The sequence below is a fragment of the Parendozoicomonas sp. 2304DJ65-17 genome (assembly GCF_058148445.1).
In genome coordinates, this window is the sequence record NZ_JBYVJV010000006.1 from 1 (window position 1) to 57,671 (window position 57,671).

Consider the following 57,671-nt stretch of genomic DNA (forward strand, 5'->3'; position numbering starts at 1 on the left):
AGCTTGTCTTCCTGCTCTTTCTTCAGCTTGTCTTCCTGCTCTTTCTTGAGCTTGTCTTCCTGCTCTTTCTTCAGCTTGTCTTCCTGCTCTTTCTTGAGCTTGTCTTCCTGCTCTTTCTTGAGCTTGTCTTCCTGCTCTTTCTTCAGCTTGTCTTCCTGCTCTTTCTTCTGCTCTTCAGTTTCCTCGCCAGAAGAGTCGCCATAGAAGGTATTGTAAACACCATTCTTAAACCTACTCCAAGCACTAGACGCTGGCTTGTTAGCCTCCTCAGGCTTGTTAGTCTCCTCAGGCTTGTTAGTCTCCTCAGGTTTGTTAGTCTCCTCAGGCTTGTTAGTCTCCTCAGGCTTGTTAACTTCCTGAGGCTTGATATTGGTATCAGTATTTGTAGTTGTCACAGTCGCTGCTGGAGCTGATTCAGTTACTACAGGCGGAGGCGTGGCCGGAGTTGGCGGAGTGTTTATAACAACCGGTGGCTGATTATTATTATTTTTGTACCTGATACGGGAAGCCTCATCGCTTTGCCGCTTGGGTACACCTGCATGAAGAACACCGCTGAAAGACAGTGCCACTGCTACTGTGAACAGAGCCCCTGCTATTTTGGTGGTCAATTTCCCTGATTTGATAGTTTTCATTCCCTTTCCTCCTCTCAAATAGGCTGGGACATGTGGATTCGATGGACCGCAAGGACATCCAATACCAGCAATCGCAATATGCGGCTGTCGCTATGGTCTACAACTATGACCTGTGGTCAGCACAAACATTCCCGCCCATGTACAACCCCCTATACACCCTTGTTAGAAGAGATAACTTCTGTTCTTGCTCTGAATTTCAAACTCTCAAATCGCTATATCAAAATAAATTGATATAGCGTAAGGCTGTTGCTAGACTGCCTACACAATAATAAATCCTTCTGGCAATCACCCTGACAGCCAGTCACAAAAGAGAATGAATATGAACGCAGCTAATATTCTGGAATTCAGTGATTACAAAGTCGCAGACATTGATCTGGCTGACTGGGGCCGAAAAGAAATTCAAATTGCCGAGTCTGAAATGCCGGCTTTGATTGCTATTCGAAATCGCTATAACGATTCCCAGCCACTGAAAGGCGCCCGGATTATGGGCTGCATTCATATGACCATTCAGACGGCTGTTTTAATCGAGACTCTGGTTTCTCTTGGCGCAGATGTTCGCTGGTCCTCCTGCAATATCTTCTCGACTCAGGATCATGCTGCTGCGGCAATCGCTGCCCGTGGCATTCCGGTTTTTGCCTGGAAGGGTGAGACTGAAGAAGAATATGACTGGTGTCTTGAGCAGACCATTGGCGCTGATGTAGCCGGATGGAAGCCCAATATGATTCTTGATGACGGTGGCGACCTCACCCTTCTGCTCCACAACAAATACCCTGAAATTCTGGATAACTGTCACGGTATCTCTGAGGAAACCACCACCGGTGTTCACCGCCTGTTGGAAATGCTGGAAGAGGGTACCCTGAGAGTTCCAGCCATTAACGTGAATGACGCTGTTACCAAGAGCAAGAACGACAATAAGTACGGCTGCCGCCACTCACTGAACGATGCAATCAAACGGGCAACCGACCACTTGCTCTCTGGTAAGAAAGCTTTGGTAATTGGTTATGGTGATGTTGGCAAAGGTTCTGCGGCCTCACTGCGACAGGAAGGCATGATTGTTCGGGTAACGGAAGTTGACCCAATCTGTGCCATGCAGGCCTGTATGGATGGCTTTGAAGTTGTCTCTCCTTATATAAATGGTGTGAACACTGGCGAAGACAGCTGTATTGATAAAGAGCTGCTTGGCAGTACTGATCTGGTTGTGACCACAACCGGTAATGTACACGTTTGTGACAGCGCCATGCTTAGCAATCTGAAAAATGGTTGTGTGGTCAGCAATATCGGTCACTTCGACACTGAGATTGATACCGCCTACATGCGTGAAAACTGGCAGTGGGATGAGATCAAACCTCAGGTTCATAAAATCCATCGCAGCAATGATGAAGCAGACCATCTGCTTCTTCTATCTGAAGGTCGTCTGGTCAACCTCGGTAATGCCACAGGTCATCCGTCTCGTATAATGGACGGTTCTTTTGCAAACCAGGTTCTTGCACAGATTCATCTGTTTGAAGCCAAGTTTGCAGACCTGCCAGCTTCTGAGAAAGCGGCGGCAATTACTGTGGAAGTTCTACCCAAGCAGTTGGATGAAGAAGTCGCCCGTTATATGGTTGAAGGGTTCAGCGGTGTGCTGACCAAACTGACCCAACAACAAGCAGACTACATTCATGTATCTGTGGATGGTCCGTTCAAGTCTGACGACTACAAGTACTAAAACTCTGCACAATAAACTAAAGCTCCTGCCAGAGTTCATTACTCAGCTCTGGCAGGATACAAAGACAAGTAAAAACGATTTTAAGAAGGAGGAGGGTCCGGCTTAATACCGGCTAACCCGGCCATCATGACAGCCATCAGTTTCGAATTTTTCCCCACCCAGACAGAAGCCGGTGCGGAGAAACTGCAAGCTCAGGCCCAGCAGCTGGCAGTAAGTAACCCTGAATTTTACTCCGTCACTTACGGAGCTGGCGGTTCCACACGCGGTCGCACCCGTGGAACTCTTCTGGCAACCAGAGAAGCTACCGGTCAACCGGTTATGCCTCACCTTGCCTGCCTTGGTCATAGCAAAGAAGAAGTTCTCTACATCCTTAAGGACTATCAGTCCCTGGGAATCAACAGAATTATTGCTCTGCGTGGAGATTTGCCATCGGGCATGGGGCGACTGGAAAATGCGGAGTTTCAATATGCCAGCGAGCTTATTGAGTTTATCCGAGAGTCTACGGGTGACCACTTCCATATAGAAACTGCAGCCTATCCGGAAGTTCATCCACAGGCTCGCTCTATGGGTTCTGACCTTGATAACTTCCGCCGGAAGATAGATGCAGGGGCAAACTCTGCGATTACGCAATATTTCTTTAACCCAGACAGCTATTTCTACTTTATGGATCGTGTTGCTGCCATGGGAATAGATGTGCCCGTTGTTCCGGGAATCATGCCTATCACCAACTACATGAAACTGGCTCGCTTCTCCGATGCTTGCGGCGCAGAACTACCTCGCTGGTTGCGCAAGCAGCTAGAAGCTTATGGTGACGACAGTGCCAGCATCCGCCAGTTTGGTGAAGAAACTGTTTCAAGAATGTGTGAAAAACTGATCGCCTTTGGTGTACCGGCACTGCACTTCTACACTCTGAACCAGGCAGCGCCGTCACTGGCTATTGTTAAAAACCTTGGACTGTATCCTGAAACTTAATTCAGGGTTTCAATCCACAAGGTAATATTCGACTGTAGAAATCACTCTCACCCGCTTGATATAGGGTGTGTTCCGATCACGATCATTGATCTGGAATACCCCTTGGCGGGCTGACTTAATCTTTCCGAGTTTACTGTCTGAGTCTCGGGCGAACTTCTCCGCAACCTCGCGAGCTTTCTGGGTAGCTTCTTCAATCATCTTTGGTTTCAGATCATTCAGCCCGTTAAACAAAAACTCTGTACGCGCGTTGTAATCATCGGTACTGAAAGCTATACCCTGTCGTCCAAGCTCACCAACATCCTGCATAGCAGTTCTCACTTTATCTACATCGCTGGTATAAACAGTGACTACAGAACCTGCTGTGTAACGGAAGCGAATTTTGCTCGAATCCACATAACTGTTGGCTTCATTATCAGTTATAGAAGGCGGGCTTATGGAAATATCATCCCGGGAAAAACCTTTTGCCTGCAGAAAGGTGATAATCTGCTGGTTCTTTTCATCAATGCCATTGATCAGATTACTTAACTGATTGTCTGCCTGTTTGAAGCGAATCGGCCAGATGGCAATATCTGCCGGAACCTCCTGTTCAGAGAGTCCCTTTACAACCACAGAGCGATTAAGGGTCTGAAAGCGCACAATCCCTTCCGCCAGCTGATATCCGGCAATTGCCAAACCAGCTACAAAACAGATACCCAGAATAATTGATGATGAGTTTCGCTCTGTCACAACACCTTCCTTTAGAAAAGCTGTAGAGGAAAAATCAGGGCAGTTTAGTATTCAACCAGCCCATTCGTTACAATAAGCAGATTCGTTTTTCTTTCTTGCTGTAGACAAACCCATGCGCAACCCTCGTATTTATGTTCCCGTAACTCTCGATGACTATCAGCCTGTCGATCTTCCTGAAAGTGCAGCCAATCATGTAGGCCGGGTTTTGCGTATGAAAGCCAGCGACCCGCTCATTCTTTTTAATGGTAAAGGTGGCTGCTGGCAGGCTCGTGTAAGCGAGGTTACCAAGAAGAAAGTTCAGGTTGTACCGCTAGAGCATATTCCCGGAGATAAAGAGTCGCCTCTGCATATTTCTCTCGGCCAGACTCTAAGCCGGGGCGAGCGGATGGATTATGCCATCCAAAAAGCTGTGGAATGTGGTGTCACCGAGATCACACCTCTGTTTACAGAACGCTGTGAAGTAAAGCTAAACAGCGAACGTCAGGACAAACGCCTGCGCCACTGGCAACAAATTATTATCAGCGCCTGTGAACAGTGCGGTCGAAATATTCTTCCGGTTATTCACCCACCAATGCAGCTCAATGACTGGCTGGAAAGCCGAACAACTCAGCTCAACTTTGTTCTTCACCACAGAACAGAAAAAGCTTTGACTGGTTATGAGCAGCCAGAGTCCGTTTCCCTGCTTATCGGTCCTGAAGGCGGCTTAACCGCAGATGAAATCTCATTGGCGGAACAGAAGCGGTTTCACCCACTGGCGCTCGGCCCTAGAGTTCTCAGAACAGAAACGGCCCCCATCTCAGCTATCAGTCTGATGCAATATCTCTGGGGCGACTGGCAGCAGTCATAATCTACGATCTAAAATCAGCAGCTATGAAAAGACTGTCACTGTATTTCGTTCTGTGTTTTCTGGCTGCCTGCTCCTCCGATGAGCAAACTCAGGTTGTGCATCCTCTCTGCATTAGTGATCTTGTAGATATGCATTCTGGATCACAGTCTGCCTCTATCAATATTGCAGCCTGCCAAAAAAAATACTCTCACCTGAACGTTACCCCAGACTCTCCATGGGACGTTTCCTGGTCAGCCGATCAAGACTCAGAAGGTAATATTAATGAAGACCTGCCAGCATTTTCTGCGTACAAAATTGCCGGCGGGTTAGAGAGTAACCAAGTGCTGCTAACTCAGATTACAAACTATGGAGGCAGCGGCACATTTACTAATGCAGTGATCGTAAAAGGTCTGACTCTGAACGGCTCAGATAAACCATCATCAACCCTGGAAGTTGTTAAGGTTGTCACAGGTGGCGATCGCTGTTTCGGTGGTATCGACGATCTGCTTATTCAGACACCGAACAAGTTTCTTGTTACCCGCAGGATCACTCCGGCGGAACTGGTCAATTACGGTCAGGGTGTAAAAGTGCCATCAACAACACTTTCAGACTGCGCCCTATGCTGTATTGGTACAATTTCGGAAGGTTACTCGCTTACGGGTTCAAACCAATTGAATCGTGTCACGATTTTTCCGCAGGCATCTTTTCCACGAACACCAGAGGGCGACAGCGGTGCTGAGAGTCGCTGCCTTTACCAGTTGATTCCAAATATTAACAACCGCGTGGAACTGAACAAAGAGGAGCTGGAGGCACTGCAAATGCAATTCAAACGTCAGTGCCTCAATAATGTGGAGCAGCTATCAGACTGATAGCAGTTTTTCTTCCAGTTTATCCAAGTCAGGAATAATCGCCTCTGCCCCGGCAGCGCTGACTCGCATGCTGATTACATCTGCACTTTTCTTCTTGTTTTTTAGTGGTAAAACATCACCAGTCTCAACCTTTACCGAACGAGGAATACCTTCAACAGGAATAGCATAAAAGGGCAGATCGCTATTTTTGGATACACCATTAAAAACAGCCAAACGGGTTTCAGCTGTCGGTTCTTTAGACTTGCTGTTTCCGGCAAGCTCAAAGGAAATCACCGGTACAGTTTCATCCCGCCAGGTGATTTCACCAAGAAACCACTCAGGCTTTCCCTGAACAGAGTTTGGATCCTGGTAAGGGATCATTTCCGCAACAACAGTGCCCGGAACCAGTAAAACATCGTCGCCCACTGACACCAGCATCGCTGCAATCTGTTGAGTGTTTTCTGCCATGATCTTTAATCTCCAGAAACAACCTGACTATTTTTCTGCTTCAGATCGCTCTCTATTGTTTTAGTCAGCTTTTCGGCCAGTTCCTTCGGGGCTCCCTGCCAGTCATCACAACCAACTTCAATAATGGATTCTGGCATCAAACTGCTGGCACAACTTTCCGGGGTCTGCACCCATACCGGACGCTTATTTCGATGATAGTGGCGAGCTTCATGGGAACCATCTTTTCCCATTCCGGAAAAAATAATTGTTCCACTGGTCTGTGGCCAGGTGCGGCGAACCGTTTCCATAACTTCATCAATATTAGGGCTGTACGAACCGCTCCAGCCCTGATCCATAAGATGCAGTCTTCGCCGACCATCAAACTCAATTTTGTAATCAATTGGTGTCAGCAGAATATCGCCTTCTTCTAATACCAACCCCGGGCTTGTGGTGACCACATTAAAGAAGCTATGACGGGCGATAGTGGAAGCCAATGTAGAGGCAAATTCTCTATCTATATGCTGCGCATAAACAAAGGCAACAGGTAACCCTTCAGGCAAAGCATCCAGGAATTGCTTTACAGCATTTGGCCCACCAAGGGAGGCGCCCAACACCCATACCGTTTCGGCAACCTTTCCGGAGCGTGCAGAGTGTTTCTTTTGAGTAGGTTTAATCGGCCAGGATACAACCCGTTGATCGTTTTCAATGTCAGGAGTTGAGGGCTCAGCAGCTGGTTCAGGATCGCGAAACTCATTCAGCTTGTAAGTCAGCCTGCGCTCCCAACGAAGCTTGAGTTCAGGAGAGCTGGCTCCAGATGTTTGGCTATCCGGCAAACCGATATCGTAAAACACTGGCACACGAGGAATGTCTGCTAGCTTATCAAGCAACTCGTCGTGGCTGTCTTCATCCTCCAGATCGACCAGCCAAACCCGCACAACGGGAGACTCCAGCAAACTTTCGCTGCAGCCTTCCGGTGGAATATTGGCAACAACGATAAACCCTTTTTCTTCAAGGGTCTGCCGAAGTCGCTGCCGAACCAGAGTTCGGTCAGCGATAATGCCAATTCCTGTGCGGGTTTTCTGATCAGTCATTACGCTTGGCAAATCCGCTGATGGTTTCAAGCAGCATACCTTCCTGGAAAGGCTTGCCAAGGTACTCATTCACACCAATATCCTGCGCCCGCTGACGGTGTTTTTCGCCAGTACGGGAAGTGATCATGATGATTGGAAGATCCTTCAGTTCTGGATGGTTACGCACAGCAGTTGCAACTTCAAAACCATCCATTCGTGGCATTTCAATATCAAGCAACATAACTGCAGGACGATGCTCCTGAAGCAGAGACATTGCTTCTACACCATCCCGTGCAGAAATGGTGCGGTAGCCATTCCGCTTCAGCAGACGACCGGTAACCTTTCGAACCGTTACCGAGTCATCCACAACCATAACCAGGTTGTTTTCTTCTTCAATAGCTGGAGCCACTGTTTGAGCCGTGCCATCAGCAGCCTGTTGCTTGGTATAACCGAGCAGCAGCCCTACAGGGTCAAGAATCACAACAACCCGACCATCACCAAGAATTGTCGCGCCACTTACGCCTCGTACGCCAGCAAATTGTGGCCCAAGGCTTTTTACTACAACTTCACGGCTGGCAACCAAACTGTCTACATGAATTGCAATACCGCTATCACCGGCACGCACCAGAAGAACTGGCAGCTCGTGAGTTACATTTTCCAGCTTTGGGTTGCGGTTATGCAGAAGCTCGCCAAGATAATGCAGCTGGTAACTGCGACCGGCATACTCGAGTTTTTGGTCATCAGCACTGTAATGACTTTCCAGCTCAAACGGGCTCAGTCGTACAATACCCTCAAGGGTATTCAGTGGAACGGCATACTGCTCTTCACCCACATTAACCATCAGTGCCCGGTTAACAGAAAGAGTAAATGGCAGGCGAATTTCAAACTCTGTTCCTTTGCCTTCTTCCGTATGAATATCAATGTGTCCACCGAGCTGTTTGAGCTCACTGTTTACAACATCCATACCAACACCACGGCCTGAAATCTGGGTAACATTAGTTGCCGTAGTGAATCCAGGCTGGAAAATCATATGAGAGATATCATTCTCTGAGACTTCCGCATTAGCATCCAGCAGCCCTTTCTCAACAGCCTTACTGCGAACAGCATCAAGGTTCAAGCCACGGCCATCGTCGGCCAGAGATAGAACAATTTCGCCACCTTCCCGTTCAAGGTTCAGACGAATCTCACCAGTTTCCGACTTACCATTAGCAACACGCAGCTCGGTGGAATCTTCAATACCGTGATCGATTGCGTTACGAAGCATGTGCTCCAGTGGGGCAACCATGCGTTCCATAACAGAACGATCCATTTCACCTTCAGCATTCACAACCTTCAGTTCAACCTGCTTGCCCAGTTCGGCAGACACCTGCCGCACAATTCTGCGAAGCCGTGGCAGCATACGGTTGAATGGCAGCATGCGCGTGCGCATCAAACCTTCCTGCAGTTCCGTATTGATGCGTGACTGCTGGAGCAGAAGGGTTTCAGAATCCCGGTTCTTGTCTTCCAGAGCGCCTTTGAGGTCCATAAGGTCAGTGGCGGATTCCACAAGTGCACGGGATAGCTGGGTCAGTTCCGAGTACTGGTCCATTTCCAATGGGTCAAAATCGGGGTGGTCAGCGACATCACCTTCATGGCGGGAAAGGATCTGAGCCTGCGTTTCGATATCAAGACGACGCAGCTGCCCCTGCAAACGGTCAATGGTGGTATGCATCTCTTTCAGGGTGAAGTTGAAATCACTGACCTGCTGTTCAATTCGAGAACGGGAGATACTGGTTTCACCGGCAAGGTTTACCAGCTCATCAAGTAGTTCGGCTGAAACCCGAACCATTTCTCTGTCGCTGGTTTCTGTTCGAGCATCCGCAACCTTTTGTAGGATTTCGGCCGCAGGAGCGCTGATGCGCTCACCACTTTCTGGCGTTCCAGCTCCGGGGAAAGGTACAACATTACTGTCAGCAACCGAGGTAACTTCTTGTTGTGCAGAAGCACTCAGGGCATTAAGAATCGCATCGAAGTCACTGTGTAACTGACCATGCAAATCTGCAAGCTCTTTGATAGCGGAGACATCAGCGTCAGAAACTCCGCCTTCCTGAATCTGCTGTACCTTCATCTCAAAGTTATGGCTGTCTTCACCCAGAGTTTGAAGGCCAGCCATACGGGCACTGCCTTTCAGGGTGTGAAGGCTGCGCATAAGCAGCTCTGGCCATTCACGATTTCCAGGCTCATCAATCCAGCCAGTCACCTGCTTTTCAATTTCATCGAGCAGATCTCCAGCCTCTTCCTTGAAGATATCGATCATTTCGAGATCAAGGTCTTCAGGCAATTCGACAGCCGCAACTTGCTCTTGTGCAGGAACGACTTCAAGCTCTGGTGTTGCTTCAACAGCAGCTTCTGGAACCTGAGTTACTTCATCAACAGGCTCTTCAGCAACTGAAACGTCTTCAATCTCTTCTTTTTCTGGCTTTTCGAGCTGTGCAGTATCCGCAGCCTGTTTCATAACAGCCCGAATCTCTTCACACAGACCATCTGCTGGACTACAGGGGTTGTGAGAACGGATCTCACTGAGCATCTCTTCGAGAGCATCATGCCCACGGAGTAGAAGGTTAATCAGGTCATTCGAAGCTTGCAGACGACGCTGACTAAGGGCTTCATAAACATCTTCCAGCTCATGCCCAAGATCACCAATGGCGGCAATACCAGCCATACGGGCACCACCTTTGATGGTGTGCAGGTAACGCTGCAGCTCAGCAAGTTCGGTCAGGTCTGAGTGGTCATCCAGCCAGCGATACAATGCAGCAGAAGCTGCACCAAGATTATCAACCGCTTCATCAAGGAAGATGGCAACCAGTTCAGGATCTGTGTCATCGTCTTCTTCAACAACTGCAACTGGCAGTTCCTGTTTACTATCAGGTTGCGTATCAGCAGACGACAGCTCGACAACAGTCTCTTCTATAGCATGGGTTATATCTTCAAATTCAGGCTCTGCTTCTAGGTCATCAACCAGAGCCTGCAATCTTGAAAGAATTGATTCAGACTGAGCAGGTGACTGCTGGGCAGCCAGCTGATCCATCATATCTACTAGATGGTCATGAGCTGCGACCAGTGTATCCACTGCAACATCGGAAACACTTTCCGCTTTGTTTCTTAACGCCTGATAAACAACTATTAACTGCTCTGAAGCGTCGGCAAAAATATCCTGTTCAATCTCTCTGGCACTGTCGACCAGTGACTGAAGGCCCGTCTGTACATCATTAATCAGACTATGTTCAGGATTACGATTCCATTCCCGTAGAGAAGGTGCTGCATCCAGCACCAGATCCATATGCCTGGCAATAAAGGAAGAAGTGGAAGGCTTTGTGTCTAAAGATTCGGTCTGTTCGTCCACACAGGCGGCTATACGCTGCTCATAGAGCTCCTGAACATCAGCAATCAGTTCAATTGCGCCAGATATTTCGAGGTCTTGATGCACACCCGCATTAATCTTATCGAGACTTTCCTGAAGCAACAGACTGGTACGAGTTAACAGTCCAACGACTTGTTCATCGGCCTCAAGCCCCATACCACGGAACTCTTTCGCCATGCGTTCCAGCCCAGATACCAGCTCAGCCACATGGGTGAGGCCAGCCATACCGGCACTGCCTTTTAGAGTATGCAGAGCAAGTTGCAATTCATCACTGATAACTAATGTGTTTTCTGACCCATTAAATTGATCAATAAAAGAGTTTACTGTTCCGAGATGAGTCGCTGCTTCTTTGCCGAAAATAACCAGCAGCTCAGAATCCATATCCAGAACAGATTCTTCTACCTGTTCAGGCTCATCTTCTTGTTCTGCTTCGTTATCGAAAGGTGTTTCTTCAAGAAGAATCTCTTCCAGCACTATATCTTCTGAAGAAATCTCTTCAGAAACGATGTCTTCAGGTACGGTTTCTAACGACTCACCCAAAGAGATAGTCTCAAGCTCTATCTCTTCAACTTCGATTTCAGACTCAACAAGCTCTTCGGAAGAGTCATCCTCCAGCTCAAAGCTGAAGTCCAGGTCGTTCTCGTCAAGATTGATTTCACTGTCTTCCACTGCCTCTTCAACTGCGTTTTCAACAGTTTCTTCAGCAACACATTCTACTGGTTCTTCAACCAGAACCGGCGTTTCACCACGACTCCAGGCATCAGCTTCATCCATGCAGGCCTGAACGTCATCGGTCATCTTCTGGCGGTTATTGGCAAAGTCATCCACCAGAGCAGGAAGCAGTGCAATAACTCGATCAACCAGGTTTACAATAGCGTCACAGCTTTCCACTGTGCCTTCAATAACCCGGTTGAGCATATTCTCAACAGACCAGCCCAGCTCGCCAACAACAGTCGCACCAACCATGCGACCACTGCCTTTCAGCGTATGGAATCCCCGACGGAATTCTGTCAGTGCTTCCTGGTCCTGCTGATTGGCCTGCCAGCGTGGGAAGTATTCCTGCAGTAGCTCTCGAACTTCACCAACTTCTTCTACAAAGATTTCAATGAGTTCTTCGTCGAGCTCGTCTTCTTCCTCTTCAACGACTGCAACTGGAACTGTTTCTTCTTTTTCCAGACCAACAATTTCAAGGTCTGGAATCTCTATCTCTTCAATAACTTCAACAGCGTCTACTGACTCTTGTTGCTCTGAACTTTCAGAGACATCCAGCTCCAGAACTTCCAGACCATCAAAGCTCAGCTCATCCTCATCAGTATCTGGCTCAATACTTTCCTCAAGCTCGACATCATCCAGCTCAAAATCAATATCGAGATCAATTTCGCCGCTCGCTTCGTCGACGGTAAACTCGTCGATGCTCAACTCTTCGGCATCTTGGATGGTGATTTCTATCTCTTGGAAATCAGTACCGGCGGTTTCTGGCAGACCAAGTTGCTCGAGACTTTCAAAGGCAATATCCAGAATGGACTCACCCTGATCATCATCACCGTCGCCCAATCGCTCAAGGTAGTATTCTGCGCCAGCAAGAACATCAGCCAGCAGCTCCATGTTTGCCCACTCGGGGTCAGCATCTGAAGGTAGCAGAACGTTTTCTATATAATTGCTTGCCGACTTAACCAGTTCAGATACACGACTCTGACCAATGATTTCCAGACTTCCATAAACAGAAGAAAGTGTTTCAGGTACAGGCTGAAGGTAACTCTTGTCCCATTGTAGGGCGGTAAAATCAACGATGGCACCCTTTGCTTGCTCAAGCCCAGTACAGGCTTCCTGAATAACTGTGCGACGGGCGTTGAGGAAATCCGCTGATTCTTCAGATTGTTGCAGCACGCCTGTGCTTTTATCTGCCATACCGCTGAGGGTTGCTTCTACATAAAGCAGGCTGCCAGCAATATCCATCAGCTGGTTGTCATCGTGATCCTGACTGTTGACGATGGTAGAAAGGGCTTCCACCTGTTCGATAATAATCTTTCTCGGAATACCCAAACCCAGAACAGCCAGAGTATCTGCGATTTGTCTGAGAGATGGAATCTGCTCGGATAGGGCAGAACCTTCAGGGTTACGCACATACAAATCCAAAGCATCTTTCACTGTCATCAATTCTTCAGACAGAGCCTTAACAACCGACCCCATGGCTTCGCGATCTGGTCCACTCAGCTTCTCGCGCTCACGGTTTACGGTTTCTTCATCCAGAAGCGCAATGCCCAACTGATACTTCTCTTTCACCTCCTGAGCTTTCGGTGTAGAGCAGGTACTCAGGGCGATGTAATAGAGTGAGTTCTTCAGCAGGTCTTCAGGAACTGGCTGGTTAAACGCCGTTGGTCCGCCATCAACCAGTTTTTGGAGAACCTGATCAATCTGACGCAATAGGTTACGAACAGTCGGATTATTCTGAATTCCGCCAGCAACCAGAGCCTGAACCAACCCTTGCGCGATAGGCCAGATATCCTTGGAAGGTAAACCGTCGCACAAGGACTCCATGCGATTGAAGACGCGATCCAGATAATTCTGGCTGACTCTATCAGACGAGTTTTTAAAGAAACCAACAAGAGCAAACTGATACATTTGCCGCAGCTTTTTCACCAGCTGCACAAGAGAATCACTGTTTAAGCGAGCTAACGCTTCGGCATCGACAGTACGCGTCAAACCGCTGAGGTCCGGACTGAACAGTGATGTTTCAGACAGAAGACTCTCGCCGCGGGCACTTCGCAGATCATTAAGAATAGGGAGGATAACAACCGGCAAATCCCTGCGACCTGCCTGAACCTGCTCCAGATAGGGAGGGAGTTGCAAAATCGCCTGCATCAGGACTTCAAGAGCTTCATCACGGGCAGACAAAGTGCCATCCAGCAGCGCCTGGGTAAGCCCTTCCATTTCTTCAGCAAGAAGAGCAGCGCCATAAAACTCCACCATTTCCAGAGTGCCGTGGATCTGGTGAATGTAATTCTGGCAAAACCTCAGTCGTGTATCGTCCTGCGGGTTCTCAACATACGCTTCCAAAGACTGTCGAGCCTGAGCCAGAGTGTCGGTGATTTCTCCCCGTACCCAGTCCAAAGCAACCCAGTCCTGAGACTGTCCACCATGTTCTGCCAAAGTGTTCTCGGGCAGGTTTTGGTCACCCATGTCGCGGTGATCCCCCATAATCGCTCCTGTCTACCATGGTCAATGCCACGGCATTGCTGATTATTCTTTCAATTCTTTTCGCGGGCTCTTGTTTTCAGAGTTTCCGCCTGACAAAGGCCAATGTCTGGTCATTGCCCACCGGTTCCAGCTCCGGATGTTGCCAGTTAGTAATTTCTCCGGGACCCAGTACCAGCAGGCCTCCGGGAGCCAGCCGTTTTACCAGCTGCTCGATAATTGCTATGCGCCGCCAGCGGCGAAAATAAATCAACAGATTCTGACAAAAGATCAGATCCATATTTCTCATGGGAGCGCGATCCAGGTCCAGAACATTGACCCGGGCAAAACAGACCCGCTCCCTTAACCTTTCCACAACCTGAACCCGGTCTGGGCCAGCCTTTTGAAAAAAGCGCTCTTTCAACGTCGGCTCAAGGGGCGACACCAGTCGTTCTTTGTAAATACCTTTGCGGGCATGAGCTAAAGCTTCAAGACTGATATCTGTGGCTGTCACTCCAAACCGAACGACCCGATCCTGTGAACTGACTTTGTTATGAATCAGCATGGCCAGTGTCCAGGCTTCTTCACCGGTTGAACACCCAACACTCCAGGCTTCGATAGAACTGCGATCAGAGCTTTCCAGCAATGTATCGAGATAGTTGCGGGCAACATTGCAGGAAGGCTGATGGCGGAAAAAGCGGGTTTCCCGCACAGTCAGGTTCTCAACCAGAGTCGTCCATTCAAGGTGCGAAGACGGCTCATTAATCAGGTTGAGGTATTCGTCGTAGCTGCGAAGTTCAAGCTCACGCATACGCCGAACCAATCCGGCTTGCAGGATTGAGCGGTGCTGCCAGGAAAAATGATTCCCGGTGCGTTCTTCCAGCAGGGACTGCCAGCGTTCAAACTGATCGCGGGTTAAATCCGGTAGCCGGTCTGTCATCCAGGTTGGTATCGGCATGATTCTATTTCCTGACCGGGATCTCTTACGTATCTCTTTTATGTGCCGTGGTTATGCATGTGCATAACCACGGGGTGTCAGGACTCTGACCTCAAATGCACAGGCTTTATACCTGTGCAAAATCCTCTTCTTCAGAAGTCGCTTCCTCTTCACCTTCTGGAAGCTTAAAGCCGGATACAGACTCACGCATGTCACCCGCCATGTCGGCGAGGTTACCGATAGAGCGTGCGGTCGCGTTAGTACCGGAAGACGTCTGAGTGGTGATTTCCTGGATTACGTTCATCGTGTTGGAGATGTGACCAGCAGAAGACGCCTGCTGACGTGCAGCTCCGGAGATGTTTGCAATCAGTTCAGACAGGGAACGGGATACTGTTTCGATCTCTTCCAGAGACACACCCGCATCCTGTGCCAGACTTGCTCCACGTACCACCTCAGTGGTGGTTTGTTCCATGGAGATAACCGCTTCATTGGTATCGGTCTGGATGGTTTTAACCAGTGCTTCAATCTGCTTGGTTGCCGCAGAAGCACGTTCTGCAAGGCGCTGTACTTCGTCCGCAACCACCGCGAAGCCTCGACCTGCATCACCGGCCATGGAGGCCTGGATTGCAGCGTTAAGTGCAAGGATGTTGGTCTGGTCGGCAATGTCGTTAATCAGGGATACGATGTCACCGATTTCCTGGGAAGATTCACCCAGTCGTTTAATACGCTTGGAAGTATCCTGAATCTGTTCACGGATAGTATCCATGCCCGAGATTGTGTTCTGTACAACCTCGTTACCCTTGTTCGCCAGCTCTACCGACCGGTCTGCAACCGAGGAAGATTCCACAGCGTTGGCGGATACCTGGTCGATGGACACCGCCATCTCGTTAATCGCAGCAGACGCTCCTGCAATTTCCTGAGCCTGGTGCTCGGCAGCTTCGGCCAGGTGGTGTGCCGTATTCTGGGTTTCGTCAGCAGCGGTGGATACCGATTGCGCAGTCTGGTTAATAGTATCTACCAGTGTACGCAGCTGCTCAATAGAGAAGTTAATGGAGTCGGCTATCGCACCGGTAAAGTCTTCAGTTACTGTTGCCGTTACTGTCAGGTCACCATCTGCAAGGTCCGCCAGTTCGTCCAGCAGTCGCAGGATCGCAGCCTGGTTGGCTTCATTGCTTTCCGCAGTTTCCTGCAGACGGACACGAGTTTCCCGAACCATCGACCAGCCAATCAGTAGAACTGAGAGCAGGGCGATAATACCAGGAGCAACAACGGTGTATTCGTTACCCTGAACAATGTTCCGCTCACCAGCCAGGTTTTCAAAAGAGTTGGCGAGGTTAGAAGTATCTGCCAGCAGCTCCTGAGAATCGGCGAAGATCGCATCGGATGCTTCCCTTACCAGGAACAGTTCAGGAGAGGTTTCCAGAATTTCGTCTACAGAGCCGGATACGAACTCGAACAGGTCGGCGATTTCAGTCAGAAGGTCGATTACTTCTTCATCTTCTACCTGGTCGATACCCATGGCGAGGTTGCCTTCCAGCATACCGTTCAGCACCCGACCAAACAGTTTGGCGTCACGACCAAAACTGTCAGCAGCCATTACCGCGTTTTCACCACCTTCAAGAACCCGGGCAATACTGTTTACGATACGTTCCGCTCGGAGTGACTGCTCCTGAGCAATTACAACCTGATCAGCAGAAGCTTCTGTTTCCAGAAGAATCTGTACAATCTCGTCGTATTCAATCTGCAGCTGAGGAATAGTTTCAGACAGGGTTGCAGCAACATCGTGAAGAGCCAGAACTGTTTCTTCGTTATCAACAATGCTGTCGGTGTTTTCCCGTACTGCGTTCCAGGTCGCAGACAGGTCAGCCATGTGCTCACCAACAATGCCTGGCTGAGAAGAAGCAGCAGGCAATCCCATTTTGGCATCACCGCCAGACAGAATGTCGTAGCGACGCTGGAATTCGTTCCGGGCATTCAGCAACAGGCCAAAGGCCTCTTCCTTACCCGATACGGCTTCCGTTGCGTTTTTGGCGATCTGCTGGGATAAAACCCGCAATTCACCAGCATGGGCAATATATTCCTTATCGAAGTTGGCCTGTCGGTTAATAAACCAGAAGGCCGCAACCATTGCGACAAGTGAAACGATAAGGAAGGTAAACAGGACACCTGTTGTCCTGCTACCACCTTTTCCAGATTCATTGGCTTTCATTGTTTTTACTGGCTCCCGCTAGCCGCAGCATTCCCTGTTATTGTTATTTTACCGATTCAGTGTCTGACATCAGGCCACCGCACTTCCCGGCGATACTTGTAGAAACCTGTCACTCTTTGCCAGAGTGCGAAAGCTGAGTACCAGAAACTCGGCTTCGCGCTGGTAACTACCTGCCATACAGAAACGTACACTCTCCGGCATGTTGGCCGGAATACTGCTGTTGTATGTTTCAACTTCAAAATGTTGCAGCCCTGAAACCGCATCAACAACAAGGCCGCAATACAAGTCGCCCTGTTCAACAACCAGAGCACGTTGCTCCGATTGCTGAACAGGGCCACTTTCAAATCCAAAGAAACCACTAAGATCAATCAGTGGCAGCAAACGTCCACGGACGTTTGCCACACCTTTTACCCACGGATAAGCACCAGGGATATCGGTCACAGTTTCCGGGATATGAAGGATTTCATGCACGTCTTCAAGAGGGGAAACATAACGCTGCCCATTGAGCATAAATCCGACACCGCTCCAGTAGTTTCTTACTTCTTCCTGAGCGGGCAGACCTGCAGCATGTGCTCTGGCTCTCTGATCCAGATCCAGCAACAGCTCAAAAGGAGTTTCCGTTCTCTTCATGACGAGCCCTTCATAACGTTATCTTCACCACTTTATCCGCGCTGCTTAAAGCATCGGCTTCAAAAGTTATCAGGCTGCCATTACGCTTTTCAGCGTGCTGAGCAACTTGCCTTCATCAACTGGTTTGGTCAGATAACCTTTCGCTCCCTGACGCTCTCCCCAGACCCTGTCAGTCTCCTGATCTTTGGTCGTCACAATAATGACAGGAATATCACTGGTTTCGGCGCCACGACTTAACTGACGTGTCGCCTGAAAACCATTCAAACCTGGCATAACAATGTCCATCAATACTGCGTCTGGCTTCTCTGCACGACACAGAGCAACACCATCGGCACCATTTTCAGCCTTGAGAACTTCATGACCGTTTTTCGTCAGAATTTTTTCCAGAATCACGGTTTCCGTTGGTGAATCATCAACGATCAATACTCGAGCCATTTTTCCCCCATCAACAAACAGTTAACAATTGAATACTGCTATTAGTAACTGTGTTTCTCTATTCTTTGCACTTTGATTAACGGCGTTAATTACGCCGCATCTTTTTCTCAAGCTGCTTCGGGCGCATGCTCTTTAATAGCGTCCAGCAACTCATCTTTACTAAATGGTTTGGTCAGATATTTATCGGAGCCAACAATCCGGCCTTTGGCCTTATCAAACAGTCCGTCTTTACTGGACAGCATAATGACCGGTGTACTTTTGAAGTGGCTATTATTTTTAATCAGTGCGCAGGTCTGGTAGCCATCGAGACGCGGCATCATGATATCAACAAAAATCACATGGGGTCGTGTATCGGCAATTTTGGCCAGCGCATCAAAACCATCGATCGCAGTAATAACTTCACAGCCAGCTTTCTTCAGCAGGGTTTCTGCCGTGCGCCGTATAGTCTTACTGTCATCAATAATCATTACCCGGAGATTAGCGAAATTGTCACTCATCTTTTTTGTACCTTATCCCCTGACAGGCCATTGAATGCACAGCCAGCTGTTATTCTGCTGTAATCCCTAACGAAAAATCAGGGTGTTTCTTATTATTATCTTCTGTTTATTACAGATACATTGCCTGCTTTTTTACCACACATTCCCTCTCACCACCAACAGCAGAACACGACTGAGTCACGTTTACGATGGTCGAAAGTTATCAGCTCAGCGGTACTGATCGTATATTGCATCAACAGATCCATCGTTTTTCATTTGATCCAGAGCGGCTTGTAGCTTTTTCACAATGAGGTTGGACGTGCCGCTGTTCAGCGCCAAATAAAGACCTTTGGACTCAACGAGATAAACTTGCTTCAAACCTGTGACACCAACCTGATCGGCACCGTAGGGGCCAGACAAGCTGCCACTTGCCCACAGATCTATCCGCCCCTCTTTAAGTTTGGTTGCGTTGTAGCTGTCTTTTAATGATTCCAGTACTTTAACGCCGCTTGCCTTGAGAACATTCGTGACATAATCGTCCTTGTAAGCGCCAACCCTGTACTTCTTCAAACTCTCAACGCTGTTTATTTTTATTTTTTTCCCGGGCAGGGAAAACACGACATAGTCATTATCAACAATGGGCCCAACCCATTTAAATGAGTCTTCTCGCTCTGCACTTCTGGCCGTAGAAAAGACGCCATAATTGGCCTTATTCAGGGCCAGGTTATAAATTTTGCTCCAGGGAAACCGAAGCGTGAGTGTGTATTCCACACCAGCACGGTGCATCATTTCGCGAACAATGTCAGTTGATATCCCATCAACACCGTCACCTCTGGCAAAGTTTCGGTCATCAATGCTCATATTAAAAGGTGGATAACTCTCTGTGAGCAAAGTTAGCCGATCGCTTGCCTGAGTGAATGCCGTCCCCAGTAAAAGCGCTACAACTGAAAACGCTTTTATGCCTTTTCTTATCATTAGTACAACTCAAATTAGTATTTTTAGAACCCTATCCTTACCGGATTTTGTATTGACAACAATGACACCCATCAACCCCCTGTCACTTTCACCGCAGGCACTTTTTTAAAAACAAAACTCAGAGCGTGCTGGGTTCGCAGGCAGTCTTTCGATACACTGTTCGGTCAGTTGTGTTACTGCAGTGGATCGCACACATGAGCATTCGCCTAGGCATCGTGATGGACCCTATACAGGGCATCAATTTCAAAAAAGACACCTCTCTGGCTATGCTGCTTGCGGCACAGAAGCGGGGTTGGCAATTGTTCTATATGGAACAAAGCGACCTTTACCAGGAAGATGGTGTTGCCATGGGGCAAATGGCAACGTTAGATGTTCGCAATGATCCTGCAGACTGGTTCACTCTGGGGGAGAAAAGAGCCGAAGAGCTTTCATCCCTGAACGTTATTTTGATGCGCAAGGATCCCCCTTTCGACAACGAGTTCATCTACAGCACCTACATTCTTGAGCAGGCTGAACAAGCAGGCACCCTGATTGTGAACAAGCCTTCCAGCCTGCGAGACTGTAACGAAAAATATTTCGCCACCCTGTTCCCCCAATGCTCAACCCGTAGCATGGTTAGCCGGGATATGGAAACCCTAAAGTCCTTTGCCACCAAACATGAGGATGTGATTTACAAGCCTCTGGACGGCATGGGCGGTACAGCCATCTTCCGGGTGAAAAAAGGTGACCCAAATATCAGTGTGATCCTCGAAACATTGACGAACTATGGGCAGCAACAGATTATGGCCCAGCGTTTTATCCCGGAGATTACCGAAGGGGATAAGCGCATTCTTATGATTGATGGCGAGCCGGTACCTTACTCTCTCGCAAGAATTCCCCAGAAAGGCGAAACCCGGGGCAACCTTGCTGCTGGGGGTACTGGTGTCAGCCAGCCATTGTCAGACAGAGATCGCTGGATTGCCGAGCAGGTAGGACCCACTCTTAAAGAGAAAGGGTTAATCTTCGTTGGTCTGGATGTTATTGGTGATTATTTAACCGAGATTAACGTAACCAGCCCAACATGCTTGCGAGAGATCGAGGATCAGCAGGACGTGGTTATTGCAGACAAACTGATGGATGTCATCAGTGAAAAACTGAACAACCATTAAAACATCGTCTGCGGAGAAAAGCGCAGGAGCAGAACAATAAAGACGTTTTTCGTGAATATTCTTAACTCTTCTCTGTTGAAGCCAGCCACTGCTATCAGTGTTTTGATAGCAGTGGTCTTGCATGGCTTTCTGATTTACGGGCTGAGCTTTGCTTTACAGGAGCCTGAGCCACCGGCCCGTACACTTGAAATTACTCTGGCAAAATTCCCTACAACCGAAGCCCCCAAAAAGGCTGACTACCTGGCTCAAGAGAACCAGCAGGGTAGTGGCTCTCTGGATGAAAAAGCCAGACCATCCAGCGACGTAAAAGCACCTTTTCAGAGCGACAAACCTGAAACTGTGCAATTGCAGCAGCAAACAGCTCAACTGCCCAAAACTCAGGATAAGAAGGCTGAACGGATCACTTCTGTGCGCTCAGAGACAAAGGTGCAGTCACAGAAAGTGCAGGAAAAACCAAATCCTGTTCCTGTGGAGGAACCACCCAGACGCCAGATTGATCTCAGCGCTGAAATTGCCAGCCTTGAAGCTGACTTTTTCCGTAAGCGACAGGCCTATGCCAAAAAGCCAGTCGTTCACCGAATTAACTCAGCCTCCACCCGTAAGGCTGATGTGTTTTATCAGGAAGCCTGGCGGCGCAAAGTTATGCGCATAGGCCAGATCAACTATCCTGTGGAAGCACGGAAGCAGAAGATATACGGCGAGTTACGTTTAGCTGTGCAGATTCGCAGGGATGGAAGCCTTAAGGCTATAGAGGTTATCCGGTCTTCCGGTTATGACATTCTTGATGAGTCGGCAAAGAACATTGTGCGGATGTCATCACCCTTTTCACCTTTCCCACCAGAACTACAGGAGTATGATGTTATTGAAATCATCAGAACCTGGCGCTTTGAACCTGGAAACGTCTTTGGCGGGTAGGGAATGAAATGATCGAAACGGCAACTCATGACAGTCTGCGCGACACCTTGCTCATTGCCATGCCGCAGATGAATGACCCGCACTTTACCGGCGCGGTCATTTATCTGTGCGAACACAATGAAGAAGGTTCCATGGGCGTTGTTATCAACCGTCCACTGGATATCAGCGTTGAAGAGTTGTTCGAAAAAATAGGTATCGACTATCAGCCAGACCCGGAGCAACGGATGAAAAGCGTTTTTCTCGGTGGCCCTGTTGATACCGACCATGGATTTATTCTTCACACCTACTCCGGGGAGCTGGATGAAAGTGCATCCATTCCCGTCACCAAAGATATTGCACTGACATCATCCCGGGATATCCTCACTAGTATTGGTTCCGGCGAAGGACCACATCTCGCTCTGATCACTCTTGGTTATGCAGGGTGGGGAGCTGGACAACTGGAACAGGAACTTGCCAGCAATGTCTGGCTGAACAGTCCTGCCGATAAAGCTATTCTCTTCACAACGCCATTTGAACAACGCCTTGAACGTGCTGTTGCCAAAATCGGCATTGATCTCAACATGATCAGCCATGAGGCTGGCCACGCATAAACCAGATGACTGAACTGACTTACAAATCTGTAATGGGTTTCGATTTCGGAACCCGAAATATTGGTATTGCCATGGGGCAGGCGATTACCCGCACAGCCAATGCCATTACTCCCATTCGAGCCAAAGATGGCATCCCCAACTGGGATGAGCTGGGCAAGATTATTGAAGAGTGGCAGCCCGATGCCTTTGTGGTTGGCATCCCTCTGAATATGGATGGCACTGAGTCAGAGATGTCTCGCCGGGCTCGCAAGTTTGGTAACCGTCTGAAAGGCCGATTTAACAAACCCTGGCACCCAACCGACGAGCGATTAACCTCTTTTGAAGCCAAAGAATGGGCAGGCAAGCTTGGGCATAAGGGTCACTATGGCAGTGACCCTGTGGATGGAATGGCTGCCCAGTTGATTCTGGAAAGCTGGATGAATGGTGAAGGTGCCGAGCTGTTGGTAGAAGGCGAATAACCTTTACAGGTGATCGTCCTCATCCTGGATACTCAAACCTCCGGCCATCTTGTTCAGGTGGCCAGCATCTGTTTCTGAACCCAGCTTTATCATCAGGCGAAGATCGTTGGCGGAATCTGCATGAGCCAATGCATCTTCGTAGGTGATCTCACCATTGTTATAAAGCTCATAAATTGCCTGGTCGAAGGTCTGCATTCCCTGTTCATTGGAACGAGCCATCAATGATTTCAATTCGTGAACTTCACCTTTGCGGATCATGTCTGAGGCCAGCGGTGTATTGATCAACACTTCTACCGCTGGACGGCGACCCTTGCCATCTGGTGTCTGGATCAACTGCTGCCCGACAATGCCTTTCAGGTTAAGAGACAGATCCATCCACACCTGCTGGTGACGATCTGCCGGGAAGAAGTGAATAATACGATCCAGAGCCTGGTTAGCATTGTTTGCGTGTAACGTGGCCAGGCAAAGGTGACCGGTTTCCGCAAAGGCTACTGCATGCTCCATGGTTTCCCGGCTTCGCACCTCACCAATCATAATTACATCAGGAGCCTGACGCAGAGTATTCTTTAGAGCGACTTCAAAACTCTCAGTATCCAGTCCCACTTCACGCTGGGTAACGATACAACCCTTATGTTGATGGATAAATTCGATTGGGTCTTCAATTGAAATGATATGGCCGGAACTGTTGTTGTTCCGGTGGCCAATCATGGAAGCCAGCGAGGTAGATTTACCAGTACCCGTACCACCAGCAAAAATAATCAGACCACGCTTGGTCATAGCCAGCTCTTTAATAATGTCTGGCAAACCAAGATCATCAACATCAGGAATCGTTGTTTCAATGCGCCGCAGAACCATTCCAGCCAGGTTGCGCTGATAGAAAGCACTGACACGGAATCGACCCACCCCTCTGGCGCTTATGGCAAAGTTGCATTCATGTTCTTTATCAAACACTTCCTGCTGGCCGTCATTCATTAAGGCCAGCACAGTATCCCGGGCTTGTTCCGGAGACAGGGGCTGCTTGGTGACTGGTACAATGCGCCCGTTAACTTTAATGCTTGGAGGCGTACCCGCAGTTATAAAAAGGTCTGAAGCCTTCTTTTCCACCATCAACTTCAGCAGCGGTGTTAAATCCATAATCTGGCTTTCCTGTTTTTATTCTATCCGCGACTTAAAAAGAGTCCGGGTTTTTGGCTTTCTCTTTGGCTGCCTCGACAGAGATAAGCCCTTTATCGAGCAGGTTACGCAGACAGCTGTCCAGAGTCTGCATACCAAGCTTGCCGCCGGTCTGAATCGCAGAATACATCTGAGCCACTTTATCTTCCCGAATCAGGTTACGAATCGCCGGCGTTCCTAACATGATTTCATGTGCAGCAACCCGGCCACCACCTTTCTTCTTGAGCAGAGTCTGGGCAACAACCGCCTGAAGAGATTCTGAAAGCATGGAGCGCACCATGGCTTTTTCTTCCGCCGGGAATACATCCACGATACGGTCAATGGTTTTGGCAGCAGAGGTGGTGTGCAGGGTTCCGAAAACCATGTGACCGGTTTCCGCAGCGGTCAGAGCAAGACGAATGGTTTCCAGATCCCGCATTTCACCAACCAGGATGATGTCGGGGTCTTCACGAAGGGCTGAACGAAGGGCGTCATTAAAGCTGTGGGTGTCACGGTGAACTTCCCGCTGGTTAATCAGGCACTTCTTCGGCTCGTGAACAAATTCAATAGGGTCTTCAATGGTCAGGATATGGCCGTAATGATTTTCGTTGATGTAGTCAATCATCGCTGCCAGCGTAGTGGACTTACCAGAACCGGTTGGCCCAGTAACAACACAAAGGCCCCGAGGAGCATTGGCAATTTCCTTAAAGACCTGCCCCATACCCAGATCATCCATACTCAGAACTTTTGATGGGATGGTACGGAATACAGCGCCAGCACCACGGCCCTGGTTAAAGGCGTTTACACGAAAACGAGCCACTCCCGGGACATCAAATGAGAAGTCAGTTTCGAGATGTTCTTCGTAATCCTTGCGCTGCTTATCATTCATGATGTCATAAATCAGCGCATGAACTTCTTTGTGGGAAAGGGCAGGAAGGTTTATCCGGCGCACATCACCATCAATACGGATCATTGGCGGCAGGCCTGCGGACAGGTGCAAGTCTGAAGAACCCTGTTTTACGCCAAAGGCCAGAAGCTCGGTAATTTCCATATCTTCTCCCAGTTACAGCTGACATTGACGAAATAAGCCAGACTGCTCTTTTTATTCGCTTTATAATCTTTTTAGTTAATCTACCGGCAACGGTAAAACCGTCATCGGCAAATACTGAATTTTCAAGATACTACACGGCAATGAGCTCAATAGAAACGCGCATACAGAAGACCCGTGAACACATTCTCGAAGTCGCTGAAAAATGTGGGCGCAGCGATGGAGTGCAGCTTCTCGCGGTCAGCAAAACCAAACCCACAGAGATGATCCGGGAAGCCTGGGAATGCGGGCAAAGATACTTCGGCGAGAACTATGTACAGGAAAGCGTAGATAAAATCGCCGAACTGTCTGATCTCGAAGGTATTGTCTGGCACTTTATTGGCCCCATCCAGTCCAACAAAAGTCGCCCGGTGGCTGAGAATTTTGACTGGGTGCACAGTATCGACAGACTCAAGATTGCCCGCAGACTCAGCGAACAACGCCCCAGCGAAATGCCTCCCCTCAATATTTGTCTTCAGGTGAATATTGATAACGAAGCGACTAAGTCCGGATTCTCTGCCGACGAAGTGCTTGCCGCTGCAAAAGAAATCGTGACACTGGAAGGTGTTAAGCTACGTGGATTAATGGCTATCCCTACACCCTGCGAAGATCATGAACAGCAACGACGTCCTTTTAAAGCCATAAGAGCCCTGATGGGTCAGCTCAAAGCACAGTTTCCAGAACAGCAGCTGGATACCCTGTCTATGGGAACAACTGGGGATATGGAAGCTGCTATAGAAGAGGGCGCAACTATCGTGCGCATCGGCACAGCCCTCTTTGGTGCCCGGGATTATTCAAAAGCCTGATCGAACAACACAAATTCTGACGGAAGCAAAAACATGAGCGCATCACCAACTCTGGCCTTTATTGGCGCGGGCAATATGGCAGCCAGCATTATCGGCGGTCTGGTTAAAAATGGCTGGCCTGCACAAAACATCATTGCTTCTGAGCCTGCAGAGGAAAAGCTTCAGCAGCTTAATACTGAGTTTGGTATACAAACAACTTCAGACAATGATCATGCTGTTACAGTTGCAGATATTGTGGTGATGGCAGTTAAACCCCAGATTATGCAAAAGGTTCTGGAGCCTCTTGCAGAGAGCTTCCAAAAGAGTCGTCCGCTTCTGGTTTCCGTTGCTGCCGGCATTCCAGAATCCAGCCTGAATGCCTGGGCCGGCGGCAACCTAGCTATTGTTCGCTGCATGCCTAATACGCCAGCCCTGATGCAGCTTGGAGCATCGGGCCTGTATGCCAACGAACTTGTAACCACTGAACAGAAAGAACTTACCGAGAAGGTTATGAACGCTGTGGGTATCAGCCTGTGGGTTGAGACTGAAGAAGGTATTGATGACGTTATTGCCCTGTCTGGCAGTGGCCCGGCGTATTTCTTCCTGATGATGGAATCCATGATTGAGGCTGGTGAAAAACTCGGCGTACCAAGAGAAACTGCCGCTCGTCTGGTATCTCAAACAGCCCTTGGCGCTGCAATGATGGCGAAAGAAAGTGATGTGGATGTTGCTGAACTGCGCCGCCGTGTTACATCTCCTGGTGGCACAACTGAGCAAGCCATTCTCACCTTTGAAAAGGGCGGAATGAGAGAGCTGGTAGACAGTGCCATGACGGCCTGCAAAGGGAGAGCGCAGGAAATGGCTGAGCTGTTCAGCACACAAAATCATAACAACTGATACACCCTGACCATTGTATTGGGGGCGAATGTCCCCCATATTTCTATGTAACAATGACGGGATACCAAACGAGACAATCCTGAATGTCCATAATTACCTTTTTAATAGATACCATTGGCAGCCTGTTTGTCATGGCCATCCTGCTGCGCTTTTTGCTGCAGCTGGTAAAAGCTGATTTTTATAACCCGATTTCCCAGGCGATTGTGAAAGTCACAAGTCCGCTGCTGAACCCTCTGCGTAAACTGATTCCAGGCTTTGGTGGAATGGATATTGCCGCTCTGGTTCTGGCCTTTATTGTTCAGGGTGTATTCGTTGTTCTGAAAATGAAGGTTCTGGGATACATGCAGCTGCCAATGGGCACTGTGGCAGTTCTGACATTCTACTTCCTGCTGAAAACCCTTCTGGACCTGTATACTTTTGCACTGATCATTATGGTTATCGCCAGCTGGGTTGCCCCCGGAAGCTACAACCCTGGACTGATGCTTTTGCACCAGCTGACAGAACCTCTGTGCAGCCGGGTACGTAAGGTGATTCCACCGATGGGTGGTCTGGACTTTTCCGTGATGGTGGTGATGTTTGCGATTTTCTTCCTGAAAGAGCTACTGCCAAATATCCTGCGGGTAGGACTTCCAGGGGTTTAATCAAAACAAATCAGACAAGGAAAAGGCGCTTATCAATAAGCGCCTTTTCTTTTTGTAGAGTGCTATTTAAAGAACCTTTTGCTTTCCAACCGGAAACAACGAGCTGTAGGTTTCTTTCAATGTTAAGCCGGCTCTGGCCGGATCATTCAGAAACTTCCAACCACCTTTCACAGTTCGCTCAAAAGGTGTAACTAGCAGAGTTGGGTCTGGCTCCTTAAAGCTTTGAACAATGGCGAATGGCAATCGAACCATGCCAATAAACAGCCCGGTAGCAACACCCGATACACCACCAATAGTGCTTCCAACAGTTCCCCCGAGAATGGCACCAATGGAGATAGATGTTGCCCTCCATTTGCTGTTACGGGTGAACATACTTACTGATGCGCCCAAAATCAGTGCGCCAGTACCCGCGCCAGCAAGCGTTCCGCCAATACCGACAAGAGCCTGACCGGCGATAGCATCGGATGTTAGCCGCCTCAGCGGGTAAGAAATACGCCGAACCATGTGCCGGACAGGGCGTTTCTGTAGTTTATCGCCAACCCTGGCGTTTGTTTGTGGCATATCCCTTGCTCCAAACTCCATATATAAATTTCGTTGACAACAAAGTATGAAAATCATTCAAACGAAACTATTAGACATTTGGCTCTCAAGACTTCAGTCGATGAGACTTTGGTCTCATATTGCACGGAAGGACTGACTCTGTAGTGTTTGCATGGTTATAATCCAGTCACAAATAAAAAAGTTCAGCCCCACAGGAGAGTGAGGTGCAACAGCTAAATTCTGGAATCTCTGCCCATCTGGCCTGGAAACGTTCACTTTTGGTGCAAGTCAGTCGTTACCATGCCTGGCTACAGCACAATCACCTGTTGTCTCAGGAGTTGAATGCTCAGCTGTTGTCCTATCGTCAGACGCTGTCGAACAACAGTGTGACCTTGGCCTTTGTTGGTGAATTTTCCAGAGGAAAAACTGAGCTTATTAATGCGCTGTTCTTTGGAGCTGTTGGTGAGCGCCTCTTGCCATCAAGGGTTGGCCGCACGACCATGTGTCCCACAGAGATCTTCCATGATTCTGCTGCATCTCCCAACCTTCGTCTTCTACCAATTGAGACTCGTCTGCAGGAAAAAAGTATTCAGGAACTGCAGCGTGCACCCGAGGTGTGGCACGAAATTGCTATTGAAAGTGGCAATCCTGCCGAGCTTGCACAAACACTCTCGTCAGTTGCCCATACAAAAGAAGTGAGTCCGGAAGAGGCTGTTACGCTTGGTTTTGATCCACAACATCTCGATGCCAGCCTGAACAATAACAACAAAGTCTGCATTCCAGCCTGGCGACACGCTATGGTGAACTTTGATCATCCGCTACTGAAGCAGGGGCTTCGTATTCTAGATACACCAGGGCTCAATGCCCTTGGTTCCGAGCCCGAACTGACTTTAAGTATGTTACCTGCAGCTGATGCCATTGTTTTTCTGCTGGGAGCCGACACTGGAGTAACAGCCAGTGATATGCAGATGTGGGAAGATCATATCCGCCATATTCACGACCATCGCCCATCTAACCTGTTCGCCATTCTCAATAAAGTCGACACCATCAGTGATCCTTTGATGACGGAAGAACAGGTACGAATGATGGTGGACGACATCCGCCATGCAACTGCTCGAAAGCTGCAGATTTCAGCCTCTGATGTATTACCCATGTCGGCCAGAGATGCATTAACTGGCCGCCTTCAACAAGACCAGCAGAAGTTGCAGCAAAGCGGAATTCAGGCTTTGGAAAAATTACTTTCCAGAGAACTGGTGTCTCGCCAGGAGTTTTTGATCAGCCGCCATGTGATTCAAAACCTACTGACCATGCTGGGCAACAGTCGTTCAATTCTTCAGAAGCGACAAAAAGATCTCTCTTCTCAGCAATGGAAAATGAACAGCAGCCGTAAGGGTAATCGGTACCTTATTTCTGAACTGACAACCCGTACCCGTGAACTTCATAACCTACATCACCGTCGGTTGTTAACTTTGAAGTCCAGCAAACGACTTATTAGCAAGCAGGGAGATGCACTCTCTCAAGCTTGCCGTCCTGAAGTATTCCAAAGCCGGCTTCTTCAGGTTCAGGCACATATTCGTGGCAGCCTGACCACAGCAGGTATCGGACAGGCAATCTCAAAGTTTTTTGATCTGGTTCACGATGATATCTACCAGCTGGGAACAGAAGCCAAGCTCGCCAACAGGCTCATCAACTCAATTTACGAGCGACACAGAACAAAAGCGTCTAACGACCCATTGAAGCCACAGCCATTCATTACCCGTCCTTATATCGATGAGCTTGAAGCCATCAGGAATCGGGCAGATCACTTCCGGAAGCGTTTCAGCACTGTTCTGGCGAACCAGAGCACTGTTGCCCGCAGATTCCTGGCTACGCTGGCACAGGAAGTCACAGCCCTTCATAACCGGATGGCGACAGATGCAGGCAACTGGGCCGAGAATGCTCTTCTGCCCATGACCCAGCACGCTCTGGAACAGAAGCAGCTTCTGGAAGAGCAACTAGTACAGCTTCGGGCATTAACCCTGAACGACTGCAATCGGGAAAGATTGTTGGGCAAACTGGATCAGTTTATCCATGATACCGAACATCAGCTGGCGCAGATTGATGCTCTGATTAAAGAGATTCGCCGCCCTGCACCGGCAAGTCGGGAAGGAAACATTGTCCACCTTCACGCGGGGACAGCCATCGCCTGACAGGCTCTAAGGCTTATTTGCTACTACTCTTGCCAGCTGGGTGCTATTGCGCACCCGGCGCACCCTCTTTAGACTGCCGGGAATAAATCAAAACCCATAAAATAGAGACGACACTATAACGATGCCGGAGATCGCTCAGGATAACTCTGTCGGGCTGGTAACGCCTGAACTTGTTTCATTTACCACACCGCTCACCCTTAGCTGTGGCCGCGATCTTCCTCAGTATGACTTGATGGTAGAAACCTATGGCACGTTGAATGCCAGCCGCACCAATGCTGTTCTTATCTGTCACGCCCTTAGCGGCGACCATCATGCCGCAGGCTATCACTCTCCCGATGACCGTAAACCCGGTTGGTGGGATACAAGCATTGGCCCCGGTAAAGCCATTGATACCAATCGTTTCTTTGTTGTCTGCCTGAATAACCTCGGCGGCTGCGCTGGCAGCACCGGCCCAACCAGCATTAATCCTGAAACAGGAAAAATCTGGGGACCAGACTTTCCAGTAGTTACAGTTGATGATTGGGTAGAGAGTCAGGCTCGCTTGGCAGATCATCTCGGCATTGAACAATGGGCAGCAATTGTTGGTGGCAGCCTTGGGGGCATGCAGGTTCTGGAGTGGTCTATTCGCTACCCTGACCGCTTGAGAAATGCTGTTGTTATTGCTTCAGCTCCAAAACTCTCTGCACAGAATATCGCCTTTAACGAGGTAGCCCGGCAGGCCATTATGTCTGACCCGGACTTCCACGACGGTCACTATCTGGAAAAAGATACTTTGCCAGCATCAGGGCTTGGGCTTGCCCGGATGGTTGGGCACATCACCTATCTCTCTGACGATGCCATGAAAGCCAAATTCGGCCGGGAGATGAAAGACAAGCATTTCAATTTTGATTTCGGCATTGAGTTTCAGGTGGAAAGTTATCTGCGCTATCAGGGCGAATCTTTCAGTAAACGCTTTGATGCTAACACTTACCTGCTAATGACCCGGGTGCTGGATTACTACGATCCTGCAAGCCGCTATAACAACAACCTTGTTGAAGCGCTGTCCCACGCTACTGCCAAATTCCTTGTGGTGTCGTTTACTACAGATTGGCGCTTTAGCCCTGAACGATCTGAAGAAATTGCAAATGCCCTTCACACTGCCCAGAAAGAAGTCAGCTACCTGAAAGTTGAAGCGCCTCAGGGTCATGATGCATTCCTTATGGATATTCCCCGTTACACGGCAGCTCTGGGTGCCTGGATGGAACATGTAGCTGATGAAAGTGATGCGCTGTTAGCAGGGAGTGCGATCTAATGAGAAGAGATTTCGAAGTTATCAGCCAATGGATCACTCCAGGCAGCCATATTCTTGATCTCGCCTGCGGTGATGGTGAACTGCTTCAGCAGCTTCAGAAAGACAAACATGTTCAGGGTTACGGGCTGGAGATTAACGAGAAAAATATTCTCCAATGCCTGAAGCGTCGAGTGAATGTTATTGAGCAGGATATTGATAAAGGCCTGCATAACTTCGCGGATTGCAGCTTTGATACAGTGGTAATGACCTCTGCTCTTCAGGCTCTCCATAACCCCGACAGAGTTCTGGATGAAATGCTACGGGTAGGAAAAGAATGCATAGTAACCTTCCCGAACTTTGGCCACTGGCGCTGCCGCCTGTATCTTTCTCTGAAAGGACGTATGCCAGTTTCAGAATTTATGCCGTACTCGTGGTACGACACGCCTAATATTCATTTCTGTACATTCCGTGACTTTGAAGCGTTATGCCATAACAAGAGGCTGCGCATTATCAATCGGTTAGTGACCGACCAGCAGCACCAGAGCAACCCTCTGGCGCAACTGATGCCTAACCTGTTCGGCGAAGTGGCTATTTACCACCTCAGGCCCAAATAATTAGAAAAGGTTTCTGTCTATGAACGTTGCATATTTTAATATTCTTAAGCGCCTGTTCATTCTGGTATGTATGGGCCTGGTTCTGTCTGGCACAGCAAGAGCCGCTGAAAAGTCGTTCGGCGATTACGTAGTTCATTACAACGCCTTTAACAGTACGTTTCTGCTCCCACATGTTGCCAAAGCTTATAATATTGAGCGTTCCTCAAAGCTTGGTTTGATCAATACTTCCGTACTGAAAAACGGCAAGCCGGTTAAAGCTGAAGTGACCGTGGAGTCTGCCAACCTTATGGCGCAAAAAAAGAATCTGAAAACCTGGCTGGTTGATGAGGGAGACGCCATGTATTACCTGTCATCCTTCAAGTTCAGCCATGATGAATTGCTACACTTCACCATCCAAGTGCAGCCCGAGGGCAGCAATCTCAGGGAAACAGTGAAGTTCAGCCAGAAATTTTACAAAGACTAGAGCCTGATACCGCTTTATAAGCAGTTAAGAGAAAAGAATGTCCGAAATCGTTATCGCCACAGGAAACCTTGGCAAGCTTGCTGAATTCAGAGAGATGCTGGCACCTCTTGATATCAAGATTTATCCGCAGAGCGACTTTCAGGCTGGCAGTGTTGAAGAAACCGGCCTGACCTTTGTCGAGAATGCCATTCTCAAGGCTCGTCATGCCTCCCGCGTATCTGGTCTGCCAGCGATTGCAGACGATTCAGGTCTGGAAGTTGACTTCCTGAAAGGCGCCCCAGGCATTTATTCCGCCCGCTTCGCCGGCGAATCTGCCACAGATTACGACAATATTGAGAAACTACTGAAAGAACTCAGCGGTGTACCAACCGAGAAACGCTCTGCCCGTTTCCAGTGTCTGCTGGTTTACCTACGCCATGCGGATGATCCAACTCCTTTAATCTGTCAGGGCACCTGGGAAGGTTACATTCTGGAAGAAACCAGAGGCGAACACGGCTTTGGTTATGATCCTGCGTTCTTTGTTCCAGAAACTCACTGCGCTTCTGCAGAGTTGGAACCCAAGGAAAAGAATCGCTTAAGCCACCGCGCGAAAGCAATGGCGCTTCTACTGAAAAAGCTGGAAGAGCAGAAATCTCAGTGAGCCTGTCTTCAACTTCCGCAGTAACACAAGCTCAGGGACTGCAACTGCCGCCTCTGAGCCTCTATATCCATGTTCCCTGGTGCATCCGCAAGTGTCCCTACTGTGACTTTAACTCCCATCAGGCGGATAAAGCACAGGACAGCAACGGACAACTTCCTGAACAGCAATATGTTCAGGCTCTACTAAACGATCTGGCTCAAGAAACTGAAGCTGTTCAGGGCAGAGAGCTGCACAGCATATTTATTGGCGGTGGAACGCCGAGCCTGTTGAGTCCAGAATCTTATGAACAGCTGGTTTCTGGCCTTAAAGAACAGCTGTCGTTCAGCCCGGATATGGAAATCACCATGGAGGCGAATCCAGGGACCTTTGAGCAGGAACGCTTTAATGGTTTTCGAAGTGTTGGCATTAACAGGCTGTCTATCGGCATTCAGAGTTTTAACGACAAGTGTCTGAAAGAACTTGGTCGCATTCACTCTGGTGATGAAGCCCAACGAGCTATGGCTATGGCTCGTGCCGCAGGTTTTGAAAACATTAACCTGGATCTTATGCACGGCTTGCCGGGGCAATCAGAAGCTATGGCGCTGGATGATCTTGCCAAAGCTGTTGCGCTTAAACCGGAACATTTGTCGTGGTACCAGCTTACAGTTGAGCCAAACACTGTCTTCTGGACCAAGCCTCCGAAACTGCCAGAAGACGACACTTTGTGGTCAATTCAGGAGAACGGCCAGGCTTTTCTTGCTGAGCATGGTTACCAGCAGTACGAAATTTCCGCTTATAGCCAAGCCGGCAAACAATCCCGGCACAATCTGAACTACTGGCAGTTTGGAGACTTTATCGGCATTGGTGCAGGCGCTCACGGAAAGATCACAGATCTGAAAACCGGAACAATTCAGAGAAACTGGAAAACCCGCCTTCCGGCAGACTACCTCAATACTGATAAATCATTTTTGGCCGGGGAAAGAGTTCTGGATCAAGATGAACTGCCGTTGGAGTTTATGATGAACGCTCTGCGTTTGCGCAACGGTGTGGCAGCGGAACTCTTCGAACAGCGCACTGGCTTGCCTTTGCAGGATTTGGATAGCTCTTTAACCAAACTTCGCAGCCTGGAGTTGATGGTTAACAACCCTGAGCGTATTCAGCCATCAGAACGGGGAAGTCTTTTCCTTAATGAGTTGCTGGAACACTTTTGCTCTTGATCGTCAGTCCATCCGGCAAATCAATTTCTACCGCTATCGGTAGATGATCTGACTGGGGAAAGTTCAGAACAGAAAAGGTTTTCGCCCTCAAGCTGGAACTGAGCAGGATATGATCCAAAGACTTGCTTGGTTTCCAGCTTGGGAAAGTGTGAACATCCATAGATGCACTGTGAAGTCCTGCTCCGGAAAGCGGAGAGTCTCCCAGCAGTTGCCCCGCATGAGTATTCATATCCCCCATTAGAACAATATGTTCGTAACTTTCCATTAAACGACGGATGTAAGAAAGCTGTATATCCCGCCCATGCTTATTCAAAGCAAGATGCATCACCAAAATAAGCAGGGGGTTCTTTTCTCCAAGCTCCAGAGCAATGGCACCACGGCCGGGAATCAGTCCGGGTAACTTATGATCTTCCAGTTGCTCAGGCCGGGAGCGGGTTAATATGCCATTGCTGTGTTTAGCGATATGCCCCAAGTTTCGATTGAGTTGCTGGTACCACCAGGGAAAGTTTCCCCTGTGGGCAAGGTATTCAATCTGATTGATAAATCCACTGCGCAGACTTCCACCATCTGCTTCCTGAAGTGCAACAAAGTCGTAGTCATGAACAAGGCGAGCAATGCGGTCGAGGTTCTTTTGCCGGGCAGAGGAGGGGAGAACATGCTGCCAACTGCGGGTGACATAGTGGCCATACTGCTGGGTGGTAATGCCAACCTGAATATTAAAACTCAGTAATCGAAGGGTACGCAGTTCCTTCAAGCCTTCATCTTCATCGTGAAGCAGGGAGGTGGCAACATCCTCCCGAGTAAAACCTCGCCCACGACTATAACTGCGTTCATGAATATGCCGGGTTATAAAACCCTGAACCGTTTTCAACGGCATAACTCACACAGCCTTGGTGTCGTTGGTCGACACCTGTCATTTTATTTAGCTGCGGGCGCAGCTTTCTTTTCTGCGGCAGCCTTCTCAGCCCTGATTTTCTCTATCAGAAAATCAGAGACCTTCAACATATTTTCCAGACTACCAGCCATGGCGGGATCAACAACATAACGATTACCCACAATGATGGCTGGCACTCCTGTAAGCTGGGCCCCCCGGGTTATGGCGCTAGCCTTCTGAGCCTGATTTCGAACCCCGAATGAGTCATATATACGCCCAAAGTCAGCTTCTTTCACCCCAAATCTTTGCTTCAGGAATTCAGCCATGTCTTTCTCTTTATCCAGGCGCTTTCCCTGTTTTTGCACTGCATCAAAAACGGCAAAGTGGGCTTTATCCAGCAGGTTCATTTCCTCAAGGGCGTAAAATAACTGTGCGTGAGCCTGCCAGGGTTTTCCAAAAATAACTGGGATTTCATCGGTTTCCACATCCTTTCCCAGCCCCTTTTTCCAGTTTTCCTGTATTTTCGCCAGATCAAAACAGTGGGGGCACCCGTACCAGAACACAGTTTCCACCTCGATTTTTCCTGGCGTTCCAGCAACAGGTAATGGCTGTTTAAGAAGCTTGTAATCAGTGCCCTCGCGATAACCAGCCGGAGCCGCTAGCAAAGGCAAACTTAATAAAGTCAGAAAAATTACAGACAACAGTCTTGGCATTCTTTCCCCCCCCAAAAAAAGAACAAGGCACAGAACAAAACACAGAAGCTATTCCGGTTATTTTAAATTAGCAGGAAAACGTAGAAATGATGGAGGAGAAAGAGAAGGAGGGATGGCGAAGCCCGGTGCAGGCTCCGCCACAAAGCGAATTAACGCAATCCGCTGATATAGCTGCTCAGGGCATCAATTTGCTTATTGCTGAGCTTTTCTGCGATATCACGCATGATCCGGGTTTCACCATCATTTACACGATCACCTTCACGGAAATCACGCAGCTGCTTCGCCAGATAGGCAGGATGCTGGCCAGCAAGCAGTGGGAATTTCGCTAAAGAGTTACCTTTACCAGTTGGTGCATGGCAGGCAGTACAGGCTGGAATGCCTTTCTCAATGTCACCACCGCGATAGAGTTGTTCGCCAATCGCAACAGAGGATTCTTTAGCTACACCGAGAGGAGCGGCCTGGCTGGCATAAAATGCGGAGATATCGGCAATATCCTGATCGCTCAGGTTATCAACCATACCAGTCATTTCTACAACCTTACGTTCGCCACTCTTAATATCGGAAATCTGCTTAATCAGATAGCCTTCTCCCTGACCGGCAAGGCTTGGGAAGTTTGGCGCAATACTTACCCCAGTTGCACCATGACAGGCTGTACATACAGCGACTTTAGCTTTACCGGCTGTAGCGTCCCCAGCAGCCGCAGCGTAGCCAGTCCACCCCAGACCTACTAGCAAACAAACAATAAACTTTTTCATCAACACAACCCGGCTCCGGTTATTTTTTATCCGATTTTTCTTGCTCAGCTCGGTTTACTGAGAGCTGGACATATAGCTTATGACCGCTTGGTAATCTTCAGGGCTACAGTCCATACACATTCCCCGTGGCGGCATAGCCCCAACCCCTTTGATGACACTTTGAACGAGAGAGTCCATGCCCTTTTTCAGCCTTGGCTCCCAGTTCTCGGCATTGCCTTTGCGCGGAGCATTGGCGATTCCTGCATCATGACAAACTCGGCAAGATGTCTGGTAAATCTGTTCCGGCGCTTTCTGCGCCATTCCCGTTTGGGCTGCAAGAAGAGCCGCAAGGAAAAAGGTCGTTCTCGTTATTGTCTTCATAGGAGCCTCATCAGGCCTCCGACGTTTCGACCACTGGCAACTGTGTTGTCACGGGCCGTAACACTCATGAGGCAGGCATTTTTCTTTATTTATCATGCACTTCTTTGTGCTGAGAGCTGTTTTTATATGCCAGCTCGCACTAAGGCTGGGTCATTATATACTATGCACTCTGTAAATCTGAACTCGGGTGTTCGTAGAAACGCCAGAAAACACTGAGAAAAGAGCCATTTAATGCCAAAAACCACTACCTCCCTCAACTATCGCGCAGCCAGTTTCCTGATCAGCGCCGCGCGTCTGGACCAGTGTCCGCCGGCTACAGCCAGGGAGGTTGCCTTTGCCGGACGCTCTAATGCCGGTAAATCGAGTGCCCTGAACGCTCTGACAGGCTCCAACAAACTGGCCAGAACCAGTAAAACCCCTGGTCGCACGCAATTATTGAATTTCTTTGAGATTGACGAAGAGCATCGTCTTGTCGACCTGCCAGGCTACGGATACGCGAAGGTTCCGGAGAAGATGAAGCTGGAATGGCAGAAACATCTGGGCGCTTATCTTGAACAACGTGAATGTCTGGTTGGGGTGGTACTGCTGATTGATATTCGCCACCCGCTGAAAGAGTTTGACCAGATGATGATCGACTGGTCGATCTCCAGCGATATGCCTCTGCACATCCTGTTAACCAAGAGCGACAAACTCAAATATGGCGCGGCAAAAGCAGCCCTGCAAAAGTTACGCAATCACCTGAAAGATCATAAAGACCTAATTTCTCTGCAAATGTTCTCATCTTTGAAAAAAAGCGGTGTGGATGAGCTCTCTGCCCATCTGGACAGCTGGCTTTGTCAGGAGCTTGATCAAGAAGAAGACTATTTAGAAGGTGAGCCTGAGAACGTAACAGAGTAAGACTAAAGGTTTATCCTTTAGGTAATGCCTTAACAAACAGGCAAAAAAAACTCCGGCATCTTGGGGGAGGGATGGCCGGAGTTAAGTTTTCTTTTACCCCCAGAGCACACACTTCTCTGAGGGTAACAACACCAAACACACACAAGGAGTTTCGAGCATTCTCTCAACGCTCATATACTATGACCATGATGTTAGGAAAAAGTTCATTTTTTTTGGAACTTTTTTTAAAAAATATGACGATGCCTTGGATACCAAGGGCTCCAGCTAGTTCCCAGAACCCAATCCGCCATACTCTAATCCCAAATAAAGGATCATTCGGGCTACAAAACTCTTCAGGGCTTCAAAGGCAACTTTTGTCTTACCTCTTTCCCTCCCAGGAATCTGATGGGACTCCAGCTGCGCCAGAGCAATCTTCATGTCATCCATATATTGGTCTGATGTATTCAGCCACATCTCAGGAATCGCCACATCAGAGCTATGGTTACGATCAACCAATAAATACCCTTTCTTCCCAGTGGAAAAAATAGCCATACGCCCCTCAGGGGCCACTGCTCCCGAGAGTGGTACGATATGAATAGGTTCCCGAATCTGTCCCTGGGAAACAAATTCAGAGAGGGCACCAAGCACTGGCTCGGTAAGAGGAAAAATCAAAGTATCAAAACCCAGCTGCCATCCTTCCGGCCACTCTCTGTTAATGAGCCACTCTGTCAACCATACGGGTTCAACAGTACTCTCTTCTTGGAACTCAAGTGGAAACTCGGTTTCAGACAACATCCGATCGTGTCGCCATAGCTGAACAAACATGGCTTTCCGGCTGCTGGCTGGGCGGAGGCGAACCGAAGTAATACGTTCATTGCGGCAGTTCAGCAATAGATGAATCCAGCTGGTTTCAAGAGCATTCGGCAAATCGGGAACAGGATTATGCTGGTCAATATAAATCACCAGCTCACCGTGTTTACGGCTGCCACTACCTGATACCCTCAAAACCAGTTCTATAAGCTGATCCAGGTTTTCCGATGCAAAACGTATCTGACGACGACCTTCATATTGTGTTCCCATCTGCGCCCGCAGGTCTTTCCAGTGAACGCCCAGCAAAGACGCATGACCAACAGGAAACCAGACAAGCTGGCGCCACCAGGACCAATGATTTCCTGAAGCGTAATAGTTCAGAGCATTGGTTCCGCTGCGCAAAGCCCAATCCCAGCCATTATGGGCTTGTGCATAATCCACAGTTGATTGCATACCGAAAGAAACAAAAGGGCGGCTGGCGTTACCAAATGTGTTTATCAATCCCTGACCAACCAGAAACATAAGAACCAGAGAAGCAATACCCAGAGATTCTTCTTCCCCAAGACGAACAGCAGAGTCCTGCACAGTCCAGGGATGGTCAGCAAATTCATAACGTTTGTTAAAGGGAAGGCTGTTCAGGATAAGGTTTTCACCACAAATGCCGCCTCCGCAAAAAAACTCCGAAGAAGAATCAGCTGGATTTCTGCTCTTCGTCGACGCATGCAGAGGAGTACTGTTTGCCAACCCGGGAAAAGTAAGAATAAAAATACAAAGTGGCAGCCACCGGAGCCATTGATGCTCCGGAACTTTTAAACCCGGCATGTCACTACTCCTTCAGCGAAAGGGGCTGAAGTATAGTGAAAATAAAAAGAGTGGATTTACAAAAGAGCCCCGAAAACTATGCTTCCGGGGCTAGCAGAAAGGACGTTAGTGGGCTTCGTCCCAGTTATCGCCAATACCGGCATCAACGACCAATGGAACATCGAGAGTTGCTGCAGAAGACATACGATCTTTTAGACCAGCTACAACACCATCCAACTGATCTTCCCGAACTTCCAGAACCAGTTCATCGTGTACCTGCATTATGATGCGGGCGTCGTAGGTTTCTTCCTGCAGCCAGTTATCCACAGAGATCATGGCCGCTTTAATAATGTCCGCCGCAGTTCCCTGCATGGGAGCATTAATAGCCGTGCGTTCAGCCGCCTGCTGGCGCATTTTATTTCGTGCATTAATTTCTGGCAGGTGCAATCTACGCCCGGATAAGGTTTCCACATAACCCTGCTCATGGGCCAGAGCGCGAGTCTGATCCATGTAGCTCTGCACTCCGGGGTAGCGGGCAAAATACAGCTCTACATACTTCTGGGCATCGCCACGGGGAATCCCCAGCTGCTTGGCCAGACCAAAAGCAGACATACCGTAAATCAAACCAAAGTTAATAGCTTTCGCACTGCGGCGCTGATCAGCAGTAACATCATCAAGGGCAACACCAAACACTTCCGCGGCTGTCGCCTTGTGAACATCCAGTCCTTCAGAGAAGGCATTCAACAAGCCTTTATCGCCAGAAAGGTGCGCCATAATACGCAGTTCAATCTGGGAGTAATCCGCAGCCACCAGCTTGTAACCCGGTTTGGCAATAAAAGCCTGACGAATACGGCGCCCCTCTTCAGAACGCACTGGAATATTCTGCAGGTTGGGATCAGAAGACGACAAACGTCCGGTAGCAGTCACAGCCTGATGATAAGAGGTATGAACACGTTTGGTTGAAGATTTGATCATCAACGGAAGCTTATCGGTATAGGTGGACTTCAGCTTACTCAGACTTCTGTGCTCAAGAATTAATCTTGGCAATTCATAGTTATTTGCCAGCTCTACCAACACTTCTTCAGCAGTGGAAGGTTGCCCTTTGGGAGTTTTCTTGATGACAGGAAGCCCCTGCTTTTCAAACAGCAGAACCTGAAGTTGCTTAGGTGAAGAAAGGTTGAACTCTTCTCCAGCTTCCTTCCACGCCTGCTCCTGAATCTCCTGAAGACGCTTGCCAATTTCCAGACTCTGCTGCCCCAGACGATTCGCATCAATCAAAGCACCATTACGCTCAATGCGGGAAAGAATTGGTACCAGAGGAAGTTCAAATGTTTTGAACACTTCCACCAACTTCTCGTGCTTTTCAAGTTGCGGCCAGAGCACCTGATGCAGACGCAAAGTAATATCAGCATCTTCGGCTGCATATGGCCCAGCCTGTTCCAGAGCGATCTGGTTGAAGGTCAGCTGTTTGGCACCTTTACCGGCAATATCTTCAAAGTGAACGGTATCTACACCCAGATACTTCTTCGCCAGACTGTCCATATCGTGACGGGTTCCGGTGGAATCCAGAACATACGACTCCAGCATGGTATCGAAGGCGATGCCTTTCAGATCGATATCATAACGAGCCAGAACACTGCGATCGTACTTCAGGTTCTGCCCAACTTTAGAATGTTTATCGTTTTCCAGCAGAGGTTTGAGAGCTTGAAGAACAGCGTTTCTATCCAACTGCTTGGGCGCATCCAGATAATCATGAGCTAGGGGAACATAAGCAGCTTTGCCCGCTTCAACAGCAAAGGAAACGCCAACAATGTCGGCTTCCATATAATCCAGACTGGTTGTTTCGGTATCGAAGGCAAACAGCTCTGCAGACTGCAGCTGCTCCAGCCAGAAATCAAAACGTTCCTGTTCCAGAACTGTTTCATAAGTGGTTTCGATGGCTGCGGGAATTTCAATATCATCATCCACTTCAGCAGAAACCGGAGCAGAAGGAGCTGCTGATGTTTTAGCTGGTTTGTCGGAACCACCACTTTTCAGTTCTTTAACCCAGCCACGAAACTCCAGCTCTTCAAAATACTTCAGCAGCTGATCTTTGTCTTCTTTATTGGGAACCAGGTCATCAAGAGTGCAACCTAAATCCAGATCGGTACGGATTGTTGCCAGCTCGTAAGACAGATAAGCCTGCTCTTTATTGTCTTCCAGCTTTTTACCCATGGTCTTTGAACCACGGAAACCAAGCTCTGCCACTTTATCGAGATTGGCATAAATAGTGTCTAGGCTGCCCAGCCCCTGCAGCAAAGCCAGCGCTGTTTTGTTACCTACGCCTGGAACACCGGGAATGTTATCAACCTTGTCACCCATCAGCGCCAGGAAGTCGATAATCAGCTCTGGGCCAATGCCAAACTTTTCATGCACACCGGGAATATCCATCACATAGTTGGACATGGTGTTAACCAAGGTGACATGGTCGTTCACCAGCTGAGCCAAGTCTTTATCTCCGGTTGAGATAACAGTCTTACGGTTGGCTTCTGTTGCCCGAGCGGCAAGGGTTCCGATCACGTCGTCAGCTTCAACGCCTTCAATCACCAGCATTGGCATACTGGTCGCGCGGATAATTTCGTAGAGAGGTTCTACCTGACAACGCAGATCATCAGGCATTGGCGGGCGCTGGGCTTTGTATTCCGGGTAAATATCATCCCGAAAGGTTTTTCCTTTCGCATCGAATATAACGACGACCGTACTGCCCGGATAATCCGCCTGCAGCCGACGCAGCATACCAACAACACCTTTAACAGCACCGGTAGGCATGCCTTTGGAATTGGTCAGTGGCGGAAGGGCGTGAAAGGCTCTGTAGAGATAAGATGAGCCATCGACAAGGATCAGAGGTTTCTGATCGTGCCCCTCTTCAGTGAGACCGGTGGAGTCTTGTAGATCAGTCATTGTCTTCCTTGTTGTTCCCAACTTGTGTTTCCCACCTAAAGTTGTTTACCCGCTCACGAAGATAAACATCAAAAGAGGTGCCATTTAAAGATTCGTTTCAGTGGTTAATCCGGTCGCTATCCCGCGATAGTTGAAGGTAGAATGACCGCAGGCAAACACCGGTTCGGGCTATTCTAGACCAGCACGCATTGCACAGACACCTGTCTGACTGTGTGAATTGAGAAATTACCATCTCGGCCGGTCATTTATTGGGGTAAAAACATGAACAGACTCACCAGGGCTTTTGCGACTTCACTTTTTATAGTGGCTCCAGCCTTTATTGGGTTAAGTGGTTGCAGCACTTTGTCTTCTCCTGAAAATGAGCAGGCAGAGGCTGATATTCAACCACCTGTAGCCATTCCAGGGGTTAAGTCTGTTCAGCCTGAAGACCCCAAACTGGCACTGCCAACACCGGAGCCAGATTTTGACCCGGACGCTCTGGAAAACCTGCCCGCTGGTACCGATATCATTATCCGCCCAGGAAAAGAACGCACCATCCAGGAATATCGGGTGAATGGTGTTCTCTACTCAATAAAGGTGATTCCTAAAGTCGGGAAGCCCTACTATCTGGTTGCCGTTGATAACACCGGCAACTTCATGCGTTCTAACAGACCACAGATGCTGATCCCCAGCTGGAAAATTCTGGAATGGTAATCACCATCCGCTAATAACAAACCAGGAGCCAGGATAAACAACAATGTCAGTGTATACACAGCTCTCTCACGAGGATTTTTGCAGTTTCCTTTCCCTTTACGATCAGGGAGAGCTGATTAGCTGGAAAGGCATTGAGGCCGGTATTGAAAATACAAATTACTTTGTAAACACCCGGCACCCTGAATCTGGTGAACACAGTTTTGTTCTAACCATATTTGAATACCTGCCTAAAGAGCGGCTTCCATTCTTTATCCAGTTTATGGAATTGCTGGCGGAATCCGGATTGCCGGTTCCAGCCCCCGTTCACGGGCTGGATGATAAGCCTCTGCGTGAACTCAAAGGCAAGCCCTGCATGCTGCAGCCCCGCCTGCCCGGCCATCATGTAGACCCAGCCGACCTTACGATTACTCAATGTCAGGCTATTGGTGAAAACCTTGCCCGTATTCATGTTGCCGGTATGGGAGCACCATTCTCTCAGGATGATCTGCGGGGAATGGAGTGGATTAAAAAACAGATCAATCGACTATCTCTTCTGCTCCCCAGCGAAGAAGCTGAACTGCAAGCCGCCCAGTGGCAGGACATTACCACAGGACTAGCAGCAGAACCCGACCTGCCAAAAGGCCTTATTCATGCCGACCTGTTTGTGGATAACGTGTTGTTCGAAGGGGAGCAGGTCACTGGAATGATCGACTTCTTCCAGTCCTGTGAAGGCTGGTTGCTATACGATGTGGCAGTAACTGTGAATGACTGGTGTCGCCAGCCTGGTTCTCTTGAGCTGGATGCAGCCCGAACCGAAGCATTCCTTAAGGCTTATCATGCTGTTCGCCCTTTCACAGACAGCGAAAGGCGCTGCTGGCACCTGATGCACAGATTAGCCTGTTTGCGATTCTGGATTTCCCGCCTGTTAACCTACACCTACCCGGAAGAGCCTGCCGAGGATGATCAGGACGAGGTTATCCGGCACTTCAAAGATCCTGATGAATTCAGGGATATGCTGGAGCTGCGCACAGAAAAGTCTTTTGCCCTGACGCTGCCATAACCGTAAAAAAAAACTTACTCCTGCCGATAAAGCCTTGGATTTCCAGGGCTTTACAGGCGGGCAGATGACGCCATTTTCCTCCAGCCGACAACGAAAAATGAGCCTGCCCGACTTTCTGCATGCCCAGAAACATCGGCAGTGCCGCCCTGAAAGAGCCTTTCTTCATGATTATCCCTACTGGAAAACGCCGGATGGCAGAGTTCTCTGGCTGGATACTCGCAGGCCACACCGGGAATATATGGTCAGGGCCAGCTCTCCAGAGGAGTTTTACCGCAAAGATATTATCCGCAGAGGAGTTATTCTGCTGGATAACTACCTTCCACCAGCGAAGAACGACACTCCCATTCTCAAGCGGAAAGCCAAACATAGAAAAGCTGTTAAGCAGTTATCAGCCAAACCTACCCATCACTCCAGCTCTTCCGAATACTCACCCCTAAGTGACTCTGGCAATGAATCCCGGAAAGTTAATACCACCAAACACTCTCACAGATATCATCGTCGATCTTCACGGGATAGCTCACTTGAACATCAACAGAGAACTCCGCCAACAAAGCCTCTAACAGATCAAGAGTTTCACCAAGCCATTAATGATCTGTCTCCGGAACAACAAGTCAAAAGCTCAAAACCGGCCGCCAAAATCAGAAAGGACTTCAGACTGGAAGAAAACAACCGGGAGACTATGCGGGGTTCTCTGGTGGAAAGGATCCGTTACTTCCTTTCCAGAACCTTGTCTGAAAAGCTCCCCACAAAAGAGCAAAGCAAGATGAACTGCCTAGGGATCAATGAGAAAGGACATATCGTTCTTACCAAATCCAGCTGGTTTTCTTTTTTCTTCCCTAATGCTCATATCCGGAACTTCATGAATATTTATAAAAAAGTTCTGGGCAAGCACCTCAGTACACTAAACAACATCCGTAAGCTCTACGACCTGCCACCGCTACGTGCGGAGTATCCATGGCGAGAAGGCCAGTGCCATGCTGACGTTATCAGTACCCAGCTTCAGCATATTGAGCAGGCCAACAGCACTGATTTTATGATGCTATTGAACATGCATGTTGAGCGTACCTACTTTTTTCTTAATCATCAGAAAGACAGCCGTCATGTTCCTCCGGTTATTCAGGAGCAGTTAATTCATATGGGCAAGCTGGTTGTTGATTGGATGACAACAACACCCGCAGAAGGTGAGCTGATTGTTCAGTACTACCATAAAGCGCTGAGCAGCCTGAGCCGGGACCCAAAAATTCGTAAGCGCTGCCCCGCACTTGCCCGCGAAATTATAGGCTGTGCACAGTCTATTCTTGAGATACAGATCCGAGATTGACTCTCCAGGGATTGGAGCCAGACAAAATATGCCAATTAAAAGCATTATCGAATCACGGTCACTTTCTGATTTTTATAAGTTCTACGATAAAAATCAGAGGCAGTTTCGCACAGGCAAAAATACGATCCTCTCAGAAAAGCACCATCTGGAAACCAAAGATGGGGAGGTGGTTTATCTCTCCCCCGAAGGCGCAATAAGAGTTGTGTCCATAGCCGAGGCTTATGACAAGGATAAGTCGATACTGGAAAGCTCCTGCGAGCTTCTAAAAAAAGCGAGCGACCCAAAGCTAAGAAGCCGGGAAATACGAAGAACAAATTCAGCCCCTGCTGGCTTCTCTCACCACGTATCAGAACCACCCGCCCGAAAGCTTACAAGACAAAACAGCGAAACAGCTGTTCACGAGATCAAGTTTCCACCGCCATCAAAAGAGTCTTTAAAGCATGAAGATTCGGAAGAAGTTTCATCACCCAGAAAAATAAAACCTCTTCTATCAGGTGGCTCTTCTGAATCAGAAGATGAGACAACGATTCACTCGCCTATTATTTCTACGGTTTCTCCAAAAGTGGTTCACACGATTCACTCACCATTATTATCTTCCACTTCCATCTCCAGCAGCTCTGACGAAGACTCCGATGATGAGCTTCTTACAACAAAAGAAGCCGTCATTGATTCGGGGCATGAACAATCGCCCAAACCGAAACGTAAAAAGAAACGCCGGTATTCCAAAAGAGTCTCGCAAACTGAAAGTTATTCCTCAGATTCTGATTCAGGCACAGAAGTCGAGCACAAAAGAAAAAGCGTAAAGGGACGCTCCGTTCCAAAAGTACCCCTCAAGCAATGGCGGGAGCAAAGAGAAGCGGAGTCAGAGAAAACCATCGAGTTTGCCAAGTCAGAACCAACACCAGATAAGCAGGGCGAAACTAAGAAGGAGTTTCTCCGGCAGTTAAATATTCTTCTGGAAGAACAGGGCTATAAAACCCCGGAAGAGGAAGAAGCACACCGCCCACTCGTTTATGGCGCTCTTGTTGATCCGGAAGCTGGGGTTATCTGGCCCCAGGATAACTATGGGCACTTCGATTTCGATAGGTTAACCATTGATATCAGCAAGTTTTCAACAGCAGCGATTAGTGCACATATGCGCCGAGCTGCCAGAAAACTTCAGGCTCACAGACTCCACTCCAGCGAGCAGGTCGACGATAGACGAACCATTCTGTTAAGACGTCTGAATGAAGAACGGGCGGTGATGAAAAAGTTTTGTAACAATCGAGAGATTAAAGCCAAGACGCTCTCACAGTGGGTAAGTGGTTACACACACAAACGAATTGATGACCTGCTATTCAAAACTAATCAAACCATGGATTCCGGAGTCATACCGGCTGATGACTCCGAGCGCGAGGAAAAACTTCAGCAGGACCTGAAGCTCATTGACTTGCTCATCAGCGCTCTGGAGAGGCAGGCAAGCTACAGATCCAGACACTCAAAGGTAGATTTCGTCCCCTATAAGCCCGTTAAAAACACAACAATCTGGGCTGATCTTGCACAAATGACCACAAACTCACCCTCTTCTGAAGCCTCTCATCTCGGAGAGAGCACAACTTACTTATTTTCTAAAAAAGATGTGGAAGATTTTCGGACTCATTTCACCAAAAGGCTAGCAAAGGCTCCCTCGGACTCTCCAAAAGAGATGAAAGTATGGAAAGAGTTTTGCCCACTTGGTGACCAAGAAGAGCAGTTAAAACGTATGAACCGAATGAAAAGGCGCTTAAAGAGCTCTCAAGGAAGGCAGCCTAATGAAAAATTCTTTAGTTCCTTTACCTGAGCCATACCCAAGAATGTTATATTGTATCCTTTCACATTCTTGGGGTTTTCTGTGTGACCACAACCGCCGAACCTGTTCTCCACGAGAGTAGAGCCTACACAAATCACGATCATGACTCCTGCATACACTCGGCTCTGGAGCGTGCTGCTGTTATCTGCCAAGAAAAAGGGCAGCGCCTGACAACTCTGCGCAAGCAGGTTCTCGAACTGGTCTGGCAAAGCCACAAGCCAGTAGGGGCTTATGATGTTCTGGCTATGCTCTCCAAAGGTCAGGAACGTCCCGCGGCACCTCCTACAGTGTACAGAGCTCTCGACTTTCTGTTGGAACAGGGCCTGATTCACCGGATTGCTTCCCTGAATGCTTTTATTGGCTGCAGTTGCCCTGGTACACCTCATGCTGGTGTCTTCCTGATTTGCGAAAACTGCCGCACGACCCGCGAGCTGGACAGCCACGACAATATCCAAAACCTCCAGACTGCGGCTAACAACACCGGTTTCAAAACCACTAAGACTCTTGTTGAAATAAGCGGCCTTTGCCCCAGCTGTCAGGAGGAGGCTTCCAATGAGTGAAGCCCTGCTGTCACTGGATGATGTTCAGGTGGCCTTTCATGGGCGAACAGTTCTCGACAATGTCTGCCTGAATCTCAACAAGAGTGAGATTGTTACCCTGATCGGCCCCAATGGAGCCGGGAAGACTACTCTGGTCCGGATAGTTCTCGGCCTGTTAAAACCCTCCAGCGGCACCCGGAAAGTTCAGCAGAGCCTGCGTATTGGCTATATGCCACAGAAGCTTCAGATTGAGCCAACAATGCCTCTGACCGTAGGCCGATTTCTCAGCCTTGCGGGTGCAAACAAAAAGGAAATTCAGGAAGCTCTCTCCAGAACACTTTCTCAAACCAAAATAGGGCAACTTATCAACAGCCCCATTCAAAGCCTTTCCGGTGGTGAAATGCAGCGTGTTCTTCTGGCCAGAGCTCTCCTACGTAAACCGAATCTTCTGGTGCTGGATGAACCCGTGCAAGGTGTAGATGTCACCGGCCAGCGCGAGCTTTACAAATTAATTGCGGAACTAAGAGACGAAACCGACTGTGGTGTGTTGATGGTTTCTCACGACCTTCATCTGGTTATGGCAGCAACAGACAACGTTATCTGTCTGAACAATCATATCTGCTGTTCAGGGCACCCCAGCCAGGTTAGCCAGCACCCGGCTTATCTGCGTTTGTTTGGGGGAGAGTCTGATGAACTGGCCGTGTACAGCCATCATCATGATCACAACCATGATCTCGATGGGCATGTGATTGGCGGATGTGGACATTCTCACGGCTCAGAAAATAACAAAACAGATTCTTTATAATGATTGATCTATTTCTTTATCCACTGCTGGCTGGCCTTGGCGTAGCCCTGGTTGCTGGCCCATTAGGTACCTTTGTTGTCTGGCGCCGGATGGCATACTTTGGGGAAACCCTTTCCCATTCAGCACTGCTTGGTGTTGCTCTTGGCTTTCTTCTGCAAATAGACCTGAACCTTTCTGTCGCTGTGGTTTGTTTTGTTCTGGCTCTGTTGCTTGTGTGGCTGCAACAGAAAAAGCTGATGGCCACCGATACCTTGCTTGGCATTCTGGCCCACAGCTCGCTTAGCCTTGGTCTGGTTGTTGTCAGTCTTCTAGGGGCCGTACGAGTCGATATGATGGCCTACCTGTTCGGTGACCTACTGGCAGTTGGTGCTTCTGATCTGTTCTGGATATACGGCGGAGGAGTTGTTGTTCTCGGGCTGCTGGCACGATTTTGGACATCTCTGATTTCAATTACCGTTCATGAAGAGCTGGCCCAGGTTGAAGGTGTACCAGTTGAGCGCATTCGTCTGTTGTTAATGATGTTAATCGCTCTTGTGATTGCCGTAGCCATGAAGATTGTCGGCGTACTGCTGATCACTTCTCTTTTGATTATCCCTGCAGCAACTGCGCAACGTTTGGCAAAATCCCCTGAGCAGATGGCTATTGGCGCAAGCATTCTGGGTATGTTGTCCGTTACCGGCGGCATGTGGGCCTCTCTGACCTGGGATACGCCAACCGGGCCATCAGTCGTTGTGTGTAGCGCAATGCTGTTCCTGCTGGTAATGTCTGCTTCAGCACTCACAGGAACCCAACACAGACGCCAGGTATCTTAATCAGAATATGAATCGACTGTCGTTTTTACCATTGATGGTTTTGCTTTTTCTTGCAGGTTGCCAGACAGCTCCACGGTATTCGAATCAAAACCAATACAGTGCAACTGGCCCGGTGATTACAGCAATTGAGGCGGATATAGCTGCTAATCGTTTAACCCGGCCAACTGGCAACAATGCCATGGAGAAAATTCATCGCCTTGAATTGATCTCTCCTAACGACCCGCTGGCAGAAAAGTATCGTGAAAAGGTTGCCAGACAACTGGTAAACCTGGGACAAAAAGCCTTTCTGAATAAGAAGTATTACCGGGCCAAAGTACTGGCTTTACGTGCTTTAGATGTTTCTCCAGCTTATCCAGATGCCGGATACATTCTTGATGCCATAAGAGAAGCTCAGAAACCTTTGTCAGCCCCTGTTTCATCCGGACTTCCCACAGAAGTTGTTGAAATTGAGCAGGTCTCAGCGCCGGCTTCAGTGGGCATAATTACTGTGACAGTCCCGGATGTTCAGGGCACTGTTGAAGATCTGGCTCCACTATCTACGCAGCAAACTAACTGAAGAAGATAGAAACTTCTAAGCCACTTCTACCAGTAGAACCAGATAACTCAATTCTGGCTCGGTGGAGGCTGCAGATAGCTTTCACCAAACTTAATCCAAGACCATTTCCTTTTGTAGACCGGTGCTTTTCTAACCTGTAAAAGCGCTTGAATACATTTTCACGCTCATGAGCTGGTATTCCCGGCCCGGTATCAGTCACCTTCAATACAGGCTTCCCATCTGAAGCTTCTAAGCTGATAGAAATACGTCCATCTTCCGGTGTGTATTTCATGGCATTCTCAAGAAGATTAGATAACGCCTGCAGCCAGAGCCCTCCGTCACCGGTCACAATTACAGGGTTTTCAGGAGTTGAAGCCTCGAGAGTACAGCCTTTTTCTTCAATAGCCGGGCGATAAAGCTCATCAATGGAGAGTACAAGATCAGTCAAATTAACAGGTTCAAAATTGCGGCTGCTGGAGTCTTCTTCCATTCGCGCAATGCGCAGTAGTGAGGAAAGTATTGTCTCAAGCCTGTCTATCTCTTCGATAATATAAGCAATCTCCTCTGATCGAGGCAGATCTCCAATCTGGAGCAGTTCAAGCTGGCTGCGAACCCGGGTAATCGGTGTACGTAAGTCATGGGCTATATCATCAGTCACCTGGCGCACGTCTTTCACCAGAGACTGAATACGATCCAGCATGGCATTGATATTAATAGCCAGTTCATCGAAGTCATCCCCGGCACCTTTATGGGGGATGCGGCGAGAAATATTGCCACCAATAATATCCCGACAGGCATCGTTAATACTTTCCAGTGGGGAGGTGTGCTGGCGAGACACAAAGTAAGCTGCAAGTAGGGCAAGAAGCAAGGTCAGTCCGCCACCGCCAAACATAATGACTCGTATTTCTTCTATCGTTTCAGAAAGATAAGAAAGATCCTGGGTTATGCGAAGGTAACGACCATCAGGCAGCTCAAAATCAACATGAAAGAGACCACTGTCCCCTTCAAAAAAGGTCTGGGTGAGCCAATCTTTTATCTCCGCATCAGATTCATGAACCTGTATATCGATGCCTTCCTCTTTGGATTGAAGAATTTCCAATGAGGCGAATGGGTCTATCCGGCTATCCACATGAAGGATTTCCAGAAACTCTTCAGGTGAGACTTCCTTAGACAGGCTCTGGTAATACTCAGCATACTCCCTGACGCCATAGGCTCCTTCTTCAAGGCTATGCTCCAGAAACAATTTATAAACGACAAATAACAAGCATACGAAAGCCCCCCACAAAAGCAGGAAACAACAAAGAGTCAGCTGAAAACTGGAGCTTCTGAAGATACTTCGTTCAGGCACTGATTAAATATCCTGTTCCGCGAACAGTCTTGATCAGTTTTTGTTCTGAACGGCTATCAACCTTCTGCCGCAAACGACTGATGTGAACATCCACAACATTAGTTTGAGGGTCGAAACTAATATCCCAGACATTCTCAAGCAGCATAGAGCGGGTCACCACTCGATTAGCATTCAGCATCATATACTCCAGAATGCGGAACTCCCGAGGTTGCAGTGTAATCGCTCTTTCTGCTCTGGAAACCTGTCGCTTTAGTCGATCGAGGTGTAAGTCTGAAATAGTCAGAGAGCTCTCCTCCTGACGCACCACAGGTTGCCTTCTGGAAAGGTTTTCTATTCGGGCAAGTAACTCAGATAAGGCAAAAGGTTTACACAAATAGTCTGCTGCGCCAGATCTAAGCCCCTCAACACGCTGATCAACTTCATTGAGGGCACTCAGGATGATAACGGGCGTTTCTATGCCTGACTCTTTGAGCTGACCAGGAATTTCCATGCCGTCAAAATCCGGCAGCATCCTGTCGCAAACAATGGCATCAAACTGCCCGGTTAAGCCGGCATCCAATCCAAAGGTTCCATTTCCTGCAACTGTTGCATGGTAGCCAGAGGCTTTTATGCCTTTTGAAATGGACTCTGCAAGTTCCAGATCATCTTCGATAATAAGGATATTCATACGACTGCCCCCTGTTATTTAATGCTTATTCGAGAGCAGTCCTTACACTACATGAAAGAGAGCTCGCAGAGGAGCGGCCACTATATGAGAAACCTCTACGAAATTTAAATTAACAAACGTTAATCTTTGTAAAACTCTGCATCTGCAGTTATTTCACCCCAATTTCCCACTGAGAGTGGAGACTTGGATTGAATATTTGAACTGAGTGAAGTGCGGTTTTTGGGCCGAGATTGACTGCTCCAACATTCACTTTCTCGGCTTCGGTTAAACGGTCTAACGCAACAAAACTTTTACCACTTCGCTCAATGACATCAACCTTCATAACACTGGTCAGACCAGAGTTATCTGCTCCTGAAGATCCGTTACCAGTATGAACGTTTTGTAATTCAAGATACGTGTCCGAACTTGCGTCATTGCTCTTCCAGCGAATATTGTTCTGGGGTGCATTATCCGCGCCCTTAGCCAATGACGTTTCGTACTCAATGGTAATACCAGCCTGACCGCTGAAACCGTTCAACTCATCATCTTCTATAGATTGCAGCTCTGCCAGAGCAGAAGTACTGACAATCAGGAATATCCCTATCGCCAAACGTTTCATATCAGTCCACCGGGAACAGCTGCAAGTTGCCAGTCACAGTGCTGGAACCGTTAAAGTTCAGGGATATCAAATCCCGCTGCGTACCTCCGGGAGCTGCTTGTGGAGAAGAAGCTATAACAAAGCTCAGGTTTTCATAATTGAGTTTGCCTTCGTAGGCAAAAGTCACTACATCCTGAGAACCCTGACCCGGAATATCTTTTTCAACAATGTCCAGAGTTGCAGGCTCTGAGTCGTCAGCAAAACGACCAATACTTAACTTGCCTTCAGCAACATCCAGGATCAGCCAGCCACTGTCTTCGTCACCCTGAACGGCAACTCGCGTTCCACACTTGCCATCATTTACGGAACAACTGCCATCTTGGTTCTTACGCCATAGCGGGCCACCATTTTCGTTCAGGCCAACTTCAAGGGAGAGAGTAATAGCCTGAGCCGTGCTGCTGGAAAGCTCCGCATCATCAAGTGCTTTCAGCTCAGCAAAAACAGGCAGTGCCAGGACACTTAACCCTGTAAAAAAAAGTGATAATCCCTTCATAAGTCGTGCGTCACTGCCTCTAAATATTGAATACGAAGTCCATCTATTTCTGCAGAGCCAAGATCAAACCCTCCAATGGGTTGACCACCACCAGCAGGGCGTACACCTCCATGAGTGACGTTACCCATATAGATATAAGACTTTTGTGCATTTGCGTAATAGTCTGCTGCTGTCGCAGATGTCACGGGTGCTAAACGAAGCTTTACGTGACCTTCCGGAGTAATGGAGAAGTCCAGCGGCTGGCTTTTGCCGTAACCCAGCTTTAAATCAAAAAAGAGGTCAGAAAAGTAATAGGTAAAATCACCACGTTCAGCTGCAGTATCGCAATTTGATGCCGTTAAATCACAACTGCTCAAATCCAAAGTCTTTACGTACATGCGCAGCCCAAGTTCACCATCCAGTACACTTTTTCCACCTCGTGTATTGGTGAACAGGCGGAAGCTGGAGCCGTAGAGATCCACACCAGTCAGATCATAGTTATGATTATCTGTTCTTTCGCCATCAGCATCCGTCACCTGATAGCTGAAGCTGATACCAACATCAGCACCTTCAACACCATCTGCCAGTTTGTTTCGCACATTAGCAATGGCTGCTTCACGGGCTTCGCGACCGGACTTCAGCTCCTGAGCTTTATTAGCAATCTGTGTTTCTTTTGGGCCTATCTGAGCCTGTAAGCCTGGAATCTGGTTGGATTTATCATTTCTGCTGTTTTGAAAACCATCCCTCTCACCAATAATGCCCCGGTACTCATCACGCAGCTGCTGACAACGATCCAGACGACCAAACACATAGCCAAAACAACTTAAACCACCATTGGTGATATTTCCCCGGCTAAAACCTTCGCTCAAACCTTGCTGCACCTTGGCTTCAGCTTCGGTGTTCTTTTGGGCAATATCAGCATCTAAACCAACAATCTCAGCCTGTAGCCGACTAATACTATTTCGAATAGAAACCAGTTCGCCCTGCAGTTGTGACAGCGGTGCCAGAAAAACACCCAGCTCTGTATTCAGGGTTTTGATTTCATTAATAGTGGTATAGATATTCGGCCCACGAAACTCTGGCCACAAAAGCTGGAGAACCGTACTGTCATTTGGAATGCTGTTGATATCACTGCCGGACGTTATATCAATTTTGAAAGGGTTATCCAGCGCACCAAAGCTGTAGCGTCTATCCAGTGTTCCCCGATCACTGCCGCTTCCTTTCAGATAAAGCCGTGATACAGAAATACCGATTTCATTGCCGCTGGTATCATTTACACCACCAATCTCCAGCTGTCCGGCAGAACCATCGTAGCTGAAGTCATCAAGTACCACTCCAACTCCGGCACCTTCAATACCCGATAACGCATCATCTTCCAGCGGTGTCAGGTCTGCATGCGCATAACCAAACAACAATATTGAGAATACAAAACTGGAAAACCGGTGCGTTTTTAACATCCAACAGTCCCCTTACCACCGCTCTGGAAGCAGGTTGCCAGACGTTCAATACCGTTAAATACCTGAGTAAAGTTTACGTTTATAGGTGCTTGCAGATTCCCTTGGGCATCCCGAAACTTCGGAACATTAAGGAAAGCACCAGCACGAGTATCAACCGGGGTATTGGTTTCTAAGTCTCGCCATTGAATATCGCGGTGACCAAACGCCAAGAACAAACCTTTCGCCGCACCTTCAATCGTGTCGGTGTTAGGGTTGTCAGCAATATTCACATTACCAACGGGAAGAGAGCGATAATCTCTAAGGCTGAAACAAGTAGACAAGCCAGCTGCTTCACAACCATTTGAGGTCAGAATACCCAGCAAACCACCCAAGCCTGCAAGTAGGCCATTATCAGTTTGCAGAGCCTCTCCATTTGGAATACCAACAGTTGAAGCTCTAACATTGTTTGGTGAGCCATCAGGGTTCACCAATTGAGCTTCTGCCGTCATGTTTGCATCACCCGCAATGCTTGCGGCTAGCCGGATCAGGAATGGTGCATCATCACCAACCGCATCACGAATCTCCTGCATGGTTCCAGAGATGCCAACATTAATATTACCCGTCAGCTGATTAATATCTCCTGAAAGCATGCCTTTAGATTCACCAAAACCAACACGCATACCAACAATCTCTTCGCCTTCATAGGCAAACTCGAGATAAGGGTTTCGAATCTGGAAGGGGACAATGTCACCATTACCATTATTGCTGACATATCCAAGAGCGAGGTTGTCGATATCAATATCTGAACCGACATTACCATCACGAACACGAGTACCGAGAGATAGCTTATCTACGTTAAGCTGGGTTTTAACATCAATACCAAGATTAACACGGGTATAGCGGATGTTATTAATTTTATCTGTCGCCATGCTGATAACAGCCTGGCCAGTTACATCACTCAGGCTTTCATCATCTAAAGACTGAAGTGCCGCATGAGTTGCAAAGGCATAGCAACTTAATGTAAGAAGCAATACCTGCTTTAAAAGAGAAGTAGAGCACATAATGGGATGTATAATTGTTTTTATTTTTTGGCATCATACATCCGCAGTTACCACAAAAAACGTTACCATTTCTTAATGTTTTTGGGCTTGCAGGTTTGAAAAGAACTCCCCTAAAAACTCTCTGACTATTAATGTTTTTCTGGTTTCATCTCCACTGCGCTGCACAGGATTCCAGCCAAGCTTCTTAAGTAATGCTGCACTGGCTTCTTTATCTTCTCCTGCCATGATTGCTACGTCTTTAAGAGTTACCCTGCCCAATTCCCTGTAAAGATCACCTTCCTGAACATGTATCGCCTTGTCATCAGATTCATGTTTCAAATTAAAAACAGGCAACCCAATGCAGTGCATTTGATCCATCATTCGGCATGCCTTCTGCATCAATTCATCTTCATGAATCTGAGCAACCTCGAGTATAGATAAAACACTGATGGCATAAGCATTATGGCTTGCCGGCGTGCCTTCATTGAGCAGCGCACTAGCTGGCATATCAGCGAATACCGTCTGCCCTTTTTCCAGCCATGCTGTATACCAATCAGGTTTTTCATCGACCTCAAAAGCATCTGTTAATTTGAATCCCAAACCATTCAAAATTGTTGCTGCCGGCACGCTGACAAGCTCTCCTGCGGTGAGCCCCACCATTTCATTCTTTTGCTGCAACATTGCAGCTAAGGCTTCGGGGGGTAACTCCTGACCACAAAAATAAGTCGCCGTTTCCATAGCGTTGTAATTAACCAGAGATGAAGAGGTGCTTTGAACAACGCCACCCGGCAAGTATTGCAAAACCATTTTCATCATTGCTCGGGCCTGCTCAGGAGAGCGAGTCTCATCGCTTTCACTGTACAATCTCATGAGCGAGTACATATCATTGCCACCAAAATCAGAGATACGTTCTCCAAATATTTCAGGCTGGCTGACGGCCATAGCGAATAACAGGAACCCTCCACTGCACGCATCATTTTGCAACACACTGTATAAGCTGCTGGCTTCGAGATTTTTCAGGATTGGCAGGAAAACTTGCAGTAACTGATTGAGCTGATCAGGCTGAAAAGTCTTCAACAGCTTTTTCGTTCCTTCCGGGTCTTCTTTCTGCAGTGCAAACAACAGGGTTCCACCTTTCTTGGCATCCTGTTCAAAAATCAGCTTTAGCTGTTCTGGTGTACATTTCATAAGGCTTTCGGGATTGGGTAAAAGGTCGTTTTCTAGATAAAGGCCTGGGTGAGCGCCCTCTACATCCCTCAGCAGATGGTTGAAATACGAAGCCGTACCTGAAGGGCTGGTCGGAAGCAGGGGTACACCTTTAGCTCCTGAAATATCGTAATCAGTCCACGTTTTCCCATATCCAGCCTTCAGGCCTCTGGGGAGGTATTTCTCAGGTACGCACTTTTGCACCAGACGCAGACAGGCCGTTTTCAGATAACTTTTGATATTGGCCGGGGAAAGCTTATGAGAAAGGCCACGAATCTCGTCGCCAGTCTTCTGCAAAAGGGGCTTCATGGCATCTGGACCCGAGAAGGTGGAATACCATGAATATCGGCAGAAAGGGGAACAAAACCAGCCCTGAACTTACAGCGTGTTTATAAAGCGGTTGATCACTTCAGAACACTTCTGGGGAGCTTCCTGGGGCACCATATGCCCGGCACCTTCCAGCTCTACGAGCAGGTGCTCTGGCTGAAGCTTTTGCCACTTTTTCAGAGCATCAACCCCCAGAACATTGCTGGTAGCACCACGAATCCCCATAACCGGAACAGTTAAGGATTTCAGTGCTGCCCAGACATAGGGAACAGTTCGGTAATTATGGGCTTCCCACTCTCGCGGATAGGCCAGCCCAAAACCATCACTTTCTTCAGATATACCGAAGTCCCCAAAGTCTGACATCGCTTCCGGGGTAAAGGCTGAGAACGCTTTCTTGGGCTGATGAAAGTCCACAGCCTCCTGACGGCTGGGCCAGAAGTTTGGCCGTCGATCCGCTATAGCGGCCATAGGGTTAACCTTCGAACTGAGCTTTTGCAGGGAACGAAAAGTCAGCCACTTAGCGGTGGGAATAAAAACCGGATCAATAAGTACCAGTGCAGAAAACAGGTCTGGTCGTTTGGCTGCCGCAAATGTTGTTGCCACAGCTCCCAGAGAATGTCCCATACCAACAACGGGACCTTTGTTTTGACTCTCAAGGAAATTGATCAGATCATCTGCATAAATGTGCCAATGCATGCTTTTGCTGGGCAACCCTGCGCTTTCCCAGGTACCTCTGTGACCAAGACCAAAAACATCGCCTTCAAGCTTATCTAGAAAACTGCCGTAG

The 57,671-nt window shown here is 48.4% G+C and carries 54 protein-coding genes (1 of these 54 running past the window's edge); 26 read left to right on the forward strand and 28 right to left on the reverse strand.

The window, feature by feature from the left end:
* Nucleotides 1-632, reverse strand: a 632-nt coding sequence (locus tag ACY2RR_RS15245; protein WP_490109024.1) for a hypothetical protein, incomplete at its 3' end; no start/stop codon positions are given.
* 319 nt (nucleotides 633-951) lie between these two features.
* Between ACY2RR_RS15245 and ahcY the strand changes: the two genes are divergently transcribed.
* Both ahcY and metF read left to right on the forward strand, forming a co-directional pair.
* Nucleotides 952-2,340: an adenosylhomocysteinase gene (ahcY, locus tag ACY2RR_RS15250; RefSeq protein ID WP_490109025.1), complete on the forward strand. Its 1,389-nt coding sequence runs from the start codon at nucleotides 952-954 to the stop codon at nucleotides 2,338-2,340.
* A gap of 126 nt (nucleotides 2,341-2,466) precedes the next feature.
* Nucleotides 2,467-3,312 carry a methylenetetrahydrofolate reductase [NAD(P)H] gene (gene metF / locus ACY2RR_RS15255; protein WP_490109026.1) on the forward strand — a complete coding sequence of 282 codons (846 nt, stop codon included), beginning with the start codon at nucleotides 2,467-2,469 and terminating at the stop codon, nucleotides 3,310-3,312.
* A gap of 9 nt (nucleotides 3,313-3,321) precedes the next feature.
* Here the strand turns inward: metF and ACY2RR_RS15260 are convergent, their stop codons facing one another.
* Nucleotides 3,322-4,038: an SIMPL domain-containing protein gene (locus tag ACY2RR_RS15260; RefSeq protein ID WP_490109027.1), complete on the reverse strand. Its 717-nt coding sequence runs from the start codon at nucleotides 4,036-4,038 to the stop codon at nucleotides 3,322-3,324.
* Between the two features lie 112 nt (nucleotides 4,039-4,150).
* Here ACY2RR_RS15260 and ACY2RR_RS15265 point away from each other — a divergent pair, with 112 nt between their 5' ends.
* Both ACY2RR_RS15265 and ACY2RR_RS15270 read left to right on the forward strand, forming a co-directional pair.
* On the forward strand, nucleotides 4,151-4,885 hold the full coding sequence (locus tag ACY2RR_RS15265) for a 16S rRNA (uracil(1498)-N(3))-methyltransferase (protein ID WP_490109028.1): 735 nt from the start codon (nucleotides 4,151-4,153) through the stop codon (nucleotides 4,883-4,885).
* A 23-nt stretch (nucleotides 4,886-4,908) separates the two neighbouring features.
* Complete coding sequence (locus tag ACY2RR_RS15270; protein ID WP_490109029.1) at nucleotides 4,909-5,733, forward strand: hypothetical protein; 825 nt, start codon at nucleotides 4,909-4,911, stop codon at nucleotides 5,731-5,733.
* Here the strand turns inward: ACY2RR_RS15270 and ACY2RR_RS15275 are convergent.
* The 9 genes from ACY2RR_RS15275 to ACY2RR_RS15315 form a co-directional block, all read right to left on the reverse strand.
* Nucleotides 5,725-6,180, reverse strand: a complete 456-nt coding sequence (locus ACY2RR_RS15275) for a chemotaxis protein CheW (protein WP_490109030.1) — start codon at nucleotides 6,178-6,180, stop codon at nucleotides 5,725-5,727. The genes ACY2RR_RS15270 and ACY2RR_RS15275 overlap by 9 nt on opposite strands.
* A 5-nt stretch (nucleotides 6,181-6,185) precedes the next feature.
* A complete protein-coding gene (locus tag ACY2RR_RS15280) occupies nucleotides 6,186-7,250 on the reverse strand; it encodes a chemotaxis protein CheB (RefSeq protein WP_490109031.1) in 1,065 nt (354 codons plus the stop codon).
* Complete coding sequence (locus tag ACY2RR_RS15285; protein WP_490109032.1) at nucleotides 7,243-13,827, reverse strand: hybrid sensor histidine kinase/response regulator; 6,585 nt, start codon at nucleotides 13,825-13,827, stop codon at nucleotides 7,243-7,245. The genes ACY2RR_RS15280 and ACY2RR_RS15285 overlap by 8 nt, the downstream gene beginning before the upstream one ends.
* Before the next feature lie 76 nt (nucleotides 13,828-13,903).
* A complete protein-coding gene (locus ACY2RR_RS15290; protein WP_490109033.1) occupies nucleotides 13,904-14,761 on the reverse strand; it encodes a CheR family methyltransferase in 858 nt (285 codons plus the stop codon).
* 106 nt (nucleotides 14,762-14,867) lie between these two features.
* Nucleotides 14,868-16,949, reverse strand: a complete 2,082-nt coding sequence (locus ACY2RR_RS15295; protein ID WP_490109034.1) for a methyl-accepting chemotaxis protein — start codon at nucleotides 16,947-16,949, stop codon at nucleotides 14,868-14,870.
* Nucleotides 16,950-17,018: 69 nt separating this feature from the next.
* The gene (locus ACY2RR_RS15300) at nucleotides 17,019-17,579 is read right to left on the reverse strand and encodes a chemotaxis protein CheW (protein WP_490109035.1); all 561 of its coding nucleotides are present in this window, start codon (nucleotides 17,577-17,579) and stop codon (nucleotides 17,019-17,021) included.
* A gap of 69 nt (nucleotides 17,580-17,648) precedes the next feature.
* Nucleotides 17,649-18,014 (reverse strand): twitching motility response regulator PilH, encoded by a 366-nt coding sequence (pilH, locus tag ACY2RR_RS15305; protein WP_490109036.1) that lies wholly within the window; start codon nucleotides 18,012-18,014, stop codon nucleotides 17,649-17,651.
* Nucleotides 18,015-18,121: 107 nt separating this feature from the next.
* Nucleotides 18,122-18,511: a twitching motility response regulator PilG gene (pilG, locus tag ACY2RR_RS15310; RefSeq protein WP_490109037.1), complete on the reverse strand. Its 390-nt coding sequence runs from the start codon at nucleotides 18,509-18,511 to the stop codon at nucleotides 18,122-18,124.
* Between the two features lie 207 nt (nucleotides 18,512-18,718).
* Nucleotides 18,719-19,465 (reverse strand): substrate-binding periplasmic protein, encoded by a 747-nt coding sequence (locus ACY2RR_RS15315; RefSeq protein WP_490109038.1) that lies wholly within the window; start codon nucleotides 19,463-19,465, stop codon nucleotides 18,719-18,721.
* 194 nt (nucleotides 19,466-19,659) lie between these two features.
* Between ACY2RR_RS15315 and gshB the strand changes: the two genes are divergently transcribed.
* The 4 genes from gshB to ruvX are packed head-to-tail and all read left to right on the forward strand — an operon-like array spanning nucleotide 19,660 to nucleotide 22,576.
* Nucleotides 19,660-20,613, forward strand: a complete 954-nt coding sequence (gene gshB, locus ACY2RR_RS15320) for a glutathione synthase (protein ID WP_490109039.1) — start codon at nucleotides 19,660-19,662, stop codon at nucleotides 20,611-20,613.
* Between the two features lie 51 nt (nucleotides 20,614-20,664).
* Nucleotides 20,665-21,528, forward strand: a complete 864-nt coding sequence (locus tag ACY2RR_RS15325; protein ID WP_490109040.1) for an energy transducer TonB — start codon at nucleotides 20,665-20,667, stop codon at nucleotides 21,526-21,528.
* An 8-nt stretch (nucleotides 21,529-21,536) separates the two neighbouring features.
* Entirely contained in the window at nucleotides 21,537-22,118 is a 582-nt protein-coding gene (locus ACY2RR_RS15330; protein WP_490109041.1) for a YqgE/AlgH family protein, read from the forward strand.
* Nucleotides 22,119-22,123: 5 nt separating this feature from the next.
* The gene (ruvX, locus tag ACY2RR_RS15335; protein WP_490109042.1) at nucleotides 22,124-22,576 is read left to right on the forward strand and encodes a Holliday junction resolvase RuvX; all 453 of its coding nucleotides are present in this window, start codon (nucleotides 22,124-22,126) and stop codon (nucleotides 22,574-22,576) included.
* Between the two features lie 3 nt (nucleotides 22,577-22,579).
* Here ruvX and ACY2RR_RS15340 read toward each other — a convergent pair whose 3' ends face one another.
* Nucleotides 22,580-23,710 (reverse strand): PilT/PilU family type 4a pilus ATPase, encoded by a 1,131-nt coding sequence (locus ACY2RR_RS15340; RefSeq protein ID WP_490109043.1) that lies wholly within the window; start codon nucleotides 23,708-23,710, stop codon nucleotides 22,580-22,582.
* A 34-nt stretch (nucleotides 23,711-23,744) separates the two neighbouring features.
* Nucleotides 23,745-24,779, reverse strand: coding sequence for a type IV pilus twitching motility protein PilT (locus tag ACY2RR_RS15345; RefSeq protein WP_490109044.1), 1,035 nt, complete (start codon nucleotides 24,777-24,779; stop codon nucleotides 23,745-23,747).
* Nucleotides 24,780-24,919: 140 nt separating this feature from the next.
* Between ACY2RR_RS15345 and ACY2RR_RS15350 the strand changes: the two genes are divergently transcribed.
* The 3 genes from ACY2RR_RS15350 (at nucleotide 24,920) to ACY2RR_RS15360 (ending at nucleotide 27,138) form a co-directional block, all read left to right on the forward strand.
* A complete protein-coding gene (locus tag ACY2RR_RS15350; protein WP_490109045.1) occupies nucleotides 24,920-25,621 on the forward strand; it encodes a YggS family pyridoxal phosphate-dependent enzyme in 702 nt (233 codons plus the stop codon).
* A gap of 33 nt (nucleotides 25,622-25,654) precedes the next feature.
* On the forward strand, nucleotides 25,655-26,497 hold the full coding sequence (gene proC, locus ACY2RR_RS15355) for a pyrroline-5-carboxylate reductase (RefSeq protein ID WP_490109046.1): 843 nt from the start codon (nucleotides 25,655-25,657) through the stop codon (nucleotides 26,495-26,497).
* Between the two features lie 83 nt (nucleotides 26,498-26,580).
* Nucleotides 26,581-27,138, forward strand: a complete 558-nt coding sequence (locus ACY2RR_RS15360; RefSeq protein ID WP_490109047.1) for a YggT family protein — start codon at nucleotides 26,581-26,583, stop codon at nucleotides 27,136-27,138.
* Between the two features lie 66 nt (nucleotides 27,139-27,204).
* On the opposite strand, the gene ACY2RR_RS15365 is transcribed toward ACY2RR_RS15360, so the two are convergent.
* A complete protein-coding gene (locus ACY2RR_RS15365; RefSeq protein ID WP_490109048.1) occupies nucleotides 27,205-27,699 on the reverse strand; it encodes a hypothetical protein in 495 nt (164 codons plus the stop codon).
* 203 nt (nucleotides 27,700-27,902) lie between these two features.
* Here ACY2RR_RS15365 and ACY2RR_RS15370 point away from each other — a divergent pair, with 203 nt between their 5' ends.
* From ACY2RR_RS15370 to hemW, 6 genes are all read left to right on the forward strand, one after another.
* Nucleotides 27,903-29,867 (forward strand): dynamin family protein, encoded by a 1,965-nt coding sequence (locus ACY2RR_RS15370; RefSeq protein WP_490109049.1) that lies wholly within the window; start codon nucleotides 27,903-27,905, stop codon nucleotides 29,865-29,867.
* Nucleotides 29,868-29,988: 121 nt separating this feature from the next.
* Nucleotides 29,989-31,158, forward strand: coding sequence for a homoserine O-succinyltransferase MetX (gene metX, locus ACY2RR_RS15375; protein ID WP_490109050.1), 1,170 nt, complete (start codon nucleotides 29,989-29,991; stop codon nucleotides 31,156-31,158).
* Entirely contained in the window at nucleotides 31,158-31,751 is a 594-nt protein-coding gene (gene metW / locus ACY2RR_RS15380) for a methionine biosynthesis protein MetW (protein WP_490109051.1), read from the forward strand. Before metX ends, metW begins: the two co-directional genes overlap by 1 nt.
* Nucleotides 31,752-31,770: 19 nt before the next feature.
* On the forward strand, nucleotides 31,771-32,214 hold the full coding sequence (locus tag ACY2RR_RS15385; RefSeq protein ID WP_490109052.1) for a DUF4426 domain-containing protein: 444 nt from the start codon (nucleotides 31,771-31,773) through the stop codon (nucleotides 32,212-32,214).
* Nucleotides 32,215-32,251: 37 nt separating this feature from the next.
* A complete protein-coding gene (locus ACY2RR_RS15390) occupies nucleotides 32,252-32,854 on the forward strand; it encodes an XTP/dITP diphosphatase (protein ID WP_490109053.1) in 603 nt (200 codons plus the stop codon).
* A complete protein-coding gene (gene hemW / locus ACY2RR_RS15395; RefSeq protein WP_490109054.1) occupies nucleotides 32,851-34,050 on the forward strand; it encodes a radical SAM family heme chaperone HemW in 1,200 nt (399 codons plus the stop codon). Before ACY2RR_RS15390 ends, hemW begins: the two co-directional genes overlap by 4 nt.
* Here hemW and ACY2RR_RS15400 read toward each other — a convergent pair.
* From ACY2RR_RS15400 to ACY2RR_RS15415, 4 genes are all read right to left on the reverse strand, one after another.
* Nucleotides 34,019-34,927: an endonuclease/exonuclease/phosphatase family protein gene (locus ACY2RR_RS15400; RefSeq protein ID WP_490109055.1), complete on the reverse strand. Its 909-nt coding sequence runs from the start codon at nucleotides 34,925-34,927 to the stop codon at nucleotides 34,019-34,021. The two genes, hemW and ACY2RR_RS15400, sit on opposite strands and share 32 nt — an antisense overlap.
* A 41-nt stretch (nucleotides 34,928-34,968) precedes the next feature.
* Nucleotides 34,969-35,637, reverse strand: a complete 669-nt coding sequence (locus ACY2RR_RS15405; protein ID WP_490109056.1) for a thiol:disulfide interchange protein DsbA/DsbL — start codon at nucleotides 35,635-35,637, stop codon at nucleotides 34,969-34,971.
* 149 nt (nucleotides 35,638-35,786) lie between these two features.
* Entirely contained in the window at nucleotides 35,787-36,392 is a 606-nt protein-coding gene (locus ACY2RR_RS15410; protein ID WP_490109057.1) for a c-type cytochrome, read from the reverse strand.
* A gap of 54 nt (nucleotides 36,393-36,446) precedes the next feature.
* Nucleotides 36,447-36,752, reverse strand: a complete 306-nt coding sequence (locus ACY2RR_RS15415) for a c-type cytochrome (RefSeq protein WP_490109058.1) — start codon at nucleotides 36,750-36,752, stop codon at nucleotides 36,447-36,449.
* Nucleotides 36,753-36,983: 231 nt separating this feature from the next.
* Between ACY2RR_RS15415 and yihA the strand changes: the two genes are divergently transcribed.
* On the forward strand, nucleotides 36,984-37,649 hold the full coding sequence (yihA, locus tag ACY2RR_RS15420; RefSeq protein ID WP_490109059.1) for a ribosome biogenesis GTP-binding protein YihA/YsxC: 666 nt from the start codon (nucleotides 36,984-36,986) through the stop codon (nucleotides 37,647-37,649).
* Between the two features lie 264 nt (nucleotides 37,650-37,913).
* On the opposite strand, the gene ACY2RR_RS15425 is transcribed toward yihA, so the two are convergent.
* Both ACY2RR_RS15425 and polA read right to left on the reverse strand, forming a co-directional pair.
* Nucleotides 37,914-39,260: a hypothetical protein gene (locus ACY2RR_RS15425; protein ID WP_490109060.1), complete on the reverse strand. Its 1,347-nt coding sequence runs from the start codon at nucleotides 39,258-39,260 to the stop codon at nucleotides 37,914-37,916.
* A 105-nt stretch (nucleotides 39,261-39,365) separates the two neighbouring features.
* A complete protein-coding gene (gene polA, locus ACY2RR_RS15430) occupies nucleotides 39,366-42,179 on the reverse strand; it encodes a DNA polymerase I (RefSeq protein WP_490109061.1) in 2,814 nt (937 codons plus the stop codon).
* Nucleotides 42,180-42,440: 261 nt separating this feature from the next.
* Here polA and ACY2RR_RS15435 point away from each other — a divergent pair, with 261 nt between their 5' ends.
* From ACY2RR_RS15435 to ACY2RR_RS15470, 8 genes are all read left to right on the forward strand, one after another.
* On the forward strand, nucleotides 42,441-42,872 hold the full coding sequence (locus ACY2RR_RS15435) for a DUF2782 domain-containing protein (RefSeq protein ID WP_490109062.1): 432 nt from the start codon (nucleotides 42,441-42,443) through the stop codon (nucleotides 42,870-42,872).
* A gap of 43 nt (nucleotides 42,873-42,915) precedes the next feature.
* On the forward strand, nucleotides 42,916-43,911 hold the full coding sequence (locus tag ACY2RR_RS15440) for a homoserine kinase (RefSeq protein ID WP_490109063.1): 996 nt from the start codon (nucleotides 42,916-42,918) through the stop codon (nucleotides 43,909-43,911).
* 64 nt (nucleotides 43,912-43,975) lie between these two features.
* Nucleotides 43,976-45,232 carry a hypothetical protein gene (locus ACY2RR_RS15445; protein WP_490109064.1) on the forward strand — a complete coding sequence of 419 codons (1,257 nt, stop codon included), beginning with the start codon at nucleotides 43,976-43,978 and terminating at the stop codon, nucleotides 45,230-45,232.
* A 28-nt stretch (nucleotides 45,233-45,260) separates the two neighbouring features.
* A complete protein-coding gene (locus ACY2RR_RS15450) occupies nucleotides 45,261-47,051 on the forward strand; it encodes a hypothetical protein (RefSeq protein ID WP_490109065.1) in 1,791 nt (596 codons plus the stop codon).
* 53 nt (nucleotides 47,052-47,104) lie between these two features.
* Complete coding sequence (locus tag ACY2RR_RS15455; protein ID WP_490109066.1) at nucleotides 47,105-47,620, forward strand: Fur family transcriptional regulator; 516 nt, start codon at nucleotides 47,105-47,107, stop codon at nucleotides 47,618-47,620.
* A complete protein-coding gene (gene znuC, locus ACY2RR_RS15460) occupies nucleotides 47,613-48,404 on the forward strand; it encodes a zinc ABC transporter ATP-binding protein ZnuC (protein ID WP_490109067.1) in 792 nt (263 codons plus the stop codon). The genes ACY2RR_RS15455 and znuC overlap by 8 nt, the downstream gene beginning before the upstream one ends.
* A complete protein-coding gene (gene znuB, locus ACY2RR_RS15465; protein ID WP_490109068.1) occupies nucleotides 48,404-49,216 on the forward strand; it encodes a zinc ABC transporter permease subunit ZnuB in 813 nt (270 codons plus the stop codon). The genes znuC and znuB overlap by 1 nt, the downstream gene beginning before the upstream one ends.
* Nucleotides 49,217-49,223: 7 nt before the next feature.
* A complete protein-coding gene (locus ACY2RR_RS15470) occupies nucleotides 49,224-49,772 on the forward strand; it encodes a hypothetical protein (RefSeq protein WP_490109069.1) in 549 nt (182 codons plus the stop codon).
* Here ACY2RR_RS15470 and ACY2RR_RS15475 read toward each other — a convergent pair.
* The 8 genes from ACY2RR_RS15475 to ACY2RR_RS15510 form a co-directional block, all read right to left on the reverse strand.
* Nucleotides 49,765-51,015 (reverse strand): sensor histidine kinase, encoded by a 1,251-nt coding sequence (locus ACY2RR_RS15475; RefSeq protein ID WP_490109070.1) that lies wholly within the window; start codon nucleotides 51,013-51,015, stop codon nucleotides 49,765-49,767. The two genes, ACY2RR_RS15470 and ACY2RR_RS15475, sit on opposite strands and share 8 nt — an antisense overlap.
* 76 nt (nucleotides 51,016-51,091) lie before the next feature.
* Nucleotides 51,092-51,766 (reverse strand): response regulator transcription factor, encoded by a 675-nt coding sequence (locus ACY2RR_RS15480; protein ID WP_490109071.1) that lies wholly within the window; start codon nucleotides 51,764-51,766, stop codon nucleotides 51,092-51,094.
* 148 nt (nucleotides 51,767-51,914) lie between these two features.
* Entirely contained in the window at nucleotides 51,915-52,364 is a 450-nt protein-coding gene (locus ACY2RR_RS15485; RefSeq protein WP_490109072.1) for a DUF6160 family protein, read from the reverse strand.
* Nucleotide 52,365: 1 nt separating this feature from the next.
* A complete protein-coding gene (locus ACY2RR_RS15490; RefSeq protein WP_490109073.1) occupies nucleotides 52,366-52,896 on the reverse strand; it encodes a hypothetical protein in 531 nt (176 codons plus the stop codon).
* Nucleotides 52,893-54,332 carry a coiled-coil domain-containing protein gene (locus tag ACY2RR_RS15495; protein ID WP_490109074.1) on the reverse strand — a complete coding sequence of 480 codons (1,440 nt, stop codon included), beginning with the start codon at nucleotides 54,330-54,332 and terminating at the stop codon, nucleotides 52,893-52,895. The genes ACY2RR_RS15490 and ACY2RR_RS15495 overlap by 4 nt, the downstream gene beginning before the upstream one ends.
* Nucleotides 54,326-55,372, reverse strand: coding sequence for a DUF6160 family protein (locus ACY2RR_RS15500; RefSeq protein ID WP_490109075.1), 1,047 nt, complete (start codon nucleotides 55,370-55,372; stop codon nucleotides 54,326-54,328). The genes ACY2RR_RS15495 and ACY2RR_RS15500 overlap by 7 nt, the downstream gene beginning before the upstream one ends.
* Nucleotides 55,373-55,444: 72 nt before the next feature.
* A complete protein-coding gene (locus tag ACY2RR_RS15505) occupies nucleotides 55,445-56,866 on the reverse strand; it encodes a hypothetical protein (protein WP_490109076.1) in 1,422 nt (473 codons plus the stop codon).
* Between the two features lie 69 nt (nucleotides 56,867-56,935).
* Nucleotides 56,936-57,671, reverse strand: the 3' portion of a protein-coding gene (locus ACY2RR_RS15510) for an alpha/beta fold hydrolase (protein ID WP_490109077.1). Its footprint extends 131 nt past the window's final position; the window shows 736 of its 867 coding nt (coding positions 132-867); its start codon lies beyond the right edge, outside the window — the gene reads right to left on this strand; its stop codon occupies nucleotides 56,936-56,938.

What these genes read in the sequence shown, in the direction of transcription:
- ACY2RR_RS15405 (WP_490109056.1), bottom strand. Translation starts at nt 35,637, where the DNA reads ATGCCAAGACTGTTGTCTGTAATTTTTCTGACTTTATTAAGTTTGCCT.
- ACY2RR_RS15330 (WP_490109041.1), top strand. Translation starts at nt 21,537, where the DNA reads ATGATCGAAACGGCAACTCATGACAGTCTGCGCGACACCTTGCTCATT.
- ACY2RR_RS15450 (WP_490109065.1), top strand. Translation starts at nt 45,261, where the DNA reads ATGCCAATTAAAAGCATTATCGAATCACGGTCACTTTCTGATTTTTAT.
- ACY2RR_RS15345 (WP_490109044.1), bottom strand. Translation starts at nt 24,779, where the DNA reads ATGGAAATTACCGAGCTTCTGGCCTTTGGCGTAAAACAGGGTTCTTCA.
- ACY2RR_RS15275 (WP_490109030.1), bottom strand. Translation starts at nt 6,180, where the DNA reads ATGGCAGAAAACACTCAACAGATTGCAGCGATGCTGGTGTCAGTGGGC.
- metW (WP_490109051.1), top strand. Translation starts at nt 31,158, where the DNA reads ATGAGAAGAGATTTCGAAGTTATCAGCCAATGGATCACTCCAGGCAGC.
- ruvX (WP_490109042.1), top strand. Translation starts at nt 22,124, where the DNA reads ATGACTGAACTGACTTACAAATCTGTAATGGGTTTCGATTTCGGAACC.
- ACY2RR_RS15385 (WP_490109052.1), top strand. Translation starts at nt 31,771, where the DNA reads ATGAACGTTGCATATTTTAATATTCTTAAGCGCCTGTTCATTCTGGTA.
- ACY2RR_RS15415 (WP_490109058.1), bottom strand. Translation starts at nt 36,752, where the DNA reads ATGAAGACAATAACGAGAACGACCTTTTTCCTTGCGGCTCTTCTTGCA.
- ACY2RR_RS15470 (WP_490109069.1), top strand. Translation starts at nt 49,224, where the DNA reads ATGAATCGACTGTCGTTTTTACCATTGATGGTTTTGCTTTTTCTTGCA.
- ACY2RR_RS15340 (WP_490109043.1), bottom strand. Translation starts at nt 23,710, where the DNA reads ATGGATTTAACACCGCTGCTGAAGTTGATGGTGGAAAAGAAGGCTTCA.
- ACY2RR_RS15280 (WP_490109031.1), bottom strand. Translation starts at nt 7,250, where the DNA reads ATGACTGATCAGAAAACCCGCACAGGAATTGGCATTATCGCTGACCGA.
- ACY2RR_RS15500 (WP_490109075.1), bottom strand. Translation starts at nt 55,372, where the DNA reads ATGTGCTCTACTTCTCTTTTAAAGCAGGTATTGCTTCTTACATTAAGT.
- ACY2RR_RS15425 (WP_490109060.1), bottom strand. Translation starts at nt 39,260, where the DNA reads ATGCCGGGTTTAAAAGTTCCGGAGCATCAATGGCTCCGGTGGCTGCCA.
- proC (WP_490109046.1), top strand. Translation starts at nt 25,655, where the DNA reads ATGAGCGCATCACCAACTCTGGCCTTTATTGGCGCGGGCAATATGGCA.
- ACY2RR_RS15440 (WP_490109063.1), top strand. Translation starts at nt 42,916, where the DNA reads ATGTCAGTGTATACACAGCTCTCTCACGAGGATTTTTGCAGTTTCCTT.
- pilG (WP_490109037.1), bottom strand. Translation starts at nt 18,511, where the DNA reads ATGAGTGACAATTTCGCTAATCTCCGGGTAATGATTATTGATGACAGT.
- ACY2RR_RS15485 (WP_490109072.1), bottom strand. Translation starts at nt 52,364, where the DNA reads ATGAAACGTTTGGCGATAGGGATATTCCTGATTGTCAGTACTTCTGCT.
- metX (WP_490109050.1), top strand. Translation starts at nt 29,989, where the DNA reads ATGCCGGAGATCGCTCAGGATAACTCTGTCGGGCTGGTAACGCCTGAA.
- ACY2RR_RS15290 (WP_490109033.1), bottom strand. Translation starts at nt 14,761, where the DNA reads ATGCCGATACCAACCTGGATGACAGACCGGCTACCGGATTTAACCCGC.
- pilH (WP_490109036.1), bottom strand. Translation starts at nt 18,014, where the DNA reads ATGGCTCGAGTATTGATCGTTGATGATTCACCAACGGAAACCGTGATT.
- ACY2RR_RS15365 (WP_490109048.1), bottom strand. Translation starts at nt 27,699, where the DNA reads ATGCCACAAACAAACGCCAGGGTTGGCGATAAACTACAGAAACGCCCT.
- ACY2RR_RS15265 (WP_490109028.1), top strand. Translation starts at nt 4,151, where the DNA reads ATGCGCAACCCTCGTATTTATGTTCCCGTAACTCTCGATGACTATCAG.
- yihA (WP_490109059.1), top strand. Translation starts at nt 36,984, where the DNA reads ATGCCAAAAACCACTACCTCCCTCAACTATCGCGCAGCCAGTTTCCTG.
- ACY2RR_RS15300 (WP_490109035.1), bottom strand. Translation starts at nt 17,579, where the DNA reads ATGAAGAGAACGGAAACTCCTTTTGAGCTGTTGCTGGATCTGGATCAG.
- ACY2RR_RS15295 (WP_490109034.1), bottom strand. Translation starts at nt 16,949, where the DNA reads ATGAAAGCCAATGAATCTGGAAAAGGTGGTAGCAGGACAACAGGTGTC.
- ACY2RR_RS15285 (WP_490109032.1), bottom strand. Translation starts at nt 13,827, where the DNA reads ATGGGGGATCACCGCGACATGGGTGACCAAAACCTGCCCGAGAACACT.
- ACY2RR_RS15505 (WP_490109076.1), bottom strand. Translation starts at nt 56,866, where the DNA reads ATGAAGCCCCTTTTGCAGAAGACTGGCGACGAGATTCGTGGCCTTTCT.
- ACY2RR_RS15350 (WP_490109045.1), top strand. Translation starts at nt 24,920, where the DNA reads ATGAGCTCAATAGAAACGCGCATACAGAAGACCCGTGAACACATTCTC.
- ahcY (WP_490109025.1), top strand. Translation starts at nt 952, where the DNA reads ATGAACGCAGCTAATATTCTGGAATTCAGTGATTACAAAGTCGCAGAC.
- ACY2RR_RS15270 (WP_490109029.1), top strand. Translation starts at nt 4,909, where the DNA reads ATGAAAAGACTGTCACTGTATTTCGTTCTGTGTTTTCTGGCTGCCTGC.
- znuC (WP_490109067.1), top strand. Translation starts at nt 47,613, where the DNA reads ATGAGTGAAGCCCTGCTGTCACTGGATGATGTTCAGGTGGCCTTTCAT.
- ACY2RR_RS15445 (WP_490109064.1), top strand. Translation starts at nt 43,976, where the DNA reads ATGACGCCATTTTCCTCCAGCCGACAACGAAAAATGAGCCTGCCCGAC.
- ACY2RR_RS15435 (WP_490109062.1), top strand. Translation starts at nt 42,441, where the DNA reads ATGAACAGACTCACCAGGGCTTTTGCGACTTCACTTTTTATAGTGGCT.
- metF (WP_490109026.1), top strand. Translation starts at nt 2,467, where the DNA reads ATGACAGCCATCAGTTTCGAATTTTTCCCCACCCAGACAGAAGCCGGT.
- gshB (WP_490109039.1), top strand. Translation starts at nt 19,660, where the DNA reads ATGAGCATTCGCCTAGGCATCGTGATGGACCCTATACAGGGCATCAAT.
- ACY2RR_RS15410 (WP_490109057.1), bottom strand. Translation starts at nt 36,392, where the DNA reads ATGAAAAAGTTTATTGTTTGTTTGCTAGTAGGTCTGGGGTGGACTGGC.
- znuB (WP_490109068.1), top strand. Translation starts at nt 48,404, where the DNA reads ATGATTGATCTATTTCTTTATCCACTGCTGGCTGGCCTTGGCGTAGCC.
- ACY2RR_RS15390 (WP_490109053.1), top strand. Translation starts at nt 32,252, where the DNA reads ATGTCCGAAATCGTTATCGCCACAGGAAACCTTGGCAAGCTTGCTGAA.
- ACY2RR_RS15360 (WP_490109047.1), top strand. Translation starts at nt 26,581, where the DNA reads ATGTCCATAATTACCTTTTTAATAGATACCATTGGCAGCCTGTTTGTC.
- ACY2RR_RS15400 (WP_490109055.1), bottom strand. Translation starts at nt 34,927, where the DNA reads ATGCCGTTGAAAACGGTTCAGGGTTTTATAACCCGGCATATTCATGAA.
- ACY2RR_RS15495 (WP_490109074.1), bottom strand. Translation starts at nt 54,332, where the DNA reads ATGTTAAAAACGCACCGGTTTTCCAGTTTTGTATTCTCAATATTGTTG.
- ACY2RR_RS15490 (WP_490109073.1), bottom strand. Translation starts at nt 52,896, where the DNA reads ATGAAGGGATTATCACTTTTTTTTACAGGGTTAAGTGTCCTGGCACTG.
- ACY2RR_RS15315 (WP_490109038.1), bottom strand. Translation starts at nt 19,465, where the DNA reads ATGATAAGAAAAGGCATAAAAGCGTTTTCAGTTGTAGCGCTTTTACTG.
- polA (WP_490109061.1), bottom strand. Translation starts at nt 42,179, where the DNA reads ATGACTGATCTACAAGACTCCACCGGTCTCACTGAAGAGGGGCACGAT.
- ACY2RR_RS15480 (WP_490109071.1), bottom strand. Translation starts at nt 51,766, where the DNA reads ATGAATATCCTTATTATCGAAGATGATCTGGAACTTGCAGAGTCCATT.